This is a genomic window from Sphaerisporangium rubeum, from assembly GCF_014207705.1.
GTDB classification, from domain to species: domain Bacteria; phylum Actinomycetota; class Actinomycetes; order Streptosporangiales; family Streptosporangiaceae; genus Sphaerisporangium; species Sphaerisporangium rubeum.
The window spans coordinates 2,680,261-2,737,813 of sequence record NZ_JACHIU010000001.1 but is presented as its reverse complement, the minus strand read 5'-3'; the positions used below and the strand labels follow the sequence as shown (position 1 = coordinate 2,737,813).

At 71.0% G+C, this 57,553-nt stretch carries 52 protein-coding genes and 1 riboswitch (1 of these 53 cut by a window edge); of the genes, 26 read left to right on the top strand and 26 right to left on the bottom strand.

Going from position 1 to position 57,553, the window contains the following annotated elements:
• Positions 1-279: 279 nt before the first annotated feature.
• Positions 280-1,614 carry an NsdA family TPR-like regulatory protein gene (locus BJ992_RS11685; RefSeq protein WP_184980331.1) on the bottom strand — a complete coding sequence of 445 codons (1,335 nt, stop codon included), beginning with the start codon at positions 1,612-1,614 and terminating at the stop codon, positions 280-282.
• A gap of 523 nt (positions 1,615-2,137) precedes the next feature.
• Between BJ992_RS11685 and BJ992_RS11680 the strand changes: the two genes are divergently transcribed.
• The 3 genes from BJ992_RS11680 to BJ992_RS11670 all read left to right on the top strand — a co-directional run bounded on the left by BJ992_RS11680 (position 2,138) and on the right by BJ992_RS11670 (position 4,092).
• Entirely contained in the window at positions 2,138-2,632 is a 495-nt protein-coding gene (locus tag BJ992_RS11680) for a hypothetical protein (RefSeq protein ID WP_184980329.1), read from the top strand.
• A 138-nt stretch (positions 2,633-2,770) separates the two neighbouring features.
• Entirely contained in the window at positions 2,771-3,175 is a 405-nt protein-coding gene (locus tag BJ992_RS11675) for an ATP-binding protein (RefSeq protein WP_184980327.1), read from the top strand.
• A gap of 428 nt (positions 3,176-3,603) precedes the next feature.
• A complete protein-coding gene (locus BJ992_RS11670; RefSeq protein WP_184980325.1) occupies positions 3,604-4,092 on the top strand; it encodes a CAP domain-containing protein in 489 nt (162 codons plus the stop codon).
• A 182-nt stretch (positions 4,093-4,274) separates the two neighbouring features.
• Here the strand turns inward: BJ992_RS11670 and BJ992_RS11665 are convergent, their stop codons facing one another.
• The 7 genes from BJ992_RS11665 to BJ992_RS11635 all read right to left on the bottom strand — a co-directional run bounded on the left by BJ992_RS11665 (position 4,275) and on the right by BJ992_RS11635 (position 12,544).
• Positions 4,275-6,107, bottom strand: a complete 1,833-nt coding sequence (locus BJ992_RS11665) for a hydantoinase B/oxoprolinase family protein (protein ID WP_184980323.1) — start codon at positions 6,105-6,107, stop codon at positions 4,275-4,277.
• 58 nt (positions 6,108-6,165) lie between these two features.
• Entirely contained in the window at positions 6,166-8,220 is a 2,055-nt protein-coding gene (locus tag BJ992_RS11660) for a hydantoinase/oxoprolinase family protein (protein WP_184980321.1), read from the bottom strand.
• 83 nt (positions 8,221-8,303) lie between these two features.
• Positions 8,304-9,206, bottom strand: a complete 903-nt coding sequence (locus BJ992_RS11655) for a hypothetical protein (protein WP_184980319.1) — start codon at positions 9,204-9,206, stop codon at positions 8,304-8,306.
• Positions 9,207-9,415: 209 nt separating this feature from the next.
• A complete protein-coding gene (locus tag BJ992_RS11650) occupies positions 9,416-10,120 on the bottom strand; it encodes an SRPBCC family protein (RefSeq protein ID WP_184980317.1) in 705 nt (234 codons plus the stop codon).
• Positions 10,121-10,674: 554 nt separating this feature from the next.
• A complete protein-coding gene (locus tag BJ992_RS11645) occupies positions 10,675-10,986 on the bottom strand; it encodes a hypothetical protein (RefSeq protein ID WP_184980315.1) in 312 nt (103 codons plus the stop codon).
• A gap of 19 nt (positions 10,987-11,005) precedes the next feature.
• Complete coding sequence (locus BJ992_RS11640; protein ID WP_184980312.1) at positions 11,006-11,689, bottom strand: hypothetical protein; 684 nt, start codon at positions 11,687-11,689, stop codon at positions 11,006-11,008.
• Between the two features lie 60 nt (positions 11,690-11,749).
• The gene (locus tag BJ992_RS11635; protein WP_221474771.1) at positions 11,750-12,544 is read right to left on the bottom strand and encodes a cyclic nucleotide-binding domain-containing protein; all 795 of its coding nucleotides are present in this window, start codon (positions 12,542-12,544) and stop codon (positions 11,750-11,752) included.
• Positions 12,545-12,807: 263 nt separating this feature from the next.
• On the opposite strand from BJ992_RS11635, the gene BJ992_RS11630 reads away from it, so the two are divergent.
• Positions 12,808-14,178 (top strand): cytochrome ubiquinol oxidase subunit I, encoded by a 1,371-nt coding sequence (locus BJ992_RS11630; protein ID WP_184980308.1) that lies wholly within the window; start codon positions 12,808-12,810, stop codon positions 14,176-14,178.
• 10 nt (positions 14,179-14,188) lie between these two features.
• The gene (cydB, locus tag BJ992_RS11625; RefSeq protein WP_184980306.1) at positions 14,189-15,166 is read left to right on the top strand and encodes a cytochrome d ubiquinol oxidase subunit II; all 978 of its coding nucleotides are present in this window, start codon (positions 14,189-14,191) and stop codon (positions 15,164-15,166) included.
• Between the two features lie 35 nt (positions 15,167-15,201).
• On the opposite strand, the gene BJ992_RS11620 is transcribed toward cydB, so the two are convergent.
• From BJ992_RS11620 to BJ992_RS11600, 5 genes are all read right to left on the bottom strand, one after another.
• Entirely contained in the window at positions 15,202-15,597 is a 396-nt protein-coding gene (locus BJ992_RS11620; RefSeq protein WP_221474770.1) for a peptidase inhibitor family I36 protein, read from the bottom strand.
• Positions 15,598-15,775: 178 nt separating this feature from the next.
• On the bottom strand, positions 15,776-18,163 hold the full coding sequence (cutA, locus tag BJ992_RS11615; RefSeq protein ID WP_184980304.1) for an aerobic carbon-monoxide dehydrogenase large subunit: 2,388 nt from the start codon (positions 18,161-18,163) through the stop codon (positions 15,776-15,778).
• Entirely contained in the window at positions 18,160-18,654 is a 495-nt protein-coding gene (locus BJ992_RS11610; RefSeq protein WP_184980302.1) for a (2Fe-2S)-binding protein, read from the bottom strand. Before BJ992_RS11610 ends, cutA begins: the two co-directional genes overlap by 4 nt.
• Positions 18,647-19,531 carry an FAD binding domain-containing protein gene (locus BJ992_RS34235; protein WP_184980300.1) on the bottom strand — a complete coding sequence of 295 codons (885 nt, stop codon included), beginning with the start codon at positions 19,529-19,531 and terminating at the stop codon, positions 18,647-18,649. The genes BJ992_RS11610 and BJ992_RS34235 overlap by 8 nt, the downstream gene beginning before the upstream one ends.
• Positions 19,528-20,904, bottom strand: a complete 1,377-nt coding sequence (locus BJ992_RS11600) for a uracil-xanthine permease family protein (RefSeq protein WP_184980298.1) — start codon at positions 20,902-20,904, stop codon at positions 19,528-19,530. The genes BJ992_RS34235 and BJ992_RS11600 overlap by 4 nt, the downstream gene beginning before the upstream one ends.
• A 446-nt stretch (positions 20,905-21,350) precedes the next feature.
• Between BJ992_RS11600 and BJ992_RS11595 the strand changes: the two genes are divergently transcribed.
• Together BJ992_RS11595 and BJ992_RS11590 are read left to right on the top strand one after the other, a co-directional pair.
• Positions 21,351-21,779, top strand: a complete 429-nt coding sequence (locus BJ992_RS11595) for a helix-turn-helix domain-containing protein (RefSeq protein WP_184980296.1) — start codon at positions 21,351-21,353, stop codon at positions 21,777-21,779.
• A gap of 52 nt (positions 21,780-21,831) precedes the next feature.
• Positions 21,832-22,239: a VOC family protein gene (locus BJ992_RS11590; RefSeq protein WP_184980294.1), complete on the top strand. Its 408-nt coding sequence runs from the start codon at positions 21,832-21,834 to the stop codon at positions 22,237-22,239.
• A 64-nt stretch (positions 22,240-22,303) separates the two neighbouring features.
• Here BJ992_RS11590 and BJ992_RS11585 read toward each other — a convergent pair whose 3' ends face one another.
• Entirely contained in the window at positions 22,304-23,869 is a 1,566-nt protein-coding gene (locus BJ992_RS11585; protein ID WP_184980292.1) for a PucR family transcriptional regulator, read from the bottom strand.
• Between the two features lie 154 nt (positions 23,870-24,023).
• Between BJ992_RS11585 and BJ992_RS11580 the strand changes: the two genes are divergently transcribed.
• The 4 genes from BJ992_RS11580 (at position 24,024) to BJ992_RS33715 (ending at position 30,305) form a co-directional block, all read left to right on the top strand.
• Complete coding sequence (locus BJ992_RS11580) at positions 24,024-24,926, top strand: oxamate carbamoyltransferase subunit AllH family protein (protein ID WP_184980290.1); 903 nt, start codon at positions 24,024-24,026, stop codon at positions 24,924-24,926.
• Between the two features lie 118 nt (positions 24,927-25,044).
• Positions 25,045-26,430 carry an AllF/FdrA family protein gene (locus BJ992_RS11575; protein WP_246496607.1) on the top strand — a complete coding sequence of 462 codons (1,386 nt, stop codon included), beginning with the start codon at positions 25,045-25,047 and terminating at the stop codon, positions 26,428-26,430.
• A complete protein-coding gene (locus BJ992_RS11570; protein ID WP_343072616.1) occupies positions 26,427-27,809 on the top strand; it encodes a YlbE family protein in 1,383 nt (460 codons plus the stop codon). The genes BJ992_RS11575 and BJ992_RS11570 overlap by 4 nt, the downstream gene beginning before the upstream one ends.
• Positions 27,810-28,067: 258 nt before the next feature.
• Positions 28,068-30,305: a protein kinase domain-containing protein gene (locus BJ992_RS33715; protein ID WP_425503655.1), complete on the top strand. Its 2,238-nt coding sequence runs from the start codon at positions 28,068-28,070 to the stop codon at positions 30,303-30,305.
• Positions 30,306-30,353: 48 nt separating this feature from the next.
• On the opposite strand, the gene BJ992_RS11560 is transcribed toward BJ992_RS33715, so the two are convergent.
• Positions 30,354-31,922: a metallophosphoesterase family protein gene (locus BJ992_RS11560; RefSeq protein WP_184980288.1), complete on the bottom strand. Its 1,569-nt coding sequence runs from the start codon at positions 31,920-31,922 to the stop codon at positions 30,354-30,356.
• A 58-nt stretch (positions 31,923-31,980) separates the two neighbouring features.
• On the bottom strand, positions 31,981-33,570 hold the full coding sequence (locus tag BJ992_RS11555; RefSeq protein WP_184987909.1) for an FAD-binding oxidoreductase: 1,590 nt from the start codon (positions 33,568-33,570) through the stop codon (positions 31,981-31,983).
• A 133-nt stretch (positions 33,571-33,703) separates the two neighbouring features.
• Here BJ992_RS11555 and BJ992_RS11550 point away from each other — a divergent pair, with 133 nt between their 5' ends.
• From BJ992_RS11550 to BJ992_RS11540, 3 genes are all read left to right on the top strand, one after another.
• Entirely contained in the window at positions 33,704-35,212 is a 1,509-nt protein-coding gene (locus BJ992_RS11550; protein WP_343072615.1) for a glycerol-3-phosphate dehydrogenase/oxidase, read from the top strand.
• A gap of 167 nt (positions 35,213-35,379) precedes the next feature.
• Complete coding sequence (locus BJ992_RS11545) at positions 35,380-36,300, top strand: ferredoxin family protein (protein ID WP_184980284.1); 921 nt, start codon at positions 35,380-35,382, stop codon at positions 36,298-36,300.
• Between the two features lie 115 nt (positions 36,301-36,415).
• On the top strand, positions 36,416-36,727 hold the full coding sequence (locus BJ992_RS11540; RefSeq protein ID WP_093171423.1) for a WhiB family transcriptional regulator: 312 nt from the start codon (positions 36,416-36,418) through the stop codon (positions 36,725-36,727).
• 170 nt (positions 36,728-36,897) lie between these two features.
• Here the strand turns inward: BJ992_RS11540 and BJ992_RS11535 are convergent, their stop codons facing one another.
• The 4 genes from BJ992_RS11535 to BJ992_RS11520 form a co-directional block, all read right to left on the bottom strand.
• The gene (locus tag BJ992_RS11535; protein ID WP_184980282.1) at positions 36,898-37,572 is read right to left on the bottom strand and encodes a phosphoribosyltransferase; all 675 of its coding nucleotides are present in this window, start codon (positions 37,570-37,572) and stop codon (positions 36,898-36,900) included.
• A 154-nt stretch (positions 37,573-37,726) separates the two neighbouring features.
• On the bottom strand, positions 37,727-38,827 hold the full coding sequence (rsgA, locus tag BJ992_RS11530) for a ribosome small subunit-dependent GTPase A (protein ID WP_343072614.1): 1,101 nt from the start codon (positions 38,825-38,827) through the stop codon (positions 37,727-37,729).
• A 300-nt stretch (positions 38,828-39,127) separates the two neighbouring features.
• Positions 39,128-40,390 carry a serine hydroxymethyltransferase gene (glyA, locus tag BJ992_RS11525; protein WP_184980279.1) on the bottom strand — a complete coding sequence of 421 codons (1,263 nt, stop codon included), beginning with the start codon at positions 40,388-40,390 and terminating at the stop codon, positions 39,128-39,130.
• A gap of 43 nt (positions 40,391-40,433) precedes the next feature.
• Positions 40,434-40,513: riboswitch (ZMP/ZTP riboswitch) on the bottom strand.
• Complete coding sequence (locus BJ992_RS11520; RefSeq protein WP_246496606.1) at positions 40,510-41,487, bottom strand: YihY/virulence factor BrkB family protein; 978 nt, start codon at positions 41,485-41,487, stop codon at positions 40,510-40,512. Its footprint overlaps the riboswitch before it by 4 nt.
• A 673-nt stretch (positions 41,488-42,160) precedes the next feature.
• Here BJ992_RS11520 and BJ992_RS11515 point away from each other — a divergent pair.
• From BJ992_RS11515 to BJ992_RS11490, 6 genes are all read left to right on the top strand, one after another.
• On the top strand, positions 42,161-43,843 hold the full coding sequence (locus BJ992_RS11515; protein ID WP_184980277.1) for a nitrite/sulfite reductase: 1,683 nt from the start codon (positions 42,161-42,163) through the stop codon (positions 43,841-43,843).
• 28 nt (positions 43,844-43,871) lie between these two features.
• On the top strand, positions 43,872-44,015 hold the full coding sequence (locus tag BJ992_RS11510; protein WP_184980275.1) for an Insertion element protein: 144 nt from the start codon (positions 43,872-43,874) through the stop codon (positions 44,013-44,015).
• 78 nt (positions 44,016-44,093) lie between these two features.
• Positions 44,094-44,822: a phosphoadenylyl-sulfate reductase gene (locus BJ992_RS11505; protein ID WP_184980273.1), complete on the top strand. Its 729-nt coding sequence runs from the start codon at positions 44,094-44,096 to the stop codon at positions 44,820-44,822.
• Positions 44,823-45,043: 221 nt separating this feature from the next.
• Positions 45,044-45,775 (top strand): sirohydrochlorin chelatase, encoded by a 732-nt coding sequence (locus BJ992_RS11500; RefSeq protein ID WP_343072613.1) that lies wholly within the window; start codon positions 45,044-45,046, stop codon positions 45,773-45,775.
• Positions 45,776-45,945: 170 nt separating this feature from the next.
• Positions 45,946-46,530 carry an RNA polymerase sigma factor gene (locus tag BJ992_RS11495; protein WP_184980269.1) on the top strand — a complete coding sequence of 195 codons (585 nt, stop codon included), beginning with the start codon at positions 45,946-45,948 and terminating at the stop codon, positions 46,528-46,530.
• A complete protein-coding gene (locus BJ992_RS11490) occupies positions 46,527-47,192 on the top strand; it encodes a hypothetical protein (protein WP_184980266.1) in 666 nt (221 codons plus the stop codon). Before BJ992_RS11495 ends, BJ992_RS11490 begins: the two co-directional genes overlap by 4 nt.
• Before the next feature lie 347 nt (positions 47,193-47,539).
• Here BJ992_RS11490 and BJ992_RS11485 read toward each other — a convergent pair whose 3' ends face one another.
• Positions 47,540-47,965 carry a hypothetical protein gene (locus BJ992_RS11485; RefSeq protein WP_184980264.1) on the bottom strand — a complete coding sequence of 142 codons (426 nt, stop codon included), beginning with the start codon at positions 47,963-47,965 and terminating at the stop codon, positions 47,540-47,542.
• 206 nt (positions 47,966-48,171) lie between these two features.
• Complete coding sequence (locus tag BJ992_RS11480) at positions 48,172-48,447, bottom strand: response regulator transcription factor (protein WP_184980262.1); 276 nt, start codon at positions 48,445-48,447, stop codon at positions 48,172-48,174.
• 1,168 nt (positions 48,448-49,615) lie between these two features.
• Here BJ992_RS11480 and BJ992_RS11475 point away from each other — a divergent pair.
• On the top strand, positions 49,616-50,335 hold the full coding sequence (locus BJ992_RS11475) for a hypothetical protein (protein ID WP_184980260.1): 720 nt from the start codon (positions 49,616-49,618) through the stop codon (positions 50,333-50,335).
• Positions 50,336-50,547: 212 nt separating this feature from the next.
• Here BJ992_RS11475 and BJ992_RS11470 read toward each other — a convergent pair whose 3' ends face one another.
• Positions 50,548-50,979: a hypothetical protein gene (locus BJ992_RS11470; RefSeq protein ID WP_184980258.1), complete on the bottom strand. Its 432-nt coding sequence runs from the start codon at positions 50,977-50,979 to the stop codon at positions 50,548-50,550.
• A gap of 260 nt (positions 50,980-51,239) precedes the next feature.
• Complete coding sequence (locus BJ992_RS34530; RefSeq protein WP_184980256.1) at positions 51,240-51,515, bottom strand: response regulator transcription factor; 276 nt, start codon at positions 51,513-51,515, stop codon at positions 51,240-51,242.
• A 1,050-nt stretch (positions 51,516-52,565) separates the two neighbouring features.
• Between BJ992_RS34530 and BJ992_RS11460 the strand changes: the two genes are divergently transcribed.
• The 4 genes from BJ992_RS11460 to BJ992_RS11445 all read left to right on the top strand — a co-directional run bounded on the left by BJ992_RS11460 (position 52,566) and on the right by BJ992_RS11445 (position 55,278).
• Positions 52,566-53,477, top strand: coding sequence for an SPFH domain-containing protein (locus tag BJ992_RS11460; protein WP_184980254.1), 912 nt, complete (start codon positions 52,566-52,568; stop codon positions 53,475-53,477).
• Positions 53,474-53,722 (top strand): hypothetical protein, encoded by a 249-nt coding sequence (locus BJ992_RS11455; RefSeq protein ID WP_184980252.1) that lies wholly within the window; start codon positions 53,474-53,476, stop codon positions 53,720-53,722. The genes BJ992_RS11460 and BJ992_RS11455 overlap by 4 nt, the downstream gene beginning before the upstream one ends.
• 2 nt (positions 53,723-53,724) lie before the next feature.
• Positions 53,725-54,360, top strand: a complete 636-nt coding sequence (locus tag BJ992_RS11450) for a GOLPH3/VPS74 family protein (RefSeq protein ID WP_184980250.1) — start codon at positions 53,725-53,727, stop codon at positions 54,358-54,360.
• A 132-nt stretch (positions 54,361-54,492) separates the two neighbouring features.
• Complete coding sequence (locus BJ992_RS11445) at positions 54,493-55,278, top strand: DUF1707 SHOCT-like domain-containing protein (RefSeq protein ID WP_246496605.1); 786 nt, start codon at positions 54,493-54,495, stop codon at positions 55,276-55,278.
• A gap of 3 nt (positions 55,279-55,281) precedes the next feature.
• Here the strand turns inward: BJ992_RS11445 and BJ992_RS11440 are convergent, their stop codons facing one another.
• Positions 55,282-56,229 (bottom strand): maleylpyruvate isomerase family mycothiol-dependent enzyme, encoded by a 948-nt coding sequence (locus BJ992_RS11440; RefSeq protein WP_184980246.1) that lies wholly within the window; start codon positions 56,227-56,229, stop codon positions 55,282-55,284.
• Between the two features lie 2 nt (positions 56,230-56,231).
• Positions 56,232-56,789 (bottom strand): sigma-70 family RNA polymerase sigma factor, encoded by a 558-nt coding sequence (locus BJ992_RS11435; protein ID WP_221474769.1) that lies wholly within the window; start codon positions 56,787-56,789, stop codon positions 56,232-56,234.
• Between the two features lie 157 nt (positions 56,790-56,946).
• Here BJ992_RS11435 and BJ992_RS11430 point away from each other — a divergent pair, with 157 nt between their 5' ends.
• Positions 56,947-57,553 carry the beginning of an isovaleryl-CoA dehydrogenase gene (locus tag BJ992_RS11430; protein ID WP_184980242.1) on the top strand. 1,031 nt of this gene lie beyond the right edge of the window, so the window shows 607 of its 1,638 coding nt (coding positions 1-607); it begins with the start codon at positions 56,947-56,949; its stop codon lies off the right edge, out of view.

Here is a 57,553-nt window from a genome sequence, read left to right as displayed (position 1 = left end):
CCCAAGTACACGGAACTGGAAGCCACTCTCGCTATCATCCGAAGTCACGTGCAGGTGCTTGAGACCGTACTTGACCCAGTTTGCTCCCAGTTCGGAAGTCAGGCGATATGGGTCGGGCCGACTGCTCGGACCTTCGAGCAGGAGCTCAGTGGTAGGAACGCACGGATCAAGACGGTTGCTCGGCGCGTGGTTGAGGAGTTGGAAGCGGAGTTGCGGTCCACGCCGAGTGAGGTATCGCGTGCCACGGCTTCGGCACTGATCGGCTGGGGATGACTCTTGTCACCTGCCCTGTTGAGATATCCCAGCGGAGTCAAGAACACGAAGGTCTGCCAGCGCTTCTCGCCAATCGGCGGTGGTTGAGCCCGTTTGAGTGAGCACAGCGTCGAAGTCATAGGCCCGTACCACCACGCTGATGATCGGTAGCGTGTGGGGGTCACGAAGAGCAGCCGTGGCGATACGGCAGGCTTCTTCGACCTCACCGGTCTTGGCAAGGACGCTGGCGTGAGCAAATCGTACGAGTGCGGGGTCGCTGGTGACGGTGGGGTCGTAGATAGCCAAGGCTCGATTCGTGGCGTCACCGGTCCCGTCGACGTCCCCGAGGTCCGCACGACCGCGGGCCTCGTAGAAGGTTTGACGCGCCAGTTCGAAAGACAGGACACCCGCATGGAGGGCCGTGGGTTCGCACCGGTCGAGCATGTTACGGGACCGCTCGATGCAGCGCTCGAACACCGCCCGTTCCCCCAACGAGGCGTGCGCCACTGCGGCCATACCCCACAACCAGGCGAGAGGAGGAGTCGCGCCTACAGCCTGCTCCAACCTCGGAGTGACCGCACTAAGGACGGTTTGTGGTTCCGCCGAATACATAGGAATGAACGTACTGCCGACCAAAGCCAGGTCGGCAAGAACGGAGTCGCCAGCTTCCTCTGCTGCGCGTGCGGCAGCCATGTACCAGCGACGCGCCATCGGGAACTGATCCGTATTGAACAGTATGTGGCCCACGACGATCGAGAGTTTCGCGCCGATGCGCGCGAGTCGTCGCTGGGTCTCGATCGGCTGGCGCTGTGTGAGGAGTTCGCGCACGCTGCTCAGGTGGGTCAGCGCACCGGCCATGAGGGTCGCGGGAAGGACGCTCTCCAGCGTCAGGCCGAGGCGGTCGCTTTCCGATTCCAGGTACAGCAGGCGGCCTTCGCCGGCGCTGGTGGAGTCGAGAGCCTGTTCCAGCAGGTCGGGACCGCGCCGGATGCTTTCAGGCAGGCCCAGCGCCACGGCCGCGCCCAGGTGGAGAACTTCTCGCCGGTTCGTGGCCGCCTCCCGGGAGTCGGAGCGGGTGCCGGGGACATTGGAGTCCTTGGTTCCAGGGTCGTACGGGCCGAGCAGTTCCGCAACGGTGTGGCCGGGAAACATCCGCTCCAGGACACGGCAGTGGTCCGCCTGGGGCTTGGTCCGGACGCGGCCGTTCACCCAGCGGTTGAAGGCCTCCTTGCTGGGTGAGGAGCCGACCAGGGTGCGGTCGATGCTTCTCGCCACCTTGTCGTACTCCAGGCAGAACGCGCGGTGGGTCACCTGGTGGCGTTTCATCAGCAGCGCCTTCAGCAAGGTCAGCCGACCGGACATGTGCGACTCCTCTTCACAGCGGGATCATCGATCACTGAATGTGTTCGTGTCATCACCGTAAGGGTCCTGGTCGTGGCGGGACGGGGATTCCGGGTTGGCAAGGGCGGGGACGGCACACAGACGGCGCCTTCGCGACGCAGGGATGACCGGCGATGGGGTGAGGTCGGCGGAAGGGGCCGTGGAGTGGCTCTGAGCAGGTCGGGGGTGTGGTGAGTCGGCTACGTCGGATGCGGCCGGGGTCTGGCCACGGTGGGGCGTGGTGGTGACCGGGAGCGGCGTGGCAGGTGGTTTCCGGTGACCTTGGGGGCGGCCTAGCGTCGGCGGCCGGACACCGAGATCGGCGGGTTCCGGGAGGTCACCGGGCTCGCGTCACGGCCGGGCCGCGGCGCTGTCCGGCCGGAGCCGGCGGTTTCGGGGGTTCATTCGTCTCCCCCGTTGGAATGGATGTTCAGCTGTGACGTACGCAGAGGCCAGGCCGTATGAGTGGGTCCGTCGGGTTCGGTACGCGGTGTGGTGTGGAGGGGTGGCCGGCGTGGTGCTGGTCGGCAGTACGCGGCCGTGGGTGATGTTGCCGGGGGGTCGGCGGGTTTCCCTGTGGGAACTGCCGTGGGCTTTCGCCGGGGATGTCGGAGCGGCGGGGGGTGCGGGGGTTGTGCTGCTTGGGATCACTTTGGCCATGGCGGTGCTGACCGTGGTGTGGCCGCGGAGGGCCGTGGTGGGAGGGGTGCTGCTCTGTGGGGGGTCGTGTGTTCTCGCGTTGGGGTGGATCCTCGCGGAGTTGGCGGTGGCGTGTCCGGACGGCGGGGCGGTAAGGGTCACGGTCGCGCCGGATGTCACGTTCACGGGGGTGGTGCTGCTGGTCGCGGGGGTGGGGGTGCTGCGGTTGGTCGACGTGGCGTCCGGGGTCTCGGGCCGTACCCATGGCGGCGGGGACGGTTTCGAGGTTCGTGTGGCTCACGAGGTGGCCGCCGGGGTGCGCGACCGTGAGGCGGCGGAGTGGCTGGGGGTGCCGCCGTGAACGGCGGCGCTGACGGCCGTGGCGGTGGCACCGATCGTGGTCATGTCACCGGCTTGGCCGCGGTGAGACCCGGTTCGGCGTTCGGCATTGGACTTCTTCCGCATTGGAGGGCATGTGATTCCGGTACAGGACGGTGTCGTGGGTGAGGAGCCTCCCCCGCTGCGGGTGGTGGCGCGGGCCGGCTTCGCGGCCACTGAGGGTGCGGTTGCGGAGGCGCGGCGGTGGTTGCGTGAGGTGCTGGCGGGGCATCCGCGGTGTGACGACGCGGTGTTGCTGCTGTCCGAGACCTTCACCAACGCCGTGGTGCACACCCGGTCGGACGCCGTCGGGGTCGTGGTCCTCGCAGGGGACGGCGGACAGGTGCAGGTGGAGGTCGTGGACGGCGGCGCCGGCACGGTGCCGTGCACGTGTGACCGGGCCGCGGAACGGCTTGAGGAAGGGGGACGCGGGGTCGGGTTGTTGCGTGCGATGTCGGCGCGGTGGGGGTTCTTCGAGGAGGCGCCGTGGTGCGTCGTGTGGTTCGCCTTCGACGGGGCTGGTTGAGGCGATGCCGGTGGAGGTCCGCCGGGGGCAGCGTGATCGCCGTACCGCGTGCCGTCGTCGCGGCGCCGATGGGAACCGACCGGCGACGGCGCGTTCCCTGGCAGGTGTGTTTTATCTGCTCTGGTACGAAGCGGATATAGCTACTCTTCGTGGCCATTGATACCTGGTGACTTGTGCTGACATGTCATAATTTTGGGGACGCAAGCAACCTTGCACTGATTTCAGGGTGTCGCCCCGCCAGGTGTATCTGCGATGCCACCGGTGCGATTCCAGCCGGCCGAATCGATTAGGACTTTCCCCTATAGTCCGCCTGGCCGATATAGGGACTTGTCACATGGAGACGTGCGATAGAAGATTTGGCGACGAAGCCGCATTCAGCAGGAATTGCGGCATGAGCAGGCGCCTATTGCGTCAGACAAGGACGTCCCGTGGCAGGAACTCGCCCCCCGTTCCCGGACAGCACGACGCCTGAATTCCAGGCCGAAGCCCTCGCGGAAGCCAACGCCTACCGGGCCAAGCATCACGCGCCGCCGCTGGTGCTCGACGAGGAGCTCAACGCCTACGCCAAGTCGCGCGCCGCTTCCCGGTCCGAGCAGGAGGACCTGCAGGCCGGCCATACGGGTCTGCGTGCGGGAACGGGAGAGAACATCTTCTGGGGTGGCGGCTCCGAGGTCCTGCCCGGATCGGACGCGGTCAAGAGCTGGTACGACGAGATCAGTGCGTACGACTTCGACGCGGCCCAGTTCAGCGGCGCGAGCGGACACTTCACGCAGCTCGTCTGGAAGGGCAGCACGAAGGTCGGCATCGGACGGGTTTCGGGTCAGGGCAGCGAATACTTCGAGACGTACATCGTCTTCGTCTTCGAGCCGCCGGGAAACATGAAGGGTGCTTTCGCGCAAAACGTCCTCCGCGCCTGAACGGAGAAAAGCGGCCTGTCGCTCGAGATCCTTTCCGGGCCTGAACGAGGGACGATTCCGTCCCTGTCAATGTGTTCGAAGCCGGCGTTCTCGTGCGTCTCGTCTCCTCCGGCGGGTATGGCGGCGCCATCGTGGACCACCTCACCGGCCCGGCGGGGTGCCGGGCCGATGAGGTGGTGGGGTCACGGGAGGTCCACGTCGGGATGGCCGTCGGAGAGGCGGAGGTAGCCGGGGCCCCGGTCGAAGAAGGCGTCGGGGGATCGGCCGCGGAGGCGGCCGCGGAGCTCGGTGGTGGCGGGGTGATCGATTTCGAGGAGGGTGCCCGGGGGGAAGTCGGGGCCGGTGAAGACGACGCCGTAGGACGTCCTGGCGGATTCCAGGCTCACTTTGTCGTCTCGGACATCGGCGGCCACCTCGGCCGGGTCGCGGTCCAGGGGGGAGCCCCAGCCGCCGCCGCCTGTGGTCTGGATTTTGATCAGTTCGCCGGCTTTCACCGGGTGGTCGTCCACGAGGCCGTCCATGGGGACGTCGTCGACGGTCACCAGGAAGGGGCGGCCGGCTCGGCCGCCTGCCACTCCCCAGCAGGACAGGATGCTGCGGTCGGCAATGGACATGAACGAGGCGTCGCGCAGCATGCGGATGTGTTTGTCGTAGCCGAGGCCGCCGCGGTACTTGCCGGGGCCGCCGGAGTCGCGGGCCAGGCCCAGGCGTTCGACGCGGAAGGGCCAGCGGGACTCGGCGAACTCCACCGGGATGTTGCGGGAGTCGGGGACGACGTGGATGGTGTCCTCGCCGTCGGCGTACCAGCGGCCGCCGGAGCCGCCGCCGAGGACTTCGCGCATCAGGTACGGCCGGCCTTCGTGGTCGTCGCCGTAGACGCCGGTGTAGCGGATGGTCTCCTGGTCGGCCGGCATGCGGCCGCCGGTGGCTTTGGCGAGGACGCCGCCGAGGACGCCGAGGAGGCGCAGGATGACGAAGGTGCGTGCGTTGGTGGGGGCCGGGAAGATCGGGGTGAGAAGGGTGCCTTTCTCGGGGAAGCGCATCTCGATCAGCGGGACGACGCCTTCGTTGACGTCGAGCTCGGCCATGCGTTCGGGGGTGTCGGCGAGGTTGCGCAGGATGGGGGCGAGCCATTTCTTCAGGAACACGCCGTCTGCGTAGTCGCCGGCGTGGTTGATGGGGCCTTTGGCCTGCGGGGACGTGCCGGTGAAGTCGATGAGCAGCGGTGCGGCGGCGGTGTGGTCGACGGTGAGGGTGATGCGCTGGGTGTGGAGGCGGGGTGGGTCGACGCCGTCGTGTTCGGCGTAGTCCTCCCACACGTAGGTGCCTTCGGGGATCTTGGAGAGGAGTTCGCGGCGGAAGGTCTCGGTGGTCTTGGCGATGATGGCGTCGAAGCACGCCTCGACGGCTGCCCTGCCGTACCGGGTGAACAGCTCGCCGAGGCGGCGGGCCCCCATGAGGCAGGCGGAGCATTCGGCGTCGAGGTCGCCGGCGAGGGAGTCCGGCATGCGGGAGTTGCGGGTCATGATGGTCAGCGCGGCGCGGTTCGGCTCGCCGCGGTCCCACAGCTTGATCGGGGGGACCATGAGGCCTTCCTCGAACGCGCTGCGTGCGTGGGACGGCATGGAGCCGGGGACGGCGCCGCCGATGTCGTCGTGGTGGCCGAAGGCCTGGACGAACGCGACGACCTGGCCGTCGTGGAAGACGGGGACGGTGACGCACAGGTCCGGCAGGTGGCCGATGCCGCCTTCCGACAGGTAGACGTCGTTGTGGAAGAACACGTCGCCGGGGTTCATGTCCTCGACGGGGAAGTCGCGGACGATGGGCTGGACGAGCGCGGAGTAGGACCGGCCGGTGAGTTTGCGCAGCCGTACGTCGTGGATGCCGGCGCGGAAGTCGTGCGCGTCGCGGATCATCGGGGAGCGCGCGGTGCGCGCGATGGCGGTCTCGACCTCCATCTCGACGGACGCCAGTGTGCCTTCGACGATCTCGACCAGCACGGGGTCGGCGGTCATCGCGATTCTCCGTTCGCCGGGTCGATGCGGTGGACGACGATCCGGGCCGGGTCGGCGGTCACCGCCGGCCGCCGTTCGCCGGGTCGATGCGGTGGACGACGAGGTTGGCCCGTGCGTCGACCTCGGCGGTGAAGCCGGGGTGCAGGGGCAGGGTGGAGCCGTACTCCTCGATGACGGCGGGGCCGGTGACGATGTGGCCGCGCCGGAGACCGGCGCGCCGGTACACGGGGGTGTCGTGCCAGCCGTCGTCGAAGTGGACGGGACGGGTGGAGGCCGGTTCTGGGGTGGGACCGTCGCTTTCGGGGTGTTCCGGGATGACGGGACGGGTGATGGGGCCGATGCCGGAGACGCGGAGGTTGACCCATTCCACGGCGTGCCGGGGGTCGTCGCGGTAGCCGTAGCCGTACAGCCGCCGGTGCGCCTCGTGGAACCGCGCGGTCACCTCGTCGCGCCACGCGGCGTCCACCGGGCCGGCGGGGGCCGGGACCCGGACCTCGTACGCCTGGCCGTTGTACCGCAGGTCGGCGCTGCGCGCGAAGACGTGCCGGTCGGCGGGGAAGCCTTCGCGGTGCAGCGCGTCGGCGGCCTGGTCCTCCAGGTCGGACAGGATGGCGGCGGCGGTGTCCGGTGACAGGTCCTTGGTGACGTGGGTGCGGACGTAGTCGTTCTTGACGTCCACGGTGAGCAGGCCGAACGCGGACACGTTCCCCGGGTTCGGCGGCACGACGACGGCCGGCAGGCCGAGGATGTCGACGAGGCGGCAGATCAGCAGCGGCCCGGACCCGCCGAACGCGACCATGGGGAAGTCGCGCACGTCGAGGCCGCGTTTCACCGTGATCTGCCTGATGGCGTTGGACTGGTTGTAGGCGCTGATCTCCAGCACCCCGGCCGCCGTGCGTTCCGGCGTGAGCCCGAGCTTGGCGGCGAGCGCCTCGACCCCGGCCCGTGCGGCGTCGGCCGACAGGGGGATCTCGCCGCCGAGCAGGTGCGGCGGCACGCGGCCGAGGTACACGTGCGCGTCGGTGACGGTGACCTCGGTGCCGCCTCGGCCGTAGCACAGCGGCCCGGGGTCGGCGCCGGCCGAGCGGGGGCCGACCTTCAGTGTGCCTTCGGGGGAGATCCACGCGACCGAGCCGCCACCGGCGCCGACCGTCACGATGTCGATCATGGGGATCTTGCAGGGGTACCGGCCGATGGAGCCCTCGGTGGTGAGGGACGGCTCGCCGTCGACGACCACGGCGACGTCGGTGGAGGTGCCGCCGCCGTCCAGGGTGATCACCGAGGGGTGGCCCGCGGTGGCGGCGATCAGCGCGGCGCCGAGCGCGCCGGCGGCGGGTCCCGACAGCACGGTGGTGATCGGCTGGTGCACCACCTCGGTGGCCGACAGCACGCCGCCGTTGCTCTTCATGACGGAGAACGGCATGCCGAGGCGCGCGGACAGGCCGGCGATGTAGCGGCGCATGGTGGGTTTGACGGCGGCGTCCACGAGGGTGGTGACGGAGCGTTCGTACTCGCGGTACTCGCGCAGCACGTCGCTGGAGATCGACACGACGGCTTCGGGGTGCTCGCGTTCCAGAACTTCGCGCATGCGCAGCTCGTGCGCGGGGTCGGCGTAGGAGTGCAGGAAGCAGACCCCGATGGCGGTGACCCCCTGGTCGCGGAACCAGCGGGCCGCCCGCACGGCCTCGTCCTCGTCGAAGGGCCGCACCTCCTGGCCGAGGTGGTCCAGCCGGCCGCCGACGGTGCGGACCATGTGCACCGGCACGATGCGTGGTGGTTTGACCCAGAAGTACGAGTTGCCGTACCCGTCGGGGACGCTCTGCCTGGCGATCTCCAGGATGAACTCGAACCCCTCGGTGGTGACGAACCCGAGGTTCACCGGCCGGTCCTCGAGGAGCTGGTTGGTGGCGACCGTGGTGCCGTGCACGATGCCGGCCACCCCGGCGAGGTCCTCGCCGCCGAGCACCTTGTGCACGCCGTTCATGAAGCCGTCCGCCGGGTCGGCCGGGGTCGACGGGGTCTTCGTGGTGGTGATCTCACCGGTCTGCTCGTCCACCGCGACCACGTCGGTGAAGGTGCCGCCGGTGTCCACGCCGATACGGACGCTGCGCATGTTCCTAGTGTTTACTCAACCCGCGTGACCTGACGAATCAGCGACATCCGCCAAGCGAACCGGCCAACTGTCGGCAGGCATCGCTAAGGCGCCGCCGAGATGTCCTTCATGCGGGCCTCGATCTGCGCGGGGTCGCCGCCGAGCAGCGCGGACGCCGCACGCCACCACGCGAACCACTCGCCGCTGCGCCACATCCAGTCGACCCGCTCGACCGCCGCCACGACGTCGCCCTTGGCCTGCCAGCGGGTGCCGACCAGCTCGGGGGTGGCGCCGTGGCGCAGGGCCCAGCGGCGCAGGGTCTCGGCGACCTCGGGGTCCACGGTGACGGTGTACGGGTCGGGGTCCTCATCCGGCAGGGGGTGCGGGCCGAGACCCGCGGCGACACCCCAGCTCCACTGGGCCTCGGCGGGACGGGAGTAACGCAGGGTCGTGAAGTCCAGGGTGGAGCCCGGGGTCCCGTCCGGCCGTGGCCGTACGACGGCGTCCAGGCGGCCGCCTGAGTCGAAGGCGACCACCAGGGTCGTGCCGGGTGCGGTTCCCACGGGGACGTGGATGCGGTCCTCGGCCTGCCAGGAGTTGAGGTCCACTGTGGCGGCGGGGACCCCCCACGCATGGTCGGCGGCGTCGTCGGCGATCCAGGCGGCCAGCATCTCCAGGACCGTGAGGTTGGTCCACGGGTCGATGCCGGTGGCGGCGGCGAGGGCCTCGTCCGGCGGGGGGATCTTGCCGGCGCGGCCGGTGGACCACCACTCCTGGCCGGTGATCTCGGTGCCGACGGCCAGTCCCGCGATGGCGGCCAGCTCGGCGGACCTGCGGATCAGCGGAGCACCCTGGGCCAGTTCCGCACAGCGGTACGCGCGGTGGTCCCCGAGTGCGGCCCTGGCACGGCTGAGCAGGAGCTCTGCCGTGGGGTGCTCCTCCCCCAGCAGGTCCCTGGTGAGCCGGCGCGCCTCGGTTCGCGCGTCCTCCGCACGGAACTCTCGCATATATGCCACGTTACGCTGATAGATCCTCATAGGCGAGGTTCGGTAACAAGGTCGGGATCTACCTCTGATCCGCGGCTCAGCCCGGCGGCTTGACCGTACGCACGGGCCGCGCCGAGATATCGGCCGGTCCCCGGCGCCTCCCTGCCGCGGGTGGGTGCGTACGCAGGGGTCGCCGTTGCCGCCGAGGGGGCAAAGATCTAACCGTGGCGTCAGCGGCGGGACGTGCGGCCGAACAGCCAGCCGATGGCGGTGCTGCCGAGCGCGATCCCCGCACCCATGCCGAACGCGGCCAGCACCGGCCAGACGCGGGTCGCGGCCGTGGAGGGTTGCGCGGGACGTTCGTAGATCTGGGAGGCCGCGGCGTACCGGACGTCGACGGCCGCCGGTACCGGCGTGGGACCGGCCGGCGTGGTGACCGGTGCGGGTGCGGTCACCGGTCCCGGGGTGGGAACGGCGACCGCGGCGGGCTCCGCCGGTGCGCACAGGTGGTGTTCCACCGCCGTGAAGAACTCACCGGCCGTCTTCTTGGCCACCGAGCCCAGCATGCGCTGACCCACGCCGCCGATCATGCCGCCGACCACGGCCTCCGCGTCGTAGTCCACCCGGGTCGAACCGCCGTCCACCTCGCTGAGCAGGATCTGGACCGTCGCGTCCACCGTGCCGGGGGCCCCCGCGCCACGTGCCCTGAGCGTGAACCGCTCCGGCTCCTCGGGGTCGGACAGCGACACCTCCCCCTGGTAGACCCCCTTGATCGACGCGACCCCCGCGCTGACCGTCATCCGGTAGGTGTCCGTCCCCGTGGCCTCCAGCCGCTCACAACCCGGGATCGTACGCACCAGCACCGCCGGGTCCCGCAACGCGGCCCACACCCGTTCCCGATCCACCCCGACGACGGCACTGCCGACGACCTTCATGACCACCTCCGATGCCCGAGAGACTAAGGATCCCCGCAGCCTGCCGATAAGAGCAACTTCCGCCTGACGCCGACCTCCCCCGTCGTCAGATCTCACCTCCACGTGCGACCGGTCACCCGCCGTACGACGGCGCCGGATTCGCCGCACCACGTCCCACCGCCTCGGCGCCGAACCGGGTCCGCGCACGGACGGGTGCGTCGACACCACGGCCAGGCCGACACCCCGGGTCGACTTCATGCACGGACGAACAAGTCGACACCCCACGCAGATACGTCAGTCGAAACCACCGGCAGGCCGACACCCCCCGAAGGTGGACCGACACCGCGGCCAAGCCGACACCCCGGACGGAGAAACGGATCGATCCCATCTTCGGTCGAACAGGCCGACACCTGGTCGGAACCACGAGCCCCCGAGCACGGGCCGGTTTGGTCGGAGGGTGGGCGTCCCCGGTCCCCTCCCCTGGGGACGCCCACCCGGTTTGTGGGGGGTTGTGCTTCGGCTTTATCCCCATTGGGTGGGTTTGCTAGCCCCGTGGGTTGATATTGGGGGTGGGTTCACGGTCGGCCGATGAGCTCGGCAGAGAGGCCGGCGACTTTGGTGGACAGGAGGGGGTGGTGGGTGACGAGGGTGGTCAGGTGGGTGAGGAGGGTCCGGATCTCGGCCTCGTCGAAGCCGGTGCGGGAGCACACGCGGGTTCTGATGGCCATGAGGTCGAGCATGGTCTCGGTGCGCAGGGTGGGAGGCAGGCACGCCAGGAAGACCTCTCGGCGCAGGCTGTCCAGGCGGCCTATCACGTGCCAGTTGACGGTGGCGTGGTCGCGGAGGATGGGGGCCTCTGGGCCCGTCAGGGTCCCTGTGGGGGGCATCGAGGGTCCTTTCGTGGGGTCAGTGGCCGGCGGGTGGGGTGGGGGCGTAGGCGGGGGTGGCGGTCGCGCCTCGGTAGGGGCGGGTCTGGCTCGGGGTGTCGGCGCCGGGGAGGCTGAGCCAGGCTTCGCCCACGCCGTCGGCAGACGGGACGAGGAGGCGGCGGAACAGGGATCTGCGCAGGTCGCGGTGGTCGCAGCCGATGACGTCCTCGAAGAGTTGCGCGGACAGGACGACGGCCAGGTCGGCGTGGGGGTGGCGGTGGAGTTCGGTGCGGACCTCGGGGGTGTCGCGCAGGTGGTGCACGGTGTCCACGGCGCGGCCGAAGAAGCCGGTGTCGGCGACCCTCGTCGGGCCCTGGTGGAACGCGGCGCGTACCCGCAGCCGCAGGGACGAGCCGGGTCCGAGGCCGTGGTTGCGGCGCCGGAGGGCGAGGCGCAGTTCCCCGGTGAGGCCGGCGACGATCCGGGCCTCGTTCACGCCGGAGGGCAGCAGGTAGAAGGCTCCCCGCTGGTCGTGGGTGCCGGAGGTGGCACCCCGGTCGGCGAGGTACAGGCGGTCGAGGCCGGCCCGCGCGACGGCCTCGGTGACGAGGTCGACGAGCCGCCGGTGCGCGTGGTCGCGGGTGACGGGGGTCGCACCGCCGGGGTCCTCGGTGTCGAGGGCCACGCACAGCCGCCGGACTTCTCCGCTCAGGTCGTTCACCGGTTCGATCTCCTTCACGGCGGGGACGACGTCACCTGATGTATCGCCGGGGCGGCGTCGTCAGATGTTCACAGAGTCACGTCCGGGCCTGCCGGGCACCTCGTACTCGGACGGGTTCTGGCCCTGACCGGCGAAACTCTGCAGTCTGCGCAGGTCGTGCAGCACGATGCGGCGGTACCCCGTGCCGAGGACCCCGGCGCGGCGCAGGGTGGTGAGCGCCTTGTGGACGGTGATGTCGGCGGCGCCGACGAGGGCCGCGAGTTCGGGCTGGGTGAGCGCGACGCCGATCATGACGCCTTCCGGCACGGGCTCCCCGTAGGACCTGGCGAGTTCGACGAGCACGCGGGCCAGCCGGGTGAGCGTGGAGAACGAGCCGAACTCGACGCGCCGCCGGGTGGACCAGCGCACCTTCTCGACGACCGCGCGGTTGACCGCGAGTCCCGCCTCGGGCCGGAGCTGCAGGAACTCGACGAACGTCTCGTGCGGGATGTGCCTGGCGAGGCAGGGGCCGGCCGCGACGACGGTGGCGACGCGCGGCTGTCCGTCGAGTGCGGCGAACTCGCCGACGACGTCCCCGCCGACGCGGATGCCGAGCAGCGTGAGCCGTCCGCTCTCGGTGTTGGCCGTGAGTTTCACGCAGCCGTCCACCAGCAGGTAGACGTGCCGGGTGCGGTCGCCTTCCATCATCAGGGTCTCCCCGGTGGCGAACTGCCGGGGACGGCCGAGCCGCAGGAACTCCTCCCGGGTCTCCTCGCCGAGCCCGCCGAGCAGGCTGCCGCGCGGCCAGGCGCCGACCTTGCGGATGACGCCGCGCCGCCGTGATCCGGACTGGGACCCGGACGCTGGCCCGGACACTGGCCCGGATGCTGACATGGTCGCTCCTCCCGGCGCGGGTGAACGGTTCACACTTCAACTGTGCGGGGGGCTGCTTGCGGCGTGCTTGCGGCCGGAGGGCATCGACTTGACGGCTGATTGACATCGGCTTGACGCCGCGACCAGGCATTGCGTGTGTGACGAAGATCGCAGCTGCTCTGCACGCAATTGCTCTACAGCTTGTAGTACTACTGGATGTAGCACTACGGCCCGTAGAGCTTCGTGCGCACCCACGTGGGGGAGAAATGGACGCACTTGACCTGGCGCGGTGGCAGTTCGGGATCACCACCGTGTACCACTTCCTCTTCGTCCCCCTCACGATCGGCCTCGGCGTCTTCGTGGCCGGACTGCAGACCGCCTGGCATCGCACCGGCAAGGCGCAATATCTGCGGCTCACGAAATTCTTCGGCAAGCTCTTCCTGATCAACTTCGCCATGGGTGTGGTCACCGGGATCGTGCAGGAGTTCCAGTTCGGCATGAACTGGAGCGAGTACTCGATCTTCGTCGGCGACGTGTTCGGCGCGCCACTGGCCCTGGAGGCGCTGCTGGCCTTCTTCCTGGAGTCGACCTTCCTCGGCCTGTGGATCTTCGGCTGGGACCGGCTCCCCAAACGGGTGCATCTCGCCTGCATCTGGGCCGCCGCGATCGGCTCCAACCTGTCGGCGTACTTCATCCTGGCGGCCAACGCGTGGATGAAGCACCCCGTCGGCTACGAGGTGGTCGACGGCAAGGCCAGGATGACCGACCTGTGGGCCGTGCTCACCGACTCGACCGCGCTCGCGCAGGTGCCGCACGTCGTCGCCGCGTCGTTCGTCGTCGCCGGCGGCTTCGTGATCGCGGTGTGCGGCTACCGCGTGCTGCGCGAGCGCCGGACCGGCGACGTGGACCCGATGTGGCGCTCCTGCCTGCGCGGCGCGCTCGTGATGACCGCGCTGGCCGGCGCGCTGGTCGCCGGTACCGGCGACCTGTCGGGCCGGCTCCTGCACGAGCAGCAGCCCATGAAACTCGCCGCCGCCGAGGGCCTGCGGCACGACGAGCGGGGTGCCGCGTTCTCCCCCGTCCCCGGCGTGGAGGTGCCGTACGCACTCAGCCTGCTCGCCGCGCACGACCCCGGCGCCGTCGTCCGCGGCGTGGACGACCTGCAGCAGGTGTACGCCGCACGGTTCGGCCCCGGCGACTACATCCCGAACATCCCGCTGGTGTACTGGTCGTTCCGCGTGATGATCGTCTTCGGCCTGGCCACGGTCGCGCTGTCGACGGCGGGCCTGTGGGCCCTGCGGCGCCGCCGGCCGGTCCCCCGGTGGCTGGCACGCGCCGGTCTCGCCGCGCTGCCGCTGCCGCTGATCGCCGTCATCGCCGGATGGCTGCTCAGCGAGATCGGCCGCCAGCCGTGGGTCGTCCAGGGTGAGCTGCTGACCGCCGCCGCCGTCTCCCCCGGCGTCTCCCTCGGCGAGGTGGCCGTCTCGCTGGCGATCTTCACGGTGCTGTACGGCGTGCTGGCCGCCGCCGAGGCCCTCCTGCTGGCCCGGCACGTCCGGACCGGCCCCGAGCCTGCCGAGCCGGCGCCGGAACCGCGGCCGGAGACGACCCCGCTCACCCCGACCCTGATGTACTAGGGAGACCCTGATGGAGCTCACGACCTTCTGGTTCCTGGTCATCGCGTTCCTGTGGACCGGTTACTTCGTGCTCGAAGGCTTCGACTTCGGCGTCGGCGCGCTGCTGCCGCTGGCCGCTCGCGGTGACGCCGAACGTGGCCAGGCGCTCGGCACCATCGGCCCGGTGTGGGACGGCAACGAGGTGTGGCTGATCACCGCGGTCGGCGCGACGTTCGCCGCGTTCCCCGCCTGGTACGCGGGCCTGCTGAGCACCTACTACCTGCCGCTGGTGCTGGTGCTCACCGCGCTCATCGTGCGAGGGGTCGCGCTGGAGTGGCGCGGCAAGGTGCGGCCCGCCGAGCGCAGGCTGTGCGACATCGGCATCGCGGCAGGCAGCGCCGTGACCGCGATCACCTGGGGTGCGGTGTTCGGCCACCTGCTGTACGGCTCGGCGCGGGCCGCCGCGCTCGGCGGCGCGTTGTCGCTGGCGGTGGCGCTGCTGCACGGCGCGGTGTTCCTGTCGCTGAAGACGGCGGGCCCGCTGCGGGCCAGGGCCCGCCGTCTCGTGCCGGCCGCCGCCGTCGCCGCGCTCCCCCTCGCCGCCGTGTCCCTGCCGGCCCTCGCGGGCCTGGCGGCGGGAACGGCGGGTGCGGGGTCAGGCGGCCCGGGGACGGCCGGGGTGGCGGGTGGCGCCGGGTGGACGGCGCACCCGCAGGTGTGGATCGCGGCGGCCGGGGCCGTCGCGGCGCTCGCCGCCGCGGTGGCACTGGCGTGGCGCCGGCGTGAAGGCTGGGCCTTCACCGCGACCGCGGCGGCGATCGTGCTGGTCACCGGGACGGTGTTCGCGACGCTGCACCGCGCGCCGCTCCCCGGCCTGACGCTGGCGCAGGCGGCCTCCGGGCCGTACACGCTCGGCGTGCTGACCTGGATCGGTCTGGCCGCGCTGCCGTTCGTGCTCGGCTACCAGGCGTGGACGTACTGGGTGTTCCGCCGCCGCGTCACCGCGTGAGCCCCGCGCCTCCCCTCGCCGGAGGCGCCGGCCGGTCAGCACATGCCGGAGGGTCCGACGGCGTCGATCCTGCGGCCGAAGTTGGTGTCGTACGCCTGCGCGTAGTCGCCGCTGTTCACCCTGCGGCGCTCCGCCGGGTCCCAGTCGATGAAGCACCCCTCGGCGTTGGCGTAGAACGAGTACACGTGGTCGTGCAGGTTGGACGGCATGTCGCGGTAGCCGTTGGCCGGCGTCCAGCGCCACGGCGTGCCGGAATAGTCGCGGTAGTACCAGAAGCAGATCTCGCCACCGCCGCACTGCTCGCGTGCCTGCCGCAGCGACGCCGCCGCGTCGCCGTCCATGGCCATGGCCGGCGCGGGTGCGGCGAGCGCCACCGCGATCAGGCCGGCCGCCGCCAGGGCCGCTCGTGCCGTGCCTGTCCGTGATCTCACTACCCGAGTCCTCCTCTGTGATGGGTGCGCCGGCGGCACGTCCCCAGGCGGGACGGCCGGTCCGGCGCGCGACAATCACGGAATGTAGCAACTCGACTACAGATAGCGACCTGAGTGTCGCGGTGAGGCTGACGGGCCTGACGGTGAGTGGATCATGACCGTCAGGCCATAGACGGCCTCACCCGGCGGCCCGCCGCAGGTCGTACAGGTCGGACGGCGAGATCGGCATGCGGCTGATCGTGATGCCCTCGGCGTCCTCGACCGCCGCGGCGACCACCGCCGACACCGGGATCACCCCCGCCTCCCCCGCACCCTTGATGCCGAGCGGGTTCAGCGGCGACGGCGTCTCCAGGTGCGCCGTCTCGATGCGCGGCACCTCGGTCGCGTACGGCATCAGGAAGTCCATGAAGGACGCGTTGAGGAGCTGGCCGTGGCCGTCGTACACCATGCGTTCGTACAGCGCGCCGCCGACACCCTGCGCCACCCCGCCGTGGATCTGCCCCTCCACGATCATCGGGTTGATCAGCTTCCCGCAGTCGTGCACCACGGCGTACCGCAGGATGCGGATCTCCGCGGTGCCGGGGTCGGTCTCCACGACGGCGGCGTGCATGCCGGACGCGAACGTCGAACGCACCGGCGAGTAGTAGTCGCGGCCCTCCAGCCCCGGCTCCTCGCCTTCGTCGACCGGCGGCCGGTCCATCGACGCGGTCCCGGTGAACTGCGTGGCCCGTTTGGCCTCCTCGTCGAAGGCGTACCGCAGCGGGTTGGACAGCACGGCCACCGTGGCGAGCGGCACCGCGGCCCCGGGGTTCCCCACGACCCGCACGTCGCCGTCCACGATCTCCAGGTCACGCGGATCGGCCTCCAAAGCGTCGGCGGCGATCCGCAGCGCCTTGTCGCGCACCTTGCGGCAGGCCAGCGCGATGGCGTTGCCGCTCATCACGGCGGCCCGCGAGGCGAACGTGCCGACGGCGTAACCGAAGCGGCGGGTGTCGCCGGTGACCACCGACACCCGGTCGATCGGCACGCCGAGCTCGGTGGCGGCGATCTGCGCGAACACCGTCTCGTGGCCCTGGCCCTGCGAGGTGAGGCCCGTGGAGACGTGCACCCGGCCGTCGGAGGTGACCTGCACGTGGCCGCCTTCGTACGGCCCGACGCCGGTGCCCTCGACGTAGCAGCCGATGCCGATGCCGATCGTGCGGCCCTCGGCGGCGGCCCGTTCCTTCTCGGCGGGGAAGGCGTCCCAACCGATGAGCTCCTTCAGCATGCGCAGCGACTCGGGGTAGTCGCCGCTGTCGTAGATCAGCGGCCGGCCGTCCTGGAACATCAGGCCCTGGTCGTAGGGGAACTGGTCGGGCTGGATGAAGTTGGCGGCCCGCACCGCGGTCCGGTCCATGCCGAGATGCGCGGCGATGCGGTCCATCGTGCGTTCCATGCAGAACACACCCTGAGGACGGCCCGCGCCACGGTACGGCGTGACCTGCACGGTGTTGGTGTAGATCGAGGAGAATTCCACCCGGTAGGCGCCGACGCGGTACGGCCCGAGGAGCTGCGTGGCGGTGATGATCGGCACGATGATGCCGTACGGCGTGTAGGCGCCGTGGTCGTGCTGGATGGTGACGTCCAGTCCGTGGAGGCGGCCCTCGTCGTCGAAGCCGACGCGCACGTGCTGCACCTGCGCGCGCTCGTGGGCCGAGGAGACGAAGTGCTCGCGCCGGTCCTCGGCCCACTTGACCTCGCGGCCGAGCAGCATGGCGGCCCAGGGGACCAGCACCTCCTCCGGCCACGGATGCACGATCTTGACGCCGAACCCGCCGCCGACGTCCGGCGCGATCACCTCGACCGACGGCAGCGGCAGGCCGAGCTTGGCGGCCAGCGCCATGCGCACGCTGGTGGAGGTCTGCGTGGAGGAATAGACCCGCAGCGACCGGTCGTCGGGGTCCCACCTCGCGTACACGCCGCGTCCCTCCAGCGGCATGGACGCGCTGCGCTCGATGTCGAGCCGGAACTCCAGCACGTGCGGCGCCGCGTCCACGGCGTCACGCGCGCCTCTGCCTGTGGCGTCCGGCACCTCCTGCACCAGGTGAGCGCCGACGTTCCCCGGCACGTCCTCGTGCACCAGGTGGACCCCCTGCACGGCCTCCTCGATGCCGACGACCGGCTTGAGGAACTCGTACTCCACCTCGATCAGCGCGGCGGCGTCCTCGGCGAGGTAGCGGTCGGTGGCGACCACCATGACGACCGGCTCGCCGACGTGCCGCACGACGTCTCTGGCCAGGCAGTACGCCGTGCGGCCGTGGGTGAGCGCGGGGTGCGGGATCAGCAGCGGCAACGGGTCGCGCACGCGTTCCGGCAGGTCCTCCCAGGTGTAGATCGCCACCAGGCCGTCGACGTCCAGGGCCGCCGAGACGTCGATGTCGCGGATGCGCGCGTGCGCGTGCGGCGAGCGGACGAACGCCGCGGCGAGTGCGTCACGGCCGAGGTCGTCGAGGTAGCGGCCCTGGCCGGTGACGAGCCGTCCGTCCTCCCTGCGCTGGACCCGCTCGCCGAACAGCCTGGTCGTCACGAGGCACTCTCCTCGGCCGTCAGCTCGGCGGCCCGGTGGACCGCCTTGACGATGTTCTGGTAGCCGGTGCAGCGGCACAGGTTGCCGGAGATGCCTTCGAGCACCTCGTCGTCGGTCGGCGCGGGGGTGTCGCGCAGCAGCGCCGTGACCGTGCACAGGAAACCGGGTGTGCAGAACCCGCACTGGAGCGCGTGGCACTCGGAGAACGCCTTCTGCACCGGGGACGGCGTGCCGTCCGGCCCCGCCAGGCCCTCGACGGTGGTGATCTCGTGGCCGTCCGCCGTGACCGCGAACGTGAGGCACGACCGCGCCGGCTCACCGTCCAGCAGCACCGTGCAGCAGCCGCACACGCCGTGCTCACACCCCACGTGGGTGCCGGTGAGGCCGAGGTCGTGGCGCAGGCAGTCCGACAGCAGGCGGCGGGCCGGGACCGCCACCTCATGGACCACGCCGTTGACGGTCAGCGAGATCGGGTGCCTGACCTCAGCCATCGTGTCCCTCCCCCGCCGCGACGGACGCCGCGGCGCGCAGCGCGCGGGCCGCGAGGACCCCGCTCAGATGCCGGCGGTACTCGGCGGTCGCGTGGATGTCGGCGTCCGGGTCGAGCCGGTCCCGCACGGCCCGCTCCACGGCCGGCCAGTCCACCGACGCGGCCGGACGGCTCTCGCACACCTCGGTCAGGTCGAGCAGCACCGGCACCGGGCCCGCGCTGACGAACGCGGCCCTCGCCTGCGCGATCCGCTGGTCGTCGTCCAGGGTGACCAGGGCCGCGGCCCCCGCCATCGCGTAGTCGCCGTGCCGGCGCGCCACCTCGTGGAACGCCGTGCCGGTGCGGGGTCCGAGCGCCGGGAAGAACGCCGAGACGGCCAGCTCGCCGGGCTCCAGCGCCGACTCCAGAGGCCCGGTGAAGAAGCTCTCGGCCGGAACGTCGCGCCGCGTGCCGCCGTGCCTGGCCAGGCGGACGGTGCCGCCGAGCAGGGTGAGGACGGCCGGCAGCTCCGCGGAGGGGTCGGCGTGCACGAGGCTGCCGACCACGGTCCCCCGGTTGCGGATCACCGGATGCGCGACGTGCCGCAGCGCCGTGCGCAGCAGCGGCTGGCGGCGCGCCGCCGCCTCGGACCGCTCGACGGCGGTGTGCCTGGCCAGCGCGCCGACCCGCACGCCGTCCGGCCCCGCCTCTATGCCGTCGAGGCCGGCGACCCGGTTGATGTCCACCAGGTGCTCGGGGGCCGCCAGCCGCATGTTCATCAAAGGGATCAGGCTCTGGCCGCCGGCCAGGACCTTGCCGTGCTCCCCGGCCTCCGCGAGGACCGCGAGGGCCTCGCCGAGGTCACGGGGAGCGTGGTAGTCGAACGGCGGAGGCTTCACGTGGTGCTGTCGCTCCCTTCCACGACCGGCGCGGGCCGTGCACCTCCGGACAGAGTGGACGGCCGCCCGGCGACGACGCGCAGAAGGTGGTAACCACCGAGCACGACGACCGTACCGAGCGCGATGCCCGCCAGGGAGAAGTCTTTGGTGATCTGATGGGAAACCGGGCCGATCGCCAGGATGATTCCCGCTCCGGTGGGGACCATGTTCACCGGGTCGGCGAAGTCCACACGGTTCTCGATCCAGATCTTCGCGCCGAGCAGGCCGATCATGCCGTACAGGATGACCGTGATGCCGCCGAGCACGCCACCCGGCGTCGCCGCGACCAGCGCGCCGAACTTCGGGCACAGGCCGAACAGGATGGCGATCACCGCGGCGATGTAGTAGGCGCCGGTCGAGTACACGCGGGTGGCGGCCATGACGCCGATGTTCTCGGCGTACGTCGTGGTCGGCGAGCCGCCGACCGCGCTCGCCAGCGCCGTGCCGACACCGTCGGCGAGGACCGCGCGGCCCATGTACGGGTCGACGTCCTGCCCCGTCATCTCGCCGACCGCCTTGACGTGGCCGACGTTCTCCGCGATCAGCGCGATCACGGCCGGCAGCACCAGCACGATCGCCGACACCGCGAAGTTCGGCGCGTGGAAGTCCGGCAGGCCGATCCACGGCGCGTCCGCCACCCCTTGGAAGCTCACCCGGGGGTGGGTGTCGACCTGGCCGGTGCCGGCGTTGAACGCCGTGATGTTCCCGAAGACCAGATCGGCGAGCCACGACAGCACGAACCCCGCGATCAGGCCGACCAGCACGCCGACCCGTCCGACGAAGCCCTTGAACCCGACGATGACGAGCCCCGTCACCGCCATCGTGATCAACGCGATCCACTGGTCCTGCGGCCAGTAGATGTCCGCCACGACGTACGCCAGCCCGAACCCGATGAGCATGACCACCGCACCGGTCACCACCGGCGGGAACACCTTGTTGATGACCCGCACCCCGAGGTAGTGGATCGCGACACCGCACAGCGCCAGCACAAGGCCCGCCACCAGGATCGCGCCGGTGACCGTCCCGCTGTCCCCACCGGCCGCGCGGATCGCGACCACCGCGCCGACGAACGACGCCGACGTCCCGAGATAGCTCGGTATCTTCCCCTGCACGATCAGCAGGAACAGGATCGTCGCGACACCCGACATCATGATGGCGACGTTGGCGTTGAGGCCCATCACCAGCGGGAACACGAACGTCGCCCCGAACATGGCGATCACGTGCTGTGCCCCGAACCCCACCATGCGCGGCCAGCTCAGCCGCTCGTCGGGTTTGACCACCTCCCCCGGCGCCAGCGTCCGCCCGTCCCCATGCACTTTCCATCCGAAGGCCATTGAGAGCCCCTTCATCACCGGGCCGCTCGGTCGATGGCCACCCCGCAGGCAGACCTCTACGGCGTCACGCTGAATACATCGTCATCGTCACTGCACGTCATATCCGGCGGGGTGTCCTGACGCCAGCAAGCGGACAGGCGGGGACATCCTCGTCCGTTCCGCGCAGATTAAACCGACACCCCCCGGCCGACATGGTAAGAACCTGCCAAAACATGACCACCAGACCAGCACTCCTCTTACGCACCACCCATCCCACCTCCAAGTGAACCCGGCCCCTCCTGTCCCACCTCGGTCGCCACTCCCCACCCCTCAAGACGACCCGGACACCCGCCGACACCCAACACGTCGTCCATGGAAAGAATCGTCCCTACCGTCTGGACATGTCCCTGGACCAACGCCGTGGGTCGGCCGATGGGCCGGTCGGAGGGACGTGGTGTGATGGCGGCGTGAGTCGTGCTGTCGAGGACACCAACCGGCGGATGCTCAGGGCTCGGGACGCGATGGACCGGGCTTACGCGCAGCCGTTGGACGTGCCGGCGTTGGCGCGGATCGCTCATGTGTCCGAGGCGCACTTCTCTCGCACGTTCCGGGCCACGTTCGGGGAGACTCCGCATCGGTACCTCCAGCGGCGGCGGGTGGAGCGAGCGATGTTCCTGCTGCGGGAGACCGACCACAGCGTGACGGACATCTGTTTCGAGGTCGGTTTCGGCAGCCCGGGGACCTTCAGCCGTACGTTCCGCGAGATCGTCGGCCGCTCGCCGAGGACGTACCGCAAGGAGTCCACCTCCATGCCGGTGCCGACGTGCTTCGCCATGGTATGGCTGCGGCCGAGCGCATGTGGGGCTGCGCCTTCCACCAGGGAGGATGTGAGGTGATCGGTCAGTTTTGGATAAGTTTTTCGGCGGGGTGGCTACTAGCGTGGAGGGCATGTTCAACGCGATCACGCACTCACAGATATACGTTCTCGACCAGGACGAGGCCCTGGACTTCTACGTCGGCAAGCTGGGGCTGGAGGTCAACTCCGATGTCGATCTAGGCTTCATGCGCTGGCTGACGATCAACGTGCCGGGGCAGCCGGAACGGCAGATTCTGCTGGAGAAGCCGGGTGGGCCGTCGATGTCGGCGGAGACGGCGGCGCAGGTCCGCGATCTGGTGACCAAGGGGGCCATGGGGGCGGTCATCTTCAGCACGGACGACTGCCGCAAGACGTACGAGACGCTGTCGGGACTCGGGGTCGAGTTCACCGAGGAACCGACGGAGCGGCCCTACGGGATCGACTGCGCGCTGCGCGACCCCTTCGGCAATCCCATCCGCCTGACCCAGCCGAAAGCCTAGTGCCAGGCCGGCCCCGGATCCGAGTGTCTGGCGTTCTCCGGGGCCCGGCCGGGTGAGTGTGTCGTCAGATCCCGCGCATGCGCAGGACGTGGAGGGCCAGGGTGAGGTTGAGGCGCAGGTGTGCGTCTTCGGTGAAGTTGCCTAGTAGGCGCTCCAGTTTGCCTATTCGGTAGCGGAGGGTGTTGTAGTGGAAGTGGAGGCGGCGCGCGGTCTCGGCGACGTTGAGGTTGGTCTCCAGGAGGACGTGGAGGGTGCGGCGGAGGTCGGCGTTCTCGGCGTCGTCGTCCAGGACCAGGGGGCCGAGGGTTTCGCGGACGAAGGCGTGGAGTTCCTCGGTGTCGTTGACGAGGGACAGCAGGCGGTAGACGCCTAGTTGGTCGAAATGTGCCACGGCGCCGGGGCCGTGGAGCTGGCGGCCCACTCTGGCGGCTTTCAACGCCTGGCCGTAGGCGTCCGGCAGTGATTCGGCGCCGGAGGCGACGCGGCTCATGCCGGTGGAGAAGGTCGCGGGACGGGAGTCGGCGAAGGCGGCGACGGCGTCCTTGGCGAGGCGGGTCATGTCGGCTTCCGAGCCGACGACGGCGACGACCTCGTGGGAGAAGCCGGCGACGGCGCCTCTGGGGTCGTGGCGGCGCAGCGCGGCGGTCCAGGCGGTGAGCAGGCGGTCAGGCGGGATGTCGAACTCGGGGTCGATCTCGGCGACGACGACGCCTACGGGACGTTCCAGGTCCCAGCCGAAGGCACTGGCCCGCGCGGCCACGCGGGGGCCGCCGCGGCCGGTGAGGACGTCGCGGAGGAAGTCGGCGCGGTACTTGCTCTCGACGGCGGTGACGGCCTCCTGGCGGGTCACGACGAGAGCGGCGACCGTGGCGGCACGTTCCAGAATGCCGATGTCGCCGTCACGCATGCCGCCTGAGGGGCTGTGCGCGACGATGCGGCCGTGGTGGTGGCCCCCGGCGACGACGGGGACGACGGTGTAGTCGCCGCCGGACATCGCGGGAGAGGTGCGCAGCGCCAGAGGGTCGCCGACGGCCTCCAGGATGTGGCCCGCGGCGTCGACGACGGCGACGTCGACGTCGAGCAGGCCGGCGACCTCGGCGACGACCTCGCGCAGGCCGCCGCCGGCGAGCACGATCTGCACGAGCGCGCGGTGCGCCTCCTCGGTGCGGGCCAGCAGCGCGGCCTGCCGGTTCAGGATGTCGGTGAGGACCTGGTTGAGGATGTCGTCGAAACCGACGTCGTTGGGGAGCAGGATCAGCGGGAAGCCGAGCCGGTCGGCCTGTTCGACCATCTCGGCGGGGAGCTCGTCGACGTACCGGCCGAGTTTGATGCCGAGGGCCGCGAGGCCGCGCTCGTCGAGGTCGGCGACGAGCCTGCCGAGGGACTGCGGGGTGTTGCGCAGCGGGTAGCCGGTGGTCAGGAGCAGTTCGTGGGGTTTGACCCACGCGAGGATGTCGGGCACCTCCATGACGTTGAGCCGTTGCACGATGCGGTCGAGGCCGGTCCTGCCGCCGATCAGGCGGGCTCCGGCCAGGGTGGAGACACCGAGCACCTCCCCCACGGACACGCCGTGAATGATGGTGCCGGTGGAGGCCAAGCGCATCGCCGGGGGTGATGGGTCAGCAGTCATGGTCAAGCTCCCGGGTGAAAAGCCGTTTCCGTGATTCTGACGGAATGACATCTCTGTCAACAAGAGCCAACTCAACGCGGAAGTGTTGGCATCTTTCTCCGTACGGTGGCTTCCGGCGCCGTTTTACCGTCGCAAAGACTCGACGGGAGGCCGGGTGACTCTGGGTACGGGCACGAGAATTCGCCACCGCGCGCCGGTGACCACCGAGGCGTACGGCGCCGCGAGCACGGCCCTGCGGCCGGCACTGGAGTCGCCGCGGCGGCCCGCACGGGTGCTGGCGGTGTTCCCGCTCGGCATGTACCTGGAGATCCGCACCGAGGACGAGCCGTCGGTCGTGGCCGTGGTGACCGGTGAGGCGACGCGCCTGCCGAACGCCATGGTGCTCGGCGACCCGCTGCCACCGGCGTCCGCCGGCGACGAGGCCGCGGTCGGCGACGGGTGCGTCGAGGTCGGCCGGGTCACCATGCGGGTGCGCCGCTGGTGGGACCCGGCGCCGCCGCTCGGCCCGGTCACCGCCGACCGGCTGGCGCAGGTGCTGCCGCGGTTCACCGAGATCTGCGAGGCCTCCGGCCGCCGTCCGGGCCTGCCGTCCGGCGGGGCCGGCGAGTTGCTGGCCGAGGGCTGCCACCAGGGGTCGCTGGCGACGGCGATCAACGCCGCCGAGCAGCTCATGGGCCTTGGGCCGGGGCTGACGCCGAGCGGTGACGACATGCTCGCCGGGCTGCTGGTCGCGCTGCGCCACCTCGGCGGGTCGACCGGTGCGCGCCGCGCCGTGTGGCTGGCCGATTGGCTGGCCGCGACCGTGGCGTTCGACGCCGGCACGAGGACCACTCCGATCTCCGCGACGCTGCTGCACTGCGCGGCACGCGGCGAGGCGTGCGTCGACGCGCTCGCGGTGCTGCGGGGTGTCGCGGGACGGCAGCCGCTGGAGCCGGCGCTGCGCCGCCTGCTGCAGATCGGGCACACCTCAGGCGCCGATCTCGCCTGGGGCCTGCGGACGGGAATGTCCGCTGTGCTGGCGCTCGGCGGGACGGCCCGGCCGTCCCGCGCCTTATGAACGACGCGCCACGGGAATGCGTCGAAGGTAACGAGTACGGCCGCCGGCACGGGGACGCGCGGCTTCAGCGACGGCGGGGGCACCGCCATCGATCCAGGAGAGAGGCGGTGAGCGGCGGTTGACCACGAACACCGATCAGGTCGAGGTGCGCGCCGGCGTCTACCACGACTCGGTGAGTCTCATGCGGGTCAGTCAGGCCCTCGGGTCCCTACCGGGGGTCGGCGTGGCGATCGTCGCCATGGCGACCGAGCTGAACGTCGGCCTGGCCCGCGACGTCGGGTTCGACGTGCCGGCGGCGGGGCCGACGGATCTGCTCGTGGCGATACGCGCGGACTCCGCGCAGGAGCTCGCGGCGGCGGGTGCGGAGCTGGAACGGCAGTTCACCGAGCTCGGCAGGGCCGCGCGGAGCGGTGGCGGAGCGGCGACCGAGCACGCGCCGCGTACGACACGGGCCGCGGCCAAGGTCTTCGACGCGACGCTCGCGCTGGTGTCCACGCCGGGTGACCACGCGTTCGCCGAGGCCATGGACGCCGTCGAGGCCGGGCTCTCGGTCATGATCTTCAGTGACAACGTGCCGCTGGAGCAGGAGATCGCGCTGAAGGAACGCGCCGCCGAGCGCGGCGTTCTGGTGATGGGCCCCGACTGCGGCACCGCCGTCGTCGGCGGCGCGGGGCTCGGCTTCGCCAACGTGCTCCAGCCGGGTCCGGTCGGCGTGGTCGCGGCGTCCGGCACCGGCGCGCAGCAGGTGACGTGCCTGCTGGACCACGCGGGTGCCGGGGTGAGCCACGTGCTCGGTGTCGGCGGAAGGGACCTGTCGGCGGCCGTCGGCGGCCGTTCCACGCTGGTGGCGCTGCGCGCGCTGGACGCCGACCCGGCCACCGAGCTGATCGTGCTGATCTCCAAACCGCCGGCGCCGGAGGTCGCCGAGGTGGTGCGCCGCGCCGTCGACGAGCTGAGCACCCCGGTGGTCACCGCGCTGCTCGGCCCCGGACAGGACGACCTGACGACCGCCGTCGAGAAGGCACTGCACGCTCTCGGCCGGCCGGTTCCGCGGTGGCCGTCCTGGACGGTGCCGCAGGAGCCGCGCACGGCCGGGTTGTGCGGCCTGTACTCCGGCGGCACGCTGTGCGCGGAGGCGAAGCTCATCGCCGGCACCGGCGAGTTCACCGACTTCGGCGACGACGAGTACACCCGCGGCCGGCCGCATCCGATGATCGACCCGGCGATGCGGCTGGAGGCCCTGTCCCGCGCGTCCGGCGTGGTCCTGCTGGACGTGGTGCTCGGCCACGCCGCCGACCCCGACCCGGCGGCGCGGCTGGCCCCCGCCGTCCGCGAGGCCGTGGAGCGCGGCGCCGCCGTGGTGGCCGCGCTGGTCGGCACGGACGCCGACCCGCAGGGCATGCGCGGCCAGGCCGAGGCGCTCCACCAGGCCGGCGCATCGGTGTTCGTCTCCAACGCGGCCGCCGCCAGGCACGCCGCGAGCCTCGTCAGGAGGGCCTCGTGACACTGTCCATGCTGCAGAGCGAGGCCCGCGTGATCACCGCGGGTACGGCCGTGCTCGCCGAGGCGCTGACGCGGCAGGCCGTGCCGCACCTGGCGGTCGACTGGCGTCCGCCGCTGGCCGGCACCGCGCCGGCGCTGGCCAAGGTGCTCGCCGACCCGCGCCGTGAGCAGGCCAACGCGACCGCCGTCGGCCGCATGACGTCGTCACGGCCCCGGCTCACCGGGGTGCGGCCGGCCGCCGAGGTGCTCGGCCTGCCGCCGCGCACGTTCCTGCACGCCGGGCCGCCGATCGACTGGGAACGCGCCTCGGGGCCGATGCGCGGCGCGCTCATCGGCGCCGCGCTGTTCGAGGGCCTCGCCGCCGACGCCGCCGAGGCCGAGCGGCTGCTGGTGTCCGGTGGCGTGACGCTCGACTCCTGCCACCACCACCGCGCCGTCGGCCCGATGGCCGGGGTGGTCAGCCCGTCGATGTGGATGTTCGAGGTGACCGACGAGGAGCACGGCGGCACCGCGTACTGCTCGCTGAACGAAGGCCTCGGCAAGGTGCTGCGGTACGGCGCCTACGGCCCCGAGGTGGTGGAGCGGCTGCGCTGGATGGGTGAGGTGCTCGGCCCGGTGCTGGCCGCCGCGCTGGCGCTCAGCGGCCCCGTGGACCTGCGTTCACTGATCGCGCAGGCCCTGCAGATGGGTGACGAGCTGCACAACCGCAACCGCGCGGCGACGTCGCTGTTCGTGCGTGAGATCGCGCCGGCGATCGTGGACGCCTCCCCGCGGTACGCCTCCGAGGTGCTGCGGTTCGTCAACGGCAACGACCACTTCTTCCTCAACGCCGGCATGGCCGCGGGGAAGGTGTCGGCGGACGCCGCGCGGGACGTGCCGGGGTCGTCCATGGTGGTCGCCATGGCGCGCAACGGCACCGACTTCGGCATCCAGGTGTCCGGGCTCGGCGACCGGTGGTTCACCGGCCCCGCCGGGGTGCCGGACGGGCTGTACCTCGGCGCGTACGGCCCGCAGGACGCCAACCCCGACATCGGCGACTCGACCATCACCGAGACCGGTGGCCTCGGCGGGTTCGCCATGGCGGCGGCCCCGGCGATCGTGCGGTTCGTCGGCGGCGACGTGTCCGACGCGATCACCGCCACGCGGTCCATGTACGAGATCACGCTGGCGGAGCACCCGGCGTACCAGATCCCGGGGCTCGGGTTCCGCGGCACACCGACGGGTATCGACGTGACCCTTGTCGCCAGAACCGGCGTGCTGCCGGTCGTCAACACCGGCATCGCGGGACGCGTCGCCGGAACGGGGCAGGTCGGAGCGGGTCTGGTCAGTCCGCCGGCCGAGGCGTTCGCCGCCGCACTGGCCGCACTGGCCGACGAGTAAAGGAAGACCGAATTCCCATTGACCCCCCTTTGACCCTAATATCAGTCCCCAGGCTCACTGTCGAGATGACGACGCACTCGAACGTTCGATGATCCATACATAGGGATATGACGCGGACAAGCGTGAACTGGGGACCACGGATCGGCCGCCGATCGCGTGCGCGGGAGGACGCCCTCCATGACAGAGGGTAGGAGCCCGCTGAACGCGGGGGTTGCGCCGGACGGTCAAGGCCGACTGGTCGGCAGGCGGTACCGCCTGATGTCGCCGGTCGGCCGCGGCGGCATGGGCATGGTGTGGCACGCGCACGACGTGCTGCTCGACCGTGACGTCGCCGTCAAGGAGCTGATCCTCCCCCTCGGTCTCGACCACGCCGGCACACAGGTCGCCAACCGCCGAATGCTGCGCGAGGCCCGTTCGGCGGCCAGGCTGAGCCACCCCGGCATCGTCACCGTCCACGACGTGGTCGAGGAGGACGGCCGGCCCTGGATCGTCATGGAGCTGGTCCGCGCCTGGTCCCTGGAGCAGGCCGTCCGGCAGAGCGGGCCGCTGCCGGTGGTGCAGGCCGCCGAGATCGGCGTGCGGGTGCTCGACGCGCTGCGGCACGCGCACGCGTCGGGGATTCTGCACCGCGACGTCAAACCCGGCAACGTGCTGCTCACGGCCGACCGTGTCGTGCTCACCGACTTCGGCATCGCCGCCATCGAGGGTGACGTCACCATCACGCAGACCGGCCTGCTGATGGGATCACCGGCCTACATCCCGCCGGAGCGGCTCCAAGGCCGTCCCATCACGCACGCGGCCGACCTGTGGTCGTTCGGCGCCACCTTGTACGCGGCCGTGGAGGGCCGGCCGCCGTACGAGGGACCCGACGCGGTCGCGGTGCTCGGCGCGGTGCTCACGCAGGAACCGAACCGCACGCAGCGCTCCGGAGCGCTGCTGCCGGTCATCGAAGGGCTGCTGCGCAAGAACCCCGCCGACCGCATGCCGGCCGCGCAGGCGGCCGAGCTGCTCGAACGTGTGCTGCGCACCCACGGTTCCGGCCTTCCCGTACGCGGCCTGGACGGCGCGGTGTCCACCCCGATCCCCACCCGCGACGACCCCACCCCGGTTGGCATGCTTCCTCCGCTCGACCCACCCTCCGGTCCCCTGCCGTCCCGCATCATCGAGACGCCGTCCGGCCCGGTGCGCGTCCCCGCCGAACCCCAGCCCGGCGGCACCTCCCACGACCCGGCCCACCACCCTTCCTACGACGCGCTGCGCGGCGCCACCGGCCCGTACGAGACCGGCCCTCGCGGCTACGACGCGCTCCGCAGCCCCACAGGACCGCAGGGATACGACGCGCTCCGCAGCCCCTCTCAACCACAGGGCTACGACGCACTGCGCAGCCCCACAGGACCGCAGGGATACGACGCGCTCCGCAGCCCCTCTCAAGCACAGGGCTACGACGCACTGCGCAGCCCCACAGGACCGCAGGGGTACGACGCGCTCCGCAGCCCCACGGGACCCCAGGGGTACGACGCCTTGCGGAGCACGTCCGATCCGCGGAACGGCAGGGGCTCACCGCCGGACCCCTACGACGCGCTGCGCAGCCCCTCCGGTCCGCTGCCGAGCCCGTACGACGCGCTGCGCGACCCGGGGGACGCGCCGGACGCGGGTCTCGCGTCCGGTGACGTGCTCGTGGCGGGGACGCCGGGGTCGCGACGCCGGGGGCCGAATCTCGCGGACCGGCTGGCCAGGGACATCGAGAACCCGTTCGGTGAGCCCGAGCGCCGACCTCGCGACCGGCGCGACGACGGCGGCGGCCGGCGGGTGCGGGTGGACGACGTACGGGACGACGAGCGTGAGGGCCGCTCCCCCGTGCTGATGGTCCTCGCCGGTACCGGCGTCGTGGGGGTCGTGGCGGCGCTGCTGTTCGTGCTGTGGCCGTCCGGTGCGGACCAGCGGGACGACCCCGGCGCGGCGGCGCCTCCCCCGGCGGTCAGTGCGCAGCCCTCGTCGAACACCGGCTCCGGTGATCCGTCCGCGGCCCCCGAGGAGGGTGGCGGGTCCTCGCAGGTGCCGTCCGGTTTCCGTGCGCGCACCGCGGCCGGCGTCACGGTCGCCGTCCCGGAGGACTGGACGGCGTCGGCCTCGGACGCCGCCGTCACCTACGTCGGCCCCAAGAGCTCGGGCCGGCGCATCCAGATCAAGCGCGTCGCCTCCACCGACGACGACGGCCTGAAGGCGCTCACCAAGGCCAAGGACGAGGCCACGCTCACCGACTACGCGCAGGCCCGCCTGGAGTCCGCCGCGTTCGGCGACTACGACGCCAGCGTGTGGGAGTACACCTACACCGCGCTCACCAACGTCACCACCCACGCCGTCACCCGGCACATCACGATCGACGCCGACACCGCCTACCAGGTGACGTTCACCGCACCCGACGCCGAGTGGGACCAGGCAGGCAACCGCCAGACCATGGCCGTCCTCTGGAACACCTTCAAGCCCGCCGCCTGACCCGGCACCGGCTCGTACGCGAAGGCCGGTCAGCCGGCTCGGGTCCGCTCAGGTCAGGAGGATCTGGACCTCGTCCTCCAGCGGCGGCTCCACCTCCTGGGGACGGCAGCCCGTCGCGCCGAAGCAGCGGATGCGCAGCGTGCCGGCCTCCACGGAGATGTGGAGGAAGCTCTTGAAGAACGGCGGGTCGTCCCAGTCGGACAGCTCGGAGAACCAGCGGTGGAAGGTGCGGCCCACCGGCAGGTGGAACGGCATGGGCCAGCCGCCGAGGATGCGCGCGGCCCACTTCATGCGCGCGGTGATCCTGGCCTCCGGCACGCCGGGGGTGCCGGCCGCGACGCCGGAGGCCGCGGCGTCCGCCGAGCCGGGAGGATTGACCGGCCGGGGTGGCGCGTTGCCGATGTGGCGGGACATCAGCACGAGGCACTCGTCGGGGGTCAGGTAGAGCCACGGCATGCGCAGGCGGCGCGAGTACAGCTTGCTGTAGAAGGACAGCGAGTCGCCGCGCAGCGGGTAGCACTTGAAGGCGTCCTCCTCGACCCCGCCGGCGTCGACCCTCGGGATGGTGTGGGTGGCGTGCGTGAACGCGCCGCCGCCGCCGGACACGATGTACTGGATGATGCGGCCGTCGACCGTGACGGGGTAGCGCTGGTAGTTGTGCGTGTCACCCCCGATGACCGCCACGTAGTTGTGCGCGGGGTCGCGCACGATGTCGTCGACGGTGCCGCCGCCTTCGACGGGCCCGGGGTGGTAGGCGTTGCGGTCGTAGATGGGCTTGCCGGTGACGAGCACCTTGGGCCGCGGGTCGGCCGACACCCGGCGAAGCCAGTCCCCTTGGTCGCGGTCGATGCCGCCTTTGATGCCGTTGTCGATGCCGACGAGCAGCAACCCGGGGAGGTCGATCACCCAGTAGGGGCCCGGCTGCACCGCGCGCTGCCCCGACGCGCCGCGACGCTCGCGGGCCCTGGCGAGCCTGGCCTCGTCGATGGGCTCGGGTTGACGCCACAGCAGGCCGCGCAGCCCGGCGGGGGACAGCGAGAACCCGTGTCGTTCCGCCGTGAGCGCGGGTTCGTCGCAGAAGACCCGCATGAACCCGCCGAGGCCGTCGTACCAGTCGTGGTTGCCGGGGATGGCGTAGATGGGGGCCGGATAGCCCTGGTAGGGACGGAAGAACTTGTCCTCGTACTCGTCGCCGGCGCCGGTGGGGTAGATGACGTCGCTGGCGAGCACGGCGAACGCCGTCCCCTCGCCGATCTTGAGCAGGCCGGGGACCACGGCGTACTGGGAGGCGTCGCCTTCGCCGGTGTCCCCGAACAACAGGAAGCTGAACTCGGGCCCGACATCAGGCTTTATCCGGAAATCTGGGTCGACGCCGTGCTCCTGGCGCACCGCCATCCACCGCCGCCGCACCTCGTCCGACGGGTCGCCGAAGAGCTGCGCGAGGATCTCGTTGCGCGACCGCACCAGCACCGACGGCCGCAACCAGGAGAACCCGGAACGGTCCGGCCGCAGGTCCTGGAACGTGCCCATCTCCTGGCACGACCAGCCGGCGCCTTCCTCCGACACCCGGGAGGACACCTGCTTCCCGCGCGCGGCGGCCCGATCGACGTCGACCATGCCTCCATTCTCTCCGTGATCTTCCCCCGCGGGGTGGCCGAACACGGAAACCGGTCGATCACGGAATGAGCACGCCGGGGTTGAGTATCCCCGCCGGGTCCAGCCGGTCCTTGACAGTGCGCAGGATCTCCACACCGAGTTCGCCGATCTCCAGCGCGTAGGCGTCCCTGTGGTCCCTGCCGACCCCGTGGTGGTGCGAGATGGTGCCGCCGGCGATGCCGATGGCCTCGTTCACGGCCCGCTTGGCGGTGTCCCACTGGCCGAGCGGGTCGCCGGTCTGCGCGGTCACCACGGTGAAGTACAGCGACGCGCCGGACGGGTACACGTGCGAGATGTGGCACATCACCAGCGGCGTCGTGGCCTGCGGCCCCGTCTGGCCGAGCGCCACACTCAGCACCAGCCGCACCGCGTCGTACAGGCGGGACAGGTCCGACCAGAAGGCCGCGGTCTCCAGCGTCTCGACGGTGGCCCCGGCGGCGAGCAGCCCGTCGCGCAGGTACGGCGCGCCGTACCGTCCATGGGCCCACGCCTCCCCCGGCTCGGGCCCGAGGTAGACCCCGCCGAGCCCCGACAGCGTCTCGGCGGTCTTCTCCCGCCGGTACGCGACGTCGGCCGCGTCGCCTTCGTACCCGACGACGGCCAGGCACCCCGCGTCGGTCTGGAACCCGCCGATCTGATCGGGCTTGGCCAGGCCCACCATGGTCTCGGCCTCGTCCGACAGCCGCAGCACGGTCGGCATCGGCCCGTTCTGCGCGACGCGGCGCAGCGCTCCGGTGCCGGCGGCGAAGGACTCGAACCGCCAGCCCTCGTACACCCGCTCGGCCGGCGCGCGGCGCACACGCAGCCGCATCGAGGTGATCACCCCGAAGGCCCCTTCCGAGCCGAGGACGAGCTGGCGCAGGTCGGGCCCGGCGGCGGACCTCGGAGCCCGGCCGAACTCCATGGTGCCGCGCGGCGTCGCGACGGTGATCGCCATGACCATGTCGTCGAACCGGCCGTACCCGGCGGACGCCTGGCCGCTGGACCGCGCGGCGGCGAACCCGCCGAGGGTCGCGTACTCGTAGGACTGGGGGAAGTGACCGAGGGTCAGGCCGTGGCCGGCCAGCAGGTTCTCGGCCTGCGGCGCGCGCAGCCCCGGCTCGAAGTCGGCGAGCAGCGACTCGGCGTCCACCGACAGCAGCCGGTTGAGCCTGCCGACGTCCAGCGCGATCACACCGGCGAAGCCGCGCCGGTCGGCGACCAGCCCGCCGACCACGGAGGTGCCGCCGCCGAACGGCACGACCGCCACCCGGTGCCTGGAGCACACCCGCAGCACCTCCACGACCTCCTCGTGCGAGCCGGGCCGCACCACCGCGTCGGGTGCGTCGCAGGCGTCGCCGGCGCGGATGCGCAGCAGGTCGGGGGTGGACTTGCCGCGGGTGTGGCGGATGCGCGCGTCGTCGTCGATGCGCACCTCGGTACGTCCCACGACGGCGCTCAGATCGGCGAACACCGCGGCCGACAGGGTCACCGGCGCGAGGCGCACCTCGCCGAAGGTCACGGGCCGCCGCGTGGGCTCGCGGACGCCGAGCAGCTCGCGCAGCATTTTGAGCACCGGCGCGGGCAGGCCGGCCGCCTTGGCGGGGTCGCCCCAGCCGGACCAGAGCATCGGCTCGGCAGGGATGTCGGGAGTTTCCACGCCCTACACTGTGACACGCGCTCCCGGCCTCCGCGCGCGACCCACCTCACGACGGCCACGCGGCGGCCCCCGCCGGTCCCGTCACGCGAAAGGGGCACTCGGCGTGAACTCCTCCTTGAACGCCGCGCGGCGGGCCCGTGATCTCGGCGAGGCCCGTGAGTCGGTGGCCGACCTGCTCGTCGTGGGGCTCGGCGCCACCGGGGCCGGGGTGGCGCTCGACGCGGCGTCCCGCGGGCTGTCGGTGGTGGCGATCGACGCGCACGACCTGGCGTTCGGCACGTCGCGCTGGAGTTCCAAGCTGATCCACGGCGGCCTGCGTTACCTCGCCAAAGGCCAGGTCGGGGTGGCGTGGGAGAGCGCGGTGGAGCGGGACGCGCTGATGTGCCGCACCGCGCCTCATCTGGTGCGCGCGCAGCCCTACCTGATGCCGCTCACGCCGGAGGTCTCGGCGGCGCAGGCGACGGTGACGATGACCGGCTACCGGCTCGGCGACGTGCTGCGCGCCGCGGCCGGCACCCCCCGGCGCACGCTGCCGGGTCCTTCGCGGGTGGACGCGTCCCGTGCCGTGGAGCTGGTGCCGGCGTTGCGCGAGGCGGGCCTGCGCGGCGGGCTGGTGTCGTTCGACGGCCGGGTGGTGGACGACGCGCGGCTGGTGGTGGCCATCGCGCGCACTGCGGCGGCGCACGGAGCGCGGATCGTGACACGGTGCCGCGCGCTGGAGCTGTCGGGGAGCGGCGTGCAGGCGCGTGACGAGCTGACCGGCGAGACGTTCACGCTGCGGGCCCGCAAGGTCGTCAACGCCGCCGGGGTGTGGGCCGGCGGCCTGTCCCCCGCCGTGCGGGTGCGGCCGTCGCGGGGCACCCACCTGGTGTTGCGCGAGGGTGCGCTCGGGCCGCTGCGCGCCGGCATGCACGTGCCGATCCCCGGGGAGACCGCGCGTTTCGTGCTGGTGCTGCCGCAGGCGGACGGCCGGGTGCTGGTGGGGCTGACCGACGAGCCGCTGGACGGCCCGGTGCCGGACGTCCCCGAGGCGCCTGAGGCCGATGTGGTGTTCCTGCTCGACGTGCTCGGGTCGGTCCTGCGTACGCCGCTCGTCCCCGCCGACGTGGCCGGCGCCTACGCGGGCCTGCGGCCCCTGCTGGACGGCGGGGGCCGCACGGCCGATCTTTCGCGGCGCCACGCGGTCCTGACGGGCCCCGACGGCGTCGTGACGATCGTCGGGGGCAAGCTGACCACGTACCGCCGCATGGCGCGCGACGCGGTGGACGCGGCGTTCCCCGAGGCGCCGCCGAGCCGCACGGAGCGGCTGCTCCTTGTGGGAGGCCCGGTCGGAGGCGCCGTCGGAGGCGCCGCGGCCGGGGTGCCGCGCCGCCTGAGCGAGCGGTACGGCTCGGAGGCCGCGGCCGTGCACCGGCTCGGGGAAGGCCGGCCGGACGAGGGGCTGCCGCTCGGGGTGACGGTGGCGGAGCTGGAGTGGGGGGTGCGCCACGAGGGTGCGCTGGACACGGCGGACCTTCTCGACCGGCGTACGCGCATCGGGCTGGTGCCGGAGGACCGGGCCACGGCTCTCCCGATCGCCGAGCGCGTCATTCGCGACGTTTGTGGGGGATAATTCCCTTCATCGGGACTCTCCACAGGAGCCATCGCGGGTGTGATTTTCGTCACACCGATCTGCCGCAAACCGGCCCTGTTCAGTACCTGCCGGAAATCGGGAATCCGGCCCCCCGCCCCACTCGCAACCATTAGGTTAGTCTTACCTAAGTGGGGGAGGGAGGGGTCATGTTCGGAGAGCGTGCGAGAGGGTGTGAGCACCCCACCGGAGCGCACACGGGTGGCATCCCGGTGAGCGCGAGCGCCACGGTCGGCGCGCGCTTCTGGCTGCTCATCGAGCACAACGGCCCCTGGGCCTCCCACCTGCCTGAGTGCGACCTCCCCTCCGAGGTGCACGAACTGCTGCGCCAGGCCGCTGACCTCGGGGTCCGTGCGCAGCTCATCCGGCGGCCCGGCCGCCGCGAGCCCGTCTCGGGGCCGCGCAGGATCCTCGTGGCGGACACCACCGCCGAGGTCCCCTGGGCCGCCGAGGGCTTCTTCGAGGACCCAAGGGATCTTGACCTGCGATCTCTTGTGCGCGGAGTGGTTCCGGGGTCCTGCATACTGGTGAAGGAACCGGTGTTCCTGGTCTGCACCCACGCCAGACGCAACGCGTGCTGTGCTCGCCAAGGTCTCCCCATCGCGCGGGTTTTGGCGCAAGCGGGGCCGGGAAAGGTGTGGGAAACCACCCATGTCGGCGGCGATCGCTACGCCGCCAACCTTGTGTGCTTGCCACACGGGCTTTACTACGGCAGCATGTCTCAGGCTGCCGCCGTCGCGGCGGCAAACGCGTACCGGCACGGCGAGATCGTTCTCGACCGTTACCGGGGACGCGCGGGCATCCCTGAGCCATCGCAGGCCGCCGAGCATTTCGTCCGGGTTCACACGGGCGAGGTGTCGGTAGGCGGAGTGGCCGTGGAATCCATCAGGTCGGACGGCGACGTCACCGAGGCGTTTGTTATTGTACGCCGCGGGAAGTTGCGGTTCCGGGTCGTGGTCGAGCGGACGGAGTTCACCGCCCCGTGCGGCACCTCGTGCGCCGACACGGTCACGACCTACCGGCTTGCCTCGCTGGAGTCTCTCCGGTGCGGCTCGCCTGTGCTGACCTGAGGCTCCGAAGCGAGCCGGGAACACCACGACCCGTCACAGCGTTGGCAAATTAGGGACGTCAAAAGCGTCCAATGTGGCTTACACACGAAATACATCTCACCTAAGGTGGTTTCTCATGTCTCAGGTACGTCGGCAGATCGCCCGCCCCCGCCCCAGCTGGGGTTGGCAGGATGATGCCGCGTGCCGTGGAGAGGACCTTGTGCTGTTCTTCGGCCCCGACGGCGAGCGCCAGCCGGAGCGCGACATCCGCGAGCGCAAGGCCAAGGCCATCTGCGCGCAGTGCCCGGTCCGCGCCGAGTGCCTCGACTACGCCCTGTCCCGTCCGGAGAAGTACGGCACGTGGGGCGGGCTCAACGAGGACGAGCGCGCGTCCGAGCGTCGTCGCCGCATGCGGCGTGCCGCCAGCGCCGGGATCAGCGCCGCCTGACCAACCTCCACCGGCATGCGTTTGCCAGCATGATCATGCGGCTTCTCCGCTCCTGTACGCCTCCAGGGTCGAAATTGCCGCATGATCGTGCGGGTGCCTCCCCGCAGGCACCCGTCAAGAACCCCTGACCTCGCGCGGCACGAACCCCTCCACGCGAGCGAACCAGTCCCTCACACGGCCGAACCGCCGTCCGTCCTCCGCCGCAGAAGGCGGAGGACGTCTTCGTCGGTGAGCTGCTCGAAGTCTCTGTACCACTGGCCGACCGCGTGGAAACCAGGCGGCGCGGCCAGGATGACCACCTCGTCGGCCTCGTCGCGCAGCGCCGTGACCGTCTGGGGCGACCCGACCGGCACCGCCAGCACGAGCCGGCGCGGCCGCACCTTCCGCACCGCGCGCAGCGCCGCGCGCGCCGTACCGCCGGTGGCCAGGCCGTCGTCCACGATCACCACATCGCGGCCGGTCAGCACCGGCGGCGTCCGGTCACCGCGGTAGGCCGTGACCCGCCGCGCGAGCTCTCGCCGTTCGCGCTCGACGACCGGCGTCAGATCCTCCGGCCTCATCCGCAGCCGTGCCAGCAGCGCCGCGTCGAACACCGGCTCCCCGCCTTCGGCGACCGCGCCGAGCCCGAGTTCCGGCTGCAAGGGGTGGCCGATCTTGCGGGTCACCAGGACCTCCAGTGGCGCGCACAGCCGCGCCGCCACCGGCGCGGCCACCGCCACCCCGCCTCTCGGCAGTGCCAGCACCACCGGGTCGGCGAGGCCGGCGTCGACGAGCATCTCGGCCAGCATCTCCCCCGCCTCCGCGCGTCCCGCGAACGGCAGCGAAACCCTGCGGCCGATGCCCATACCGTTCCCGTACCCGTCCCCACATCGCTCACCCCATGGCGGCTCATGGCGGCCCATGGCGACGGGGCCGTACCCCGCCGCCATGAGGCCGCCGTAAGACCGAGCGCCGGGCCGCGTCGCGGGACAACCGGCGTGGTCCGCCATGAGGCCGCCGTCAGGGCCGGGACCTGCCGCGGACCGACTTGTGGATGATCTTCCACTTGCGGGTCTCCTCGGCGCGCAGGCGCGCGTCGCCGCGGCGGGCCATCCAGGCGGCCTCCCGCTGGAGCTTGCGCCAGCTCGCCAGGCGGCGCTCGGGGAGCTCGCCTTCCTCCACGGCGGCGAGGACGGCGCAACCGGGCTCGGTCTCGTGCGCGCAGTCGGCGAACCGGCAGTGCTCCGACAGCTCCTCGATGTCGCTGAAGACCATGTCGACGCCTTGGCTCATCTCGTACATGCCGACGCGGCGGATGCCGGGGGTGTCGATGACGAGACCGCCGCCGGACAGCGGGACCAGCTCGCGGTGCACGGTGGTGTGCCGGCCGCGGCCGTCCACGGCGCGCACCTGCTGGGTCTCCATGACCTCCGCGCCGGCGAGCGCGTTGACCAGGGTGGACTTGCCGGCGCCGGACGGCCCGAGGATCACCGCCGTGGCGTCGCCGGACAGGTGCGCGCGCACCTCCTCCACCCCCTCGCCGTCGAGAGCGGACACCGCGTGCAGGTCCACCCCCGGCGCCGCGGCGGCGACGTCGTCCAGCAGACCCGGCAGGTGCTCACCGAGCAGGTCGGCCTTGGTGATCACCACGACGGGCCGCGCGCCGCTCTCCCAGGCGAGGGCGAGCAGCCGCTCGATGCGGCCGAGGTCGGCGAAGTCGTCGCCGTGCATGGCGGGCTCGGCGACGAACACGATGTCGACGTTGGCCGCGAGCACCTGCCCCTGGGAGTCCCCGGACAGGCCGCCACGCGAGTCCCTGCTGACGCCGCCGCGCACCAGCGCGGTACGGCGCGGCAGGATCTGGCGCAGCTCGTAGCGGCCCTCCGGCAGCCACGAGATCGCGGCCCAGTCGCCGACGCACGGCAGGGCCACGGGGTCCTCGGCCGCGGCGCGGCGCAGCCTCGCCGAGTACGGCGCGTGGTGGTCGCCGTCCGCGGCGATGACCTCGGCGGCGCCGCGGTCGACGCGGGCCACCCGGGCGGGGACGGTACCACCCGGAAGATCGGCGGCGAGAGAGTCACGCCAGCCGAGAAGAGAAAGCTCATGACCGGTTGTGGTCACTACAGGCACCCTTTCGGGAACGGGTGCCCGCGGCGGTCAGCGCTTCGAGGGCACCCAGGAGGAACAGGACTTGGGCATGGTCAGCAGAAAGACCCGCATGGCGTCCTCACCTCCTGTCTTCCCGTGGCCGCCTGTGTGCGGCGCGAGCGCGCTCACCATACCGCGCGCTCGCGCACCCCGCGCAAGCGAATTTCTTCCAGGCGTGTCGCCGTCGCGCCGCACCCCTCCATGCGGACGCGGCCCTGCTCCGTACATGACGAACGCGGGACCGTGCGGCCCCGCGTTCGTGACGTGCGCCGGTCAGTCGAGGCCCGGGGCCGGGAACTTGGCGGTCAGCGCGCTGACCTCGGCGTGGACGCGCGTGATGACCGACTCGGTGGCGTCGGCGTCACCCTTGGCGAGGCTGGTGACGACCTCGTCCATCCAGGAGCCGATCTGCCGCATCTCGGACTCCCCCATGCCGCGGCTGGTGACCGACGGGGTGCCGATGCGGATGCCGGACGGGTCGAACGGCTTGCGGGGGTCGAACGGCACGGTGTTGTAGTTGGTCTCCAGGCCGGCCCGGTCGAGCGCCTGCGCGGCGGGCTTGCCCGCGACACCCTTGGACGTCAGGTCGATCAGGATCAGGTGGTTGTCGGTGCCGCCGGAGATCAGCGTGAAGCCGCGGCTCGCGAGCTCCTCGGCCAGCGCCTTGGCGTTGGTCACGACCTGGTGCGCGTAGGTCTTGAAGTCGTCGGTGGACGCCTCACGCAGCGCGACCGCGATGGCGGCCGTGGTGTGGTTGTGCGGGCCGCCCTGCAGGCCGGGGAAGACCGCCTTGTTGAGCGCCTTGGCGTGCTCGTCGTCGGACGTCATGAGCATGGCGCCGCGCGGGCCGCGCAGCGTCTTGTGCGTGGTCGTGGAGATCACGTCGGCGTGGCCCACCGGCGAGGGGTGCGCGCCGCCGGCGACCAGGCCCGCGATGTGCGCGATGTCGGCGGCCAGCACCGCGCCGGTCTCCCGCGCGATCTCGGCGAACGCCGGGAAGTCGATGGTGCGCGGGATGGCCGTGCCGCCGCAGAAGATGACCTTGGGACGGTGCTCCAGCGCCAGGGAGCGCACCTCGTCCATGTCGATGCGGCCGGTGTCGCGGCGCACGCCGTACCGCACGGAGCTGAACCACTTGCCGGTGGCCGACACCGACCAGCCGTGGGTGAGGTGGCCGCCGAACGGCAGGCCCATGCCCATGACGGTGTCGCCGGGGTTCAGGAACGCCAGGTAGATCGCGAGGTTGGCCGGGGAGCCCGAGTACGGCTGGACGTTGGCGTGGGTGACGCCGAACAGGGACTTGGCGCGCTCGATCGCCAGGGTCTCGATCTGGTCGATGACCTGCTGGCCCTCGTAGTAGCGCTTGCCGGCGTAGCCCTCGGAGTACTTGTTGGTGAGAACGGTGCCGGTGGCTTCGAGCACGGCCCTGGAGACGTAGTTCTCCGAGGGGATGAGCTTGACGGTGTCGGCCTGGCGCCGCTCCTCCGCCGTGATCAGCTCGGCGATCTCCGGGTCGACGTGGGAAAGAGAACTCATGGCCCAGCTCCTTCGATGGCTCGCGAAGACTTGCGTCGGCTCTCGCGAAGACCCAGGCGCCCGGCCTCCGCTGTTCGCTCCCCGGTGGTGACCCACCCGCACGCGCCAGTCACGTATCCCTAAACGATAGCCGAGCCCTCGTTCCCTCCGGTCCGCCCCGCGGGCCAGAGGCGGTCGACCTCGGCGTTGAGCGTGGCGCCGATGAGCACCGCGAGCGCCGTGATGTACAGCCACAGCAGCACCGCGATCGGCGCGGCGAGCGAGCCGTAGATGGACAGCGGCGTGAACCACGCGGCGAGCACGGCCCGCAGCACGGCGGCGCACGGGATCCAGATGACCAGCGCCAGCAGCGCGCCGGGCAGCTCGCGCCACCAGCGGGTGCGCACCGGCACGCTCACGTGGTACAGCAGGGTCAGCACCAGGATCGAGCCTAGGACGACCACCGGCCAGTAGAGCACCCCTACCAGGCCCCCGTAGCGGGGGAAGGTCTCGGCGAGCAGCGTCGGCCCGATCACCAGCACCGGGATGACGACGAGCGCGATGAGCAGCGCCGCGATGTACAGGCCGAACGACAGGATGCGGGTGCGGATGATCCCCCTGGCCTCGCCGAGGCCGTACGCGACGGAGATGACGTCCACGTAGACGAACAGGGCACGTGAGCCCGACCACAGAGCGAGCAGGAAGCCGACCGAGATCAGCGAGACCTGGCCGCCTTTGAGTATGTCGTCCACCAGGGGCCGCACCACGCGGTCGACGGCGTTGTCGGTGAACAGCAGCCGCGACTGGCTGAGCAGCCAGGCCCTGCTCTCGGCGACGGTCGCCTCGCCGATCACGGAGGTGAGGTTGCCGAGCAGGCCGATGATGCCGAGCACGAACGGCGGGAGCGACAGCAGCGCGAAGAACGCCGCCTCGCCGGCGAGGCCGGTGACGCGGAAGTTGAACCCGGCGATCGAGGTGGCCTTCACCAGGGCCCACAGCCGGGAGTCGCCGGCCGCGCGCACCGGACGTGAATCGCGGACCGCGGCTGCGCGGGACCTGACCATGGACCTCCACCGAAGGGCCCGCCTGGTCCTGGCCGACGCGTCGGTGGACGTCATGGCATCCAAAGGTATTCGCAACATGGCCTCACCACGAGCCCGCCGTGTAACGATCGCGTTCGCGCCGACTACCGCCGACTACCCGAAGGACGGCCTCGCTATCCGGCGAGGCGGCCACAGCCCCCCATAGTAGCCGTCCCTGGCACCGCGCCGACGCGGCCAGCCGACGAATCACCGCAGGTAGGACGGTATGCGGGCACAATGGAAGGGTGATCTGTGAGAAATGCAGGGAACGTCGGCACACCGAGTGCCGCGGCGGTTCGTGGTGCTGCTGCCAGCACCGGCCGCCGAGCGAGCCCGCCGAGCCGCCGGTGGTCTGGCCCCGCCAGGGCTGAACGGCGGCTGAACCGGGTCCGCGTGGGACCGGCGTCCCAAACTGTGGACCGGATATTGGACATCCAGCACGGGGAGGGTATCGTTTAGGACATGCCAGCGGACCCGCTTCTCGTCGTGCGACGCCACGTCGACTTCCTGCGTGTCCGCAGTGCCATCTGTTGTGACGCCCGTTGATTTGATCGTCGCCCCCTGACCCCGGCCAGGTTCCACTCCTGGCGGCAAGGGCGCGCCACGGGCGTTTTTTCATGCCACCGCACTCATCGGCGAGTCGGGACGGCTTCTGCCCGCGCGTCCATGCCACCTGACCACCCCCGGCCAACCCGGCAAAGGACGCCTCATGACCAGCCCGCCCCGGCCCGCCAACCGTCACCACAAGCGCCCGCGCGGTGAGGGTCAGTGGGCTCTCGGGTACCGCGAGCCGCTGAACAAGAACGAGGAGAACAAGAAGAACGATGACGGGCTCAACGTCCGTCAGCGGATCATCGACGTCTACTCGAAGGCGGGGTTCGACTCCATCGACCCGGCCGACCTGCGCGGCCGTTTCCGCTGGTTCGGGCTGTACACGCAGCGCCGGCCCGGCATCGACGGCGGCAAGACGGCCATCCTGGAGCCCGAGGAGCTCGACGACCGCTACTTCATGCTGCGGGTCCGCATCGACGGCGGACAGCTGAGCCTGGAGCAGCTTCGCACCATCGCCGACATCGCCAACCGCTACGCACGCGGCACGGCCGACGTCACCGACCGGCAGAACATCCAGCTCCACTGGGTGGAGATCGAGTCGGTTCCCGCGATCTGGGAGGCGCTGGAGGCGGTCGGGCTGTCCACCACCGAGGCGTGCGGCGACACCCCGCGCGTCATGCTGGGGTGCCCCCTGGCCGGCATCGACGCCGGTGAGGTCATCGACGCGACCCCGCAGATCGAGGAGACCGTCGCCAAGTACATCGGCGACAAGGCGTTCTCCAACCTGCCGCGCAAGTTCAAGTCGGCGATGAGCGGCTGCCCGGCGCACTGCACCGTGCACGAGATCAACGACGTCGCGTTCGTCGGCGTCGTCGACGACCAGGGTGAGGCGGGCTACGACCTGTGGGTCGGCGGCGGCCTGTCCACCAACCCGATGATCGGCAAGCGGCTCGGCACGTTCGTCCGTCCCGACCAGGTGCACGAGGTCTGGGCCGGGGTGGCCGGCGTCTTCCGCGACTACGGCTACCGGCGGCTGCGGCACCGGGCCCGCATCAAGTTCCTGGTCAACGACTGGGGACCCGAGCGGTTCCGCGAGATCCTGGAGAAGGAGTACCTCGGGTACACCCTGCAGGACGGTCCCGCGCCTGAGGCGCCGCGCGGCGGACGGCGCGACCACGTCGGCGTCCACCCGCAGAAGGACGGCAACTTCTACGTCGGCTTCGCCCCCACGGTGGGCCGCGTGGACGGCGACACGCTCCACCGCATCGCCGACATCGCCGAGCGGCACGGCTCCGGCCGGGTGCGCACCACCGTCGAGCAGAAGATGGTCATCCTGGACATCGCCCCCGGCGAGGTCGAGGGCACCGTCGCCGACCTGGAGGCCGCCGGGCTGCGGGTCACGCCGAGCACGTTCCGGCGCCAGACCATGGCCTGCACCGGCATCGAGTACTGCAAGCTGGCGATCGTCGAGACCAAGGGCCTCGCCGCGGGCCTCGTCGACGAGCTGGAGCGCCGGCTGCCTGACTTCACCGAGCCGCTGACCATCAACGTCAACGGCTGCCCCAACTCCTGCGCGCGCATCCAGGTGGCGGACATCGGCCTCAAGGGCCAGCTCGTCACCGACGACGGCGGCACGCAGGTCGAGGGCTTCCAGATCCATCTCGGTGGTTCGCTCGGCGCGACCCCCGGCTTCGGACGCAAGGTCCGCGGCCTGAAGGCCACCGCCGACGAGCTGCCCGACTACATCGAGCGCGTGCTGAAGAACTTCCAGGGCCAAAAGCTCGACGGCGAGACCTTCGCCGCCTGGGTGCAGCGCGCCGAGGAGGCTGACCTGCGATGAGGCAGGCCACCGGGGCCGAGGTGACCACGTGAGCGAGCGCGCGGTCCCGTTCCACTGCCCGTACTGCGGCGAAGAGGACCTTGAGCCCTACGCCGCGGACGGCGGCTGGTACTGCCGTTCCTGCGCTCGTGCTTTCACCGTGAAGCTGCTGGGCATCGGAGCGCGCTCATGAGCGCCACGACACCCCGGCCCCGAGGACCTGTACTCATCGCGGCATCGCCTGACGTACGAGGAGAGAAGTGAGCCTGTCATGACACTTTTGGAGATCGAGTCACAGTTAGAGCATCAGCGCGGCGTCCTCGACCTGCGGGGGATCGTGGACTCGGCGGCCCGTTTCCTTGAGGACGCGCCGGCCCGTGAGATCATCCGCTGGGCCGCCGCGACCTTCGGCGACCGCCTGTGCCTCACCTCCTCGATGACCGACGCGCTGCTGATCGACCTGGTCAGCCGGGTGCGGCCGGGCATCGACGTGTTGTTCATCGACACCGGGTACCACTTCGCCGAGACGATCGGCACACGGGACGCCGTGCAGCAGGTGTACGACGTCAACGTGATCAACGTACGGCCGTCGCGCACGGTGGAGGAGCAGGACCGCGAGCTCGGGCCCCGGCTGCACGGCCGCAACCCCGACCTGTGCTGCTTCCTGCGCAAGGTCGAGCCGCTGAACCGCGCGCTCGAGCCGTACCTCGCGTGGATCTCCGGCATCCGCCGCGACGAGTCGCCGACCCGGACCGGCACCAAGGTCGTCGAGTGGGACGCCAAGCGGCAGATGGTCAAGGTCAATCCCATCGCGCGGTGGACCCAGGACGACGTCGACAACTACATGGCCGACAACGGTGTGATCGTCAACCCCCTGCAGTACGACGGTTACCCCTCCATCGGCTGCGGCCCCTGCACCCGCCGCGTCGCACCAGGTGAGGACCCGCGCAGCGGCCGCTGGTCGGGCCTCGGCAAGACCGAATGCGGAATCCACCTCTGACCCCTCGAGCTCGCGTCCCAGGGGACGCCGCGGGGCCGGCGGGCCCACCACAGCCCGCCGGCCCGCGGCGCCTGCCCCTTCCCGTACGGCCGGCCGCTCCGCATGTCCCGGAACGGCCGCACCTCTCGCCGGCCCCGGCGCTCCCCGCCGGGTTCGCCCCACGGACGTCTGTGCACCTCGCCGGACGGCCGCTCACCTGGCGGACGCCTCCGCTCGTCGCCGTGGCGCATGGATCGCGTGACCCGCGCGCGGCGGCCACCGTGGAGGCGCTGCTCGACGGGGTGCGGCGCGCACGACCCGGCCTGGAGGTGCGCGCGGCGTACCTCGACCACTCACGGCCGTCCCTGGCCGAGGCCCTGTCCGGCCTGGACGAGGCCGCGGTGGTGCCGCTGCTGCTCACCGAGGCCTACCACAGCCGGGTCGACATCCCGGGGGCCCTCGACGAGATCCTGCGCTCCCGTCCCGGGCTGCGCCTGCACCGGGGGGCCACCCTCGGCCCGCATCCATTGCTGATCACGGCTCTGGAGCGCCGCCTAGCGGAGGCCGGCGTGCCGATCGGCGACCCCGGTACCGCCGTGGTGCTCGCGTCCGCCGGCTCAGGCGACCCACGCGCCAACGCGGTCGTCGCCGGCGTCGCACGCTCCTGGGCCCGCACCCGCACCTGGCACTCGGTCACCCCCGCCTACGCCTCGGCCGCCTCCCCCACCCCCGAGGCCGCCGTCCGCGACCTCCTGAACCCCGGCCCGGCACAGGTGGCGCCGCGGCGTGTCGTGGTCGCGCCGTACCTGCTGGCGGCGGGGTTGTTCGCGGAGAGGATCCGCAAGGAAGCCCTCGCGGCGGGAGCGCGAACCGTCGCCGATCCCCTCGGCCCGGCGCCGGAGCTGACCGAGGTGCTCCTCGACCGCTACGCCGGCGCCGTCCGGCCGGAGATACGCCGCCTTCTGCCGTCCTGACCGCACCGATCCGGCCCGTCCCTTCCCGCCATCCGCCGTCAGCGGATCCGGCCCGTTATCTCCCCCGCGTGTCCTCTATCGGCCACGTGAATCACCGCAGGCGTGAACCCGATGCGTTCGTCGTGCCAATAAGTAGTGAGAGAAACGACGGACGACCGATTTGGTGGGGTATGACGACCGAGCTGAGCGACGCGGCCCTGATCGAGAAATCACTCGGGGCACCGGAGATGTTCACCGAGGTTTTCGCCCGCCACGCCGACCAGGTCCACCGCTACCTGTCGCGGCGGGCCGGTCCGGACACGGCGGAGGATCTCGTGTCCGACACCTTCCTGACCGCTTTCGAACTGCGGCACCGCTTCTCGGCGGAGCGCAGCCCCACCGGGGCCCTGCCGTGGCTGCTCGGCATCGCGACGACTCTGCTGCGCGGCCACGGCAGGGCGGAGGCGCGGCGCTGGAAGGCGCTGACGCACACGCCACCGGACTTCGGGGCCGCCGAACCCTCCCCTGCCGACCTGGTGGCCGAGCGCGTCGACGCCGGCGCCGTGGTGCGGTCGATCGCACGCACCCTCTCCGTCATGGCGGACGGCGACCGTGACGCGCTGCTGCTCTTCGCCTGGGCCGACCTCAAGTACGAGGAGATCGCCGCGACCCTGGAGATCCCGGTCGGCACCGTGCGATCGCGGATCCACCGGGCCCGCGCGCAGTTGCGCGCGGCCATCACGACCACCACCCCGGAAGGCTGGTCCGGACGATGAACGAGATCGACCTGCTCGCGAGGATCGGCGGCGACGTACCGCCCCTCTCGGACACGGCACGCCGCCGGGTCCACGACATGCTGCTCGCACGGGCCGCCGCCGCGGACACGGCGACCACGCCGCACGCGTCCCGCGCACCCCGCCGGCGTCTGCGGGTCCTGGCCCTCGCCGGCACCGCGGCGGCCGCCACGGCCGCGATCGCGGTGCCGCTCTCGCTCGGCTCCCCCGCCTACGCGGTCGACAGGCTTTCCGACGGCACGGTGACCGTGCGGATCCACGAGTTCCTCGAGCCGAAGAAACTGCAGGCGAGCCTGCGTGAGGCAGGCGTCCCCGCCGAGGTGGACTACCTGCCGGCCGGCCAGGCCTGCCGGCAGCCGAGAGGCGTCCAGGCCGCCACGGCGCAGCTCGCGGTGGACCAGCCCGCGGACGGGGGCCTTGCGTTCCGCATCCCGGCGGGCCAGGTGAAGGCCGGCCAGACGCTGGTCCTGGTGGCCACCTTCGCCGATGACGACCCGTCGAAGGCGGGGACCATCGCCATGAGCGTCGTCGAGGGCCGGGCGGCCCGCTGCACAGCCGTCCCCGCACCGGCCGGCGACGGTGCGGTCAAAGTCGTCCCGAACAGACCCGGTGATGCGCGCCCGGGCACTCCGGCCGGCTCCTGAGACCGCACCACGGCCTCCCCGGGTGCCACCAGCACCCGGGGAGGCCGTATTCACCGCTCGTACGGCCTGCCCGGGGTGACCAGGACCCCGGGGAGGCCGTAATCACCGCTCGCACAGCCTGTCCGGAACCCGCTCCCCGGTCGGAGGACCGCATCACTCGAAAAACCTAGTCGGTTATGTCCGAGGCGGTGTTCTCGCCGCGCAAAAAATATCCGGCCTACTGGCGGCGGACGGCCGAGCGCCTCCCCGCCAGGCGGCTGAACGAGCCATGCCGTCCGGCAGTAAAACCGAAAGGGCCTCGAATTCCCGAGGCCCTTTCTTCTGACGTCAAATCACTGCCGGGTCGATCAGTACCAGCCGCCCCAGATCGCCGCGTACGGGGCCGGGCAGGTCATCACGTGGTTCCACGTGCCGATGTAGAGCGTGGGGAAGTAGTAGCGCAATCCGTTGCTGCAGTCGAGGAAGACACGGTATCCCGCCGCGTCGCTGGTACAGGTCATGTACATGCTGGCGCCGCTGGTGAAACCGTTGTAGCAGACGCCGGCGAACGTCGTCGTCTCACCACTCGCCGTCGCGCTCTTGCCTACGGACTTCAGACGGGTCTGCTTGCTGGAAACGGCGGTCTTGACGCTGCCGGAAGTCGAGGTGCTCGAAACGCTCGCACCCGGCTCCGCGGCGCTTCCCGATGCGGCCGAGGCACCGGCCATGGGCAGGACGCCGAAAGCCATGATGAGTGTGGTCGCGGCGACCCCGAGCATGGTCCTGATCTTCACGCGTTTTCCCCTTCCAGTGCGGACGACAACTCGCGAATACCCCCATGCATCGCATGTGGCCTGGGGACATCCGCTCAGGCGATATCCGGTCCGGACTCGCCCGGCTTGCTCAAGAACGAGAATGCGTCGCCGTGAAGTGGATATCAATTAGCCGTTTGGGTAACGTTTCCGCGGACGATCAAGCACGGCAGGGGATGATCCTCACCCTACGCATTCGGTGACTCGCCGCGCCTTCCGGTCATCGACGCCTTGTAAACGTAGGCCGCCAATCCCGCCTGCAACCGTGATTCCAGACCTAGAACGTGGAGAATCCTGGCCGTATGTGCCTTGACCGTGTGCTCCGTAACGGTCAGCCGCATCGCGATCTGCTTGGTCGACATGCCCTTACCCAGGAGGAAGAACACATCAAGCTGACGGGGGGTTAGCTGCTCGACGGAGGAACTCCACTCATCGTCGAGCGGAGGATCCTGAAACGCTTCCATTTCACTCTCCTATTCTCCGTCTCCGCGCGGCAAGACAGCGGACATAAAAAGGGAGACGTACTCAGGAACCGACGAGGCCTGCCCCGCGCCGGTGGAGGGCGGCAGCGTGACACCCACGAACCAGCACAACAGCAGGATCTTACTAAGATCTTGACATCAGCCATCACGCGCACAATATTTCATGAACCAGATGGTGTGCCAACCGCCAGACGCACCTCTATTTCCGCGAACGCTCACAGGCCCGCGGCGCACCGCATGAAAACACCCGCCGGCCGTATCCGAAAACCATGAGCGAGACGGTGGGTCACTGTTTTCGGACCCCCGGTACCAGATATGGCTCGACAACCGCCACGATTCCGCACACCACGGCGGCGGCTCACCGGCGGCCCGCGCCACCCCTAGGCGCACATCGACTTATTGACCGTGTGTCATCATCCGGCCACGTCTCGAAGCCATGAAGTGCGAACCGGATCGCCGCGGCGGACCAATAACAGGTGTAAGAGACAACACGACGATCCACCCGGCACGGACATCATGACCGAGCCGACCGGCGCGCTCCTGATCGAGAAGTCCCCCGGGCCACTGGAGGTGTTCACCCAGGTTCTCCCCCGTCAGCCGAAGCAGATCCTTTGGAGGTGTTCACCCAGGTTCTCCCCTGTCAGCCGAAGCAGATCCTTCCACCACCTGGCACGACACCCGGGCCCCAGGTCGGCTGAGGAACCGGTTCCGGCGCCTACCTCACCGCCTTCGATCGTCACCACGTTCCATGCCGGCCGCTCACCCGCCGGAGCGCTCCTCTGGCCACTCGGCATCACGGCCAAGCCGCTACGCGGTCACGCTTTCTCTCCGACGCCATCGGCACCATGACCCATGGCGACCACGACCCCTGCCGCTCAACGCCGGGCCACCTGACGTACGGCAAGACCGCCGCCACGTCCACGACCCCAGCCAGGCTGGCCGGACGACGATCCACCGACCCCGCGTGGCAACGCTCCATCACAACGGCCCGGTCACCACGCTGTCAGGACAGCTCCGTCACTCACGCTTCTGTCACCACGGCTCCGAAGACGGCTCCGTCACATGCCTCTGTCACCACGGCTCTGTCAAAACAGCTTCCTCACCACAGCTCCCTCACCACGACCTCGACCCTGGAAGGGCGGTCTGCATCATGAACGAGATCGACCTGCTCACGATGACCGGCGCGGACGTCCCGCCGTTGCCGGACGCGTCCCGTCACCGGATCCACGCACTGCTCCTCGCCAAGGCCAGGGCCACGGACTCCGTGCCCGCCGTCACCTTCGCTCCGGGAACCACCCGCGAGCGCAGGCCCGTCCACACTCCGGGTACCTCCCCGTCCCGCCACTCCCCCCGCCGGCGCCTGCGGGCCGCCGTCCTCGCCGGGACGGCCGCGGCCATCGCGGCCGTCACCGTGCCGTTCGCCTTCAGCACCCCCGCCTTCGCGGTGCGGAAGCTCCCCGACGGCACGGTGACCGTCCGCATCAACGAGTTCCTTGAGCCGAAGAAACTCCAAGCGAGCCTGCGGGACGCCGGCATCCGCGCCGAGGTCGACTACCTGCCGATCGGCCAGACGTGCCGCCTGCCCCGCGGCACCCGGACGGCCCCGATCCGCCTCACCGCCGAGCAGCCCGCCGACGGCGGCGCCGCCTTCCGCATCCCGTCCGGCCAGGTCGGCCCCGGTCAGACCCTGGTCCTCGTCGCCACCTTCGCCGAGAACAACCCGTCCCGCTCCGGCAGCATCGCCATGAGCGTCATCGACGGCACGGCCTCCCCCTGCACCGCCACCCCCGACCCCGCAGGTGCCGGCACAGTGACCGTCGCCCCCATCGGCCCCGGCCACACCCCCCAGGGCACCCCGGCCGGCTCCTGACCCGGCCACGCCAAACCACAGCGGAGTGCCGCACCACTCCTGGCCGCACCACGGACCGTTGAGAACGGCACCAGTCCTGACCACACCACGAGAACACGGCAACCGCGCCACCTCTGACCACACCACAAGGACGCGAAGAGGGCCCCGGGTTCGCACCCGGAGCCCCTCTCCCGCTCCTTCGCGGGCTGTCAGGTCAGCTCACCGGCGGTGGGTCACAGCCACCAGCCGCCCCAGACGGCGTAGGTGCCGACGGGGCAGGTCAGCACGTGGTTCCACGTGCCGAAGTAGAGCGTGCCGAAGTAGTAGCGGAAGCCGTTGGAGCAGTCGACGTACACCCGGTAGCCGTAGGCGTCGCTGGTGCAGGTCATGTAGAAGTTGCGGCCCGCCACGTACGCGTTGTAGCAGGTCGCCGCGAACACCGCGGCCCGGTCCGACTCGGCCGTCTGGTTCGACGCGAGCGCCGACCTGCCCTCGCCCTTGGTCCGCGTCGCCTCGGAACTGGTGGAGGTCATCGTGCCCTCGGTGGCCGACGTACTGGTGACCCTGGCCCCCGGCGGCGCCGCCGCGGCATCGGCCGGCGTCAGCGCACCCACCACCATGATGAGCGCGGTGGCCGCCACCCCGAGCATGGTCTTGATCTTCACGCGCATTCCTTCCCGTCTGACGAAACGGGGAATTCCCCCGCGGATCTCGACCGACCCGGGACACACCGCCGATTCGACGGCTCCCCGGGTCGCTCAAAGCGAGAATGCGCTCTGTGTGAAGACGAATCAATTAGCCTTTTGGGTAACCAACCCCACCACAAATGTGAAAACCCTACACGTCGGCCGCTCCTGGCCATTCCCTCAAAACCGTGAAACCGTACCCCTCGGCCACTCCTGACCGTCCCCGATAACTGTGCAACCTACCCGTCGGCCACTCCTGGCCGTCCCTCCAAAACCGACGTCTCATATACATAAGCCGCCAACCCCGCCTGCAACCGCGACTCGAACCCTAGAACCTGAAGAATCCTCGCCGTATGCGCCTTCACCGTATGCTCCGTGACCCCCAGCCGCGCAGCGATCTGCTTGGTCGACATCCCCCTCCCCAGCAGCAAGAACACGTCAAGCTGCCGAGGCGTGAGCGTCTCCACCGCCGCACGCCACTCGGGATCCGCTAAGACATCCCGAAATACCGCCATTTCCCCCCCGATACCATATATCCAACACAGCGCAACGACCTGCAGAACAGCCGACAGATCGAAACACCACGCGGCGATGGCCCGACAACGGGCCCTGGGCCGGCGACCACGCCAGAACCCACGACCGGCACTTCAAGCGGGTGACGACCCCCTGCCCCCGCACCGCCTCGACTCACCGTCGCGGCAAACCCGGATCTTGTTTTCACCTATGGACATGACACATCGAATATTCCACGAACCCACCGCCCCGCCACCCGTTCGACGATTTCCCCGTCACCGCATCCGGCCCATCGGAGACGACACAGCGGACAAACCGTATATAGCCAATCCAGCTGTTATCGTCATGACCACAGCGGACCGTTTCCGGCCGGCACCAATTCATCACCACGTCCTAGCCGATGAACAGGCGAGCAGACCACGTCACTCAGACGCGCGTGACCGCTCAACGGTGTCCGGCCCGGCCCGCCGCCGAAGTTCCCGGAACAAGGACCGGACACGCGAGGCGGCGTCCACACGCACCGGCCCGAACATCCGCGTCTGCGACCCGCCGGGGTCCCCAGTGCTGTCGGTCGCGACCGAATCGCCGGCGTGCCGAAGGATTTCGGCGAGATCGGGAGGGGGACCGCCGCGCCGACGCACGTACGCGATGAAGACGGATTCGACCACGGGTTCGGTACCGGCGGACGGCAGAGGCGGCCGGGGCCCGGCCAGGACCTCGCCAGAGGGAACACTGACCGCGAGGGGAATGACAAGGGTGAGAGCCGTCAGCCCGCGCCAAGTTCTCCGTCCGGTCGTCCCGACCCGGCATGAGCCACCACAGCTCTGCCCCGCTTCCTCAGCAGCCGTCGACATCGGGACATCACACCACACGATCCGCCTGAAGCTCAGCAAAGCGATCATTCTGCGTCGGTCGTCACATCCACCTCGTCGCGGACCCTGTCGCGACCGAGAGGCCGTCTCCCGGGTCACTGACGTCGTACGACAGGGGCTTGCAAAGTGATATCACTTTGCTATGGTTGTGCCATGAGTCGGGCAAGTGGAGGGAAAGAGATGGCGGCGAGAGAAGTCGAGGGTGTCGTGGTGGAGATGCCGGAGGCGCGGGTCAGTGAGAAGGCGGCGCCGAACGTGTCGGGGTGGCCGATGGCGTTGCTGGTCCTTGTGCTGCTCGGAGCGGCGGGGTACTTCCTGTCGCAGGCGGAGCGAGGCGGGGGGTTCGTGGCGGCCGGCGCGGTGCTGGTGTTCGTCGCGGTGGTGGTGGCGAGTGGGTTGCTCGCCATCGCGCCGGGGCAGGCGCGGGTGGTGCAGTTGCTCGGGAGGTATGTCGGGACGGTGCGGACGGACGGGCTGCGGTGGACGGTGCCGTTCACGCAGCGGAACAGGCTCTCGACGCGGATCCGGAACCACGAGACGGGGGTGTCCAAGGTCAACGACGTCGAGGGGAACCCGATCGAGATGGCGGCGGTCGTGGTGTGGCGGGTGGAGGACACCGCGAAGGCGGTGTTCGAGGTGGATGACTTCGTGGAGTTCGTCGCGATCCAGACGGAGACCGCGGTGCGGCACATCGCGGGGAACTATCCGTACGACTCCTCCGACTCGACGCAGTTGTCGCTGCGGGAGAACGCCGACGAGATCACGGCCAAGTTGTCGGCGGAGATCTCGGCGCGGGTCGCCTCGGCCGGGGTGCTGGTGATCGAGTCGCGCATCACGCGGCTGGCGTACTCGCCTGAGATCGCGCAGGCCATGTTGCGGAGGCAGCAGGCCGGTGCGGTCGTGGCGGCGCGGCGGCAGATCGTCGAGGGTGCGGTCGGCATGGTGGAGGCGGCGCTGCACCGGCTGGACGCGGCCGACGTGGTGGACCTGGACGACGAGCGCAAGGCCGCCATGGTCAGCAACCTGCTCGTGGTGCTGTGCGGCGACCGGGACGTGCAGCCGGTGGTCAACACCGGCTCGCTGTACCAGTGACCGAGCGCAAGAAGATCCTCTTGCGGCTCGACCCCGCCGTACACGACGCACTGGCGCGCTGGGCCGGCGACGAGCTGCGCAGCACCAACGCACAGATCGAGTTCCTGCTCCGCAAAGCGCTGGCCACGGCCGGACGCCTGCCCGGCGACGTGGGACGGATGCCGAAGCGCGGCCGTCCCCCCAAGAGGGAGCCCGGCGACACGGGGTCCCCCGCGACCGACGAGGACGACGTACCAGAGGACTGACGATGGACCTGCCTGAGAGCCTGCCGGAACGGCTGTACCTGCTCGCCTACGACATCGACAAGCGGCGCCTGACCTCGCGGCCGCGGCTCGGCTACCTGATGCGGGCCGCCATCCTGGCCGAGTTGCTCATCCAGGGGCACATCGCGGACGCGACCGGGGGGCCGGTGGCGCAGACGCAGGCCGTGCCGGACCCGCTGCTCGACGAGGTGCTGCAACAGATCGCGGCGTCGCGGCGCCGTAGCTGGCAGCACTGGGTCGGCAAGCGGAACCGCCAGGCCACGGGCCAGGTGCGCGACCGCCTGGAGCGGGGCCACTGGATCCGGGTGGAACGGCGGCGCCTGCTCGGGATCTTCCCCTACAGCGCGGTCACCGTCCGCGACACCCGGGTGGTGCGCCACCTGCGCACGATCGTGGCGAGTTCGGTTCGCGGCGCCGCGCCGGTCACCCGTACCGACCGCCGGGACGCGGCGCTGGTGGCGCTGGCCGCCATGGCCCGCCTGCGTGCCGGACTGTCGCGCGCCGACTGGCGCGCGGCGCGCACCCGGGTGGACACCTTGGGGGACACGATCGCCCCCATCCCCCGCGCGCTCCGCAAGGCCATCCAGGCCGCCGAGGCCGCGGCGAGCGCCGCCGGCTGACCGTCACGCGACGAACCCGTGTCCCGCCGGATACATGGCGGGGTACGGGTTCGTGACGTCTTTCCTCCCCAGGGAGGAGCACCGCGGCACAAATCACGCGCTAGATTCAGGGACATGACCGATGCTGGGGGTATGCGGGCTTCGGACGCCGAGCGGGAGGCCGTGGTCGAGCGGCTGCGGGAGGCGTCCGTCGAGGGACGCCTGACGCTCGCGGAGCTGACCGATCGCACGGAGGCCGCCTACCTGGCCGCCACCCACGCGGAGCTGGCGCAGATCACCGCGGATCTGCCGGACACGGCGCGGGCCCCGTACCCCGCGGCGCCTCCCCCCGCCGTACCCCCCGGCAAGGCCCGCCGGTGGTACGTCGCGGTGATGGGGGACACCAAGCGGCGCGGCAAGTGGCGGGTGGACCAGGAGATCGGCGCGGTCGCGGTGATGGGGGACGTCACGATCGACCTGCGTGAGGCCGAGGTGCGGTCCAATGTGATCGACATCGTGGCGACCGCGGTGATGGGGGACGTCAAGATCATCGTGCCGGACGGTGTGGACGTGGACCTCAGCGGGGTCGCGTTCATGGGTGACAAGAAGGTCAACGTCATCGAGGCGCCGCCGGGCCAGAACGTCCCGGTCGTCCGGGTCCGCGCGTACGTGGTGATGGGGGACGTCAAGGTCATCGGCGACTCCAGGGCCAAGCCGATCGCGCGCAGCCTGTTCGCGTGGAGCGAGTGGTGGATGCAGCGCCGCGGTGAGCTGCACCGCGGCTTCGGCGAGGAACTGCACTCCGCGCGCCGCATGATGCGTCACGAACTTCGCGAGGCGCGCCGTCAGATGCGGCACGGCGGTTTCCCTCCCCCGCCGCCGCCTCCGCCGCCTGACGTGAACCCGCCGCCGGGCCCGCCGAGGCCGCCGGGCTGGTGACGGTCACGGGCCCGACAGGGCCGGGGCCGCGGTGAGGACGTCCGCCGCGAGCCCGCTGTCGCCGTCCACATCGGCGGGGAATGTCGCCGGGGTGCCGCGACCGCCGAGCAGGAAGCAGAACGCGACGGTGTCGCACGTGATGGAGACGTCGGCCGGCTGACCCGCGTGCGGTGCGGCCGGCGCGGACAGGTCCAGCGGAACGTGCCATGTGCCGCCGCCGGACCCGGTGAGCTCCAGCCGCAGGGCCTTGGCGCCGGGGGTCATGCCGGACAGGGCCATGGTCAGCGGGACGAGACGTGCGCAGAAGTCCGCGGTCGGGTGGATGTGGGCCGGCAGGGGTGGCGGCAGCGGCACGCCGATCACGGTGGCGGCGTCGGCGGTGTGGATCCAGGTCTCGAGCATGCGGGCCAGCACGTGGTCGCCGACCGGGAAGCCGATGCCGCCGGGAGCGACCGGGACGGCGGCGTCCATGGTGACGGCACGCGCGCAGATCGCCTCGGCCTGGGCCCGCCAGTCGGCGCGGGTCAGCGCGGGGTCACGGTCACGCTGGTAGGCGATCACGTCGGCGGTGCGGGACAGCACCTCGTCGGCCGCGATCGGCGGCCCGGTGACCCGCACCCCCATGGCCGCCGCCACCAGGCTGTCGGTGGCGGCAAGGTGCGCGACCAGTTCCTGCAGCGTCCAGCCCTCGACGATCACCGTGGCCCAGTCGGCGGGGGTGGCGCCGGCCAGCAGCGCGTCCATGGCGGCAACCCTGGCGGCGTACGACACGGCGAAGCCGGCGCGCACGGCGGGCCCCCGCCTGACGCGCGCGGCGGCGAGCAGCCGGTCCCGCGCACCGGCCGGCGGCTCGGCGGCGGTCTCGGCGTACGCGTCGAGCGCGAGCCGTGCGAGGCGGCCGGGCTCGGGGACGAATGGGGTGTCCGGCCCGGACGCCGGTGCAGGGGCCACGGTCACACCTCCTCGTCCGCGAGAGCGTCGGCCAGTTTGCGCAGCCCCAGGCGGATGCGGGACTTGACGGTCCCCTCGGGGAGACCGAGCTCCTCCGCCGTCTGCCTGTAGGTACGGCCACGGTAGTACGCGAGTTCGATGGCCTCGCGCAGACCGCCGGGGAGGCGGCTCACGGCGGTGCGGACGCGGGCCGCCTCGTCGGCGGCGAGGACCCAGTCCTCAAGGGGGCTCGGCTCGGGCTCGGTCAGACGCGGCCCGAGCGCGGCGACGCGGCGGCGTTCCTCGGCGCGTACGTGGTCGACGGCCCGGCGGTGCGCGATGGTGGCGAGCCAGGACCGCAGGGAGCCGCGGTCGGGGTCGAAGGCCAGCGGACGCTCCCAGAAGGTGACGAAGACCTCCTGCACGATGTCCTCGGCCACCAGCCGGTCGCGGGTGATCCGCAGCGCGAGCCCGAGCACCAGTGGGTAGAACCGCTCGTGCAGCTCGCCGAGCGCGTCCTCGTCCCCGCCGACGACACGCTGGTGCAACGACCGGTCATCGGTGGTGCCCGCCGCCTCCAAGGGCCTCCCTCCCAAAGGTCAGACACCCGAGCATGTCATTCTTCCGTGGAAATGTTGAGATGGATGGTGCAGCACGCGTCAGACGGGTGACCGAAGCGTAGGCGATTACGCCGATTGTCCCGATTGTCATGTTTGTTCTTGATGTCCGGAGGCTTCCTTGACGCACGACGTCTTCAACCAGGCCCCCCCGTACGCCGGCCACGACGTGTCGGCCGACCCGGCGCTGGTGGAGGGACTGCGGCGTGAGTCGGCGGACTGGGCCATCGGCGAACTGCGCGGCCTCGGCACGCTCGCCGGCTCACCGCGCGCGCAGGAATGGGGACGCCTCGCCAACGACCACCCTCCGGTCCTGCGCACCCACGACCCGTACGGCCACCGCGTCGACGAGGTCGAGTTCCACCCCGCGTGGCACGAGCTGATGGCCGTCGCCGTCGGACACGGCCTGCACGCCGCGCCGTGGGCCGCCGCACGACCCGGAGCGCACGTGGCGCGCGCCGCCAAGTTCTACGTGTGGTCCCAGGTCGAGGCCGGCCACGGCTGTCCCATCTCGATGACGTACGCCAGCGTCGCGGCCCTGCGCCACTCCCCCACGCTCTCCGCCGAGTGGGAACCGCTGCTCACCTCCCGCAGCTACGAATTCGGCCTGCGGCCCGCGTCGGCCAAACGCGGTGTCCTCGCCGGCATGGCCATGACCGAGAAGCAAGGCGGCTCCGACGTCCGCGCCAACACCACCACCGCCGAGCCCCGGGCCGACGGCACCTATG

Coding starts and splice junctions, on each gene's coding strand:
- BJ992_RS11685 (WP_184980331.1), bottom strand. CDS start 1,614: ATGTCCGGTCGGCTGACCTTGCTGAAGGCGCTGCTGATGAAACGCCAC.
- BJ992_RS11665 (WP_184980323.1), bottom strand. CDS start 6,107: ATGACCGCCGACCCCGTGCTGGTCGAGATCGTCGAAGGCACACTGGCG.
- BJ992_RS11660 (WP_184980321.1), bottom strand. CDS start 8,220: ATGCGCAGCGTCCGTATCGGCGTGGACACCGGCGGCACCTTCACCGAC.
- BJ992_RS11655 (WP_184980319.1), bottom strand. CDS start 9,206: ATGCGAGAGTTCCGTGCGGAGGACGCGCGAACCGAGGCGCGCCGGCTC.
- BJ992_RS11650 (WP_184980317.1), bottom strand. CDS start 10,120: ATGAAGGTCGTCGGCAGTGCCGTCGTCGGGGTGGATCGGGAACGGGTG.
- BJ992_RS11645 (WP_184980315.1), bottom strand. CDS start 10,986: ATGCCCCCCACAGGGACCCTGACGGGCCCAGAGGCCCCCATCCTCCGC.
- BJ992_RS11630 (WP_184980308.1), top strand. CDS start 12,808: ATGGACGCACTTGACCTGGCGCGGTGGCAGTTCGGGATCACCACCGTG.
- cydB (WP_184980306.1), top strand. CDS start 14,189: ATGGAGCTCACGACCTTCTGGTTCCTGGTCATCGCGTTCCTGTGGACC.
- BJ992_RS11610 (WP_184980302.1), bottom strand. CDS start 18,654: ATGGCTGAGGTCAGGCACCCGATCTCGCTGACCGTCAACGGCGTGGTC.
- BJ992_RS11600 (WP_184980298.1), bottom strand. CDS start 20,904: ATGGCCTTCGGATGGAAAGTGCATGGGGACGGGCGGACGCTGGCGCCG.
- BJ992_RS11590 (WP_184980294.1), top strand. CDS start 21,832: ATGTTCAACGCGATCACGCACTCACAGATATACGTTCTCGACCAGGAC.
- BJ992_RS11585 (WP_184980292.1), bottom strand. CDS start 23,869: ATGACTGCTGACCCATCACCCCCGGCGATGCGCTTGGCCTCCACCGGC.
- BJ992_RS33715 (WP_425503655.1), top strand. CDS start 28,068: ATGTCGCCGGTCGGCCGCGGCGGCATGGGCATGGTGTGGCACGCGCAC.
- BJ992_RS11560 (WP_184980288.1), bottom strand. CDS start 31,922: ATGGTCGACGTCGATCGGGCCGCCGCGCGCGGGAAGCAGGTGTCCTCC.
- BJ992_RS11555 (WP_184987909.1), bottom strand. CDS start 33,570: ATGCTCTGGTCCGGCTGGGGCGACCCCGCCAAGGCGGCCGGCCTGCCC.
- BJ992_RS11545 (WP_184980284.1), top strand. CDS start 35,380: ATGTTCGGAGAGCGTGCGAGAGGGTGTGAGCACCCCACCGGAGCGCAC.
- BJ992_RS11540 (WP_093171423.1), top strand. CDS start 36,416: ATGTCTCAGGTACGTCGGCAGATCGCCCGCCCCCGCCCCAGCTGGGGT.
- BJ992_RS11535 (WP_184980282.1), bottom strand. CDS start 37,572: ATGGGCATCGGCCGCAGGGTTTCGCTGCCGTTCGCGGGACGCGCGGAG.
- glyA (WP_184980279.1), bottom strand. CDS start 40,390: ATGAGTTCTCTTTCCCACGTCGACCCGGAGATCGCCGAGCTGATCACG.
- BJ992_RS11520 (WP_246496606.1), bottom strand. CDS start 41,487: ATGACGTCCACCGACGCGTCGGCCAGGACCAGGCGGGCCCTTCGGTGG.
- BJ992_RS11515 (WP_184980277.1), top strand. CDS start 42,161: ATGACCAGCCCGCCCCGGCCCGCCAACCGTCACCACAAGCGCCCGCGC.
- BJ992_RS11505 (WP_184980273.1), top strand. CDS start 44,094: ATGACACTTTTGGAGATCGAGTCACAGTTAGAGCATCAGCGCGGCGTC.
- BJ992_RS11495 (WP_184980269.1), top strand. CDS start 45,946: ATGACGACCGAGCTGAGCGACGCGGCCCTGATCGAGAAATCACTCGGG.
- BJ992_RS11490 (WP_184980266.1), top strand. CDS start 46,527: ATGAACGAGATCGACCTGCTCGCGAGGATCGGCGGCGACGTACCGCCC.
- BJ992_RS11480 (WP_184980262.1), bottom strand. CDS start 48,447: ATGGAAGCGTTTCAGGATCCTCCGCTCGACGATGAGTGGAGTTCCTCC.
- BJ992_RS11475 (WP_184980260.1), top strand. CDS start 49,616: ATGAACGAGATCGACCTGCTCACGATGACCGGCGCGGACGTCCCGCCG.
- BJ992_RS34530 (WP_184980256.1), bottom strand. CDS start 51,515: ATGGCGGTATTTCGGGATGTCTTAGCGGATCCCGAGTGGCGTGCGGCG.
- BJ992_RS11460 (WP_184980254.1), top strand. CDS start 52,566: ATGGCGGCGAGAGAAGTCGAGGGTGTCGTGGTGGAGATGCCGGAGGCG.
- BJ992_RS11450 (WP_184980250.1), top strand. CDS start 53,725: ATGGACCTGCCTGAGAGCCTGCCGGAACGGCTGTACCTGCTCGCCTAC.
- BJ992_RS11445 (WP_246496605.1), top strand. CDS start 54,493: ATGCGGGCTTCGGACGCCGAGCGGGAGGCCGTGGTCGAGCGGCTGCGG.